The sequence below is a fragment of the Polaribacter sp. NJDZ03 genome (genome assembly GCF_019263805.1).
Taxonomy (GTDB): domain Bacteria; phylum Bacteroidota; class Bacteroidia; order Flavobacteriales; family Flavobacteriaceae; genus Polaribacter.
Genome location: NZ_CP079195.1, coordinates 3270073 through 3327743, shown reverse-complemented (window position 1 = coordinate 3327743; position 57671 = coordinate 3270073). Strand labels below are relative to the sequence as shown.

The 57671-nt window shown below is 30.8% G+C and carries 52 protein-coding genes and 1 tRNA gene (2 of these 53 only partly in view); 16 read left to right on the top strand and 37 right to left on the bottom strand.

Annotated features, from left to right (window positions below; all coding sequences use genetic code 11):
• Positions 1 to 228: the 3' portion of a regulatory protein RecX gene (locus KV700_RS14045; RefSeq protein WP_254712923.1), read on the top strand. Its footprint begins 246 nt before the window's first position; only the last 228 of its 474 coding nucleotides appear in the window; its start codon lies beyond the left edge, outside the window; its stop codon occupies positions 226 to 228.
• Positions 229 to 376: 148 nt separating this feature from the next.
• On the opposite strand, the gene KV700_RS14040 is transcribed toward KV700_RS14045, so the two are convergent.
• Complete coding sequence (locus KV700_RS14040) at positions 377 to 895, bottom strand: nuclear transport factor 2 family protein (RefSeq protein ID WP_218598253.1); 519 nt, start codon at positions 893 to 895, stop codon at positions 377 to 379.
• A gap of 3 nt (positions 896 to 898) precedes the next feature.
• Positions 899 to 1567: a hypothetical protein gene (locus tag KV700_RS14035; RefSeq protein ID WP_218598252.1), complete on the bottom strand. Its 669-nt coding sequence runs from the start codon at positions 1565 to 1567 to the stop codon at positions 899 to 901.
• A 212-nt stretch (positions 1568 to 1779) separates the two neighbouring features.
• On the opposite strand from KV700_RS14035, the gene KV700_RS14030 reads away from it, so the two are divergent.
• Both KV700_RS14030 and KV700_RS14025 read left to right on the top strand, forming a co-directional pair.
• Positions 1780 to 2391 (top strand): thioredoxin family protein, encoded by a 612-nt coding sequence (locus KV700_RS14030; RefSeq protein ID WP_218598251.1) that lies wholly within the window; start codon positions 1780 to 1782, stop codon positions 2389 to 2391.
• Between the two features lie 183 nt (positions 2392 to 2574).
• Complete coding sequence (locus KV700_RS14025; protein ID WP_166385776.1) at positions 2575 to 3057, top strand: ABC transporter ATPase; 483 nt, start codon at positions 2575 to 2577, stop codon at positions 3055 to 3057.
• A 131-nt stretch (positions 3058 to 3188) separates the two neighbouring features.
• Here the strand turns inward: KV700_RS14025 and KV700_RS14020 are convergent, their stop codons facing one another.
• Complete coding sequence (locus KV700_RS14020; protein ID WP_166385778.1) at positions 3189 to 3575, bottom strand: nucleoside triphosphate pyrophosphohydrolase family protein; 387 nt, start codon at positions 3573 to 3575, stop codon at positions 3189 to 3191.
• Positions 3576 to 3794: 219 nt separating this feature from the next.
• On the opposite strand from KV700_RS14020, the gene KV700_RS14015 reads away from it, so the two are divergent.
• From KV700_RS14015 to KV700_RS14005, 3 genes are all read left to right on the top strand, one after another.
• A complete protein-coding gene (locus tag KV700_RS14015) occupies positions 3795 to 4001 on the top strand; it encodes a hypothetical protein (protein WP_166385780.1) in 207 nt (68 codons plus the stop codon).
• A 755-nt stretch (positions 4002 to 4756) separates the two neighbouring features.
• On the top strand, positions 4757 to 9466 hold the full coding sequence (locus KV700_RS14010) for an Ig-like domain-containing protein (protein WP_218598250.1): 4710 nt from the start codon (positions 4757 to 4759) through the stop codon (positions 9464 to 9466).
• A complete protein-coding gene (locus KV700_RS14005) occupies positions 9463 to 10419 on the top strand; it encodes a type IX secretion system membrane protein PorP/SprF (RefSeq protein ID WP_218598249.1) in 957 nt (318 codons plus the stop codon). Before KV700_RS14010 ends, KV700_RS14005 begins: the two co-directional genes overlap by 4 nt.
• Before the next feature lie 151 nt (positions 10420 to 10570).
• Here the strand turns inward: KV700_RS14005 and KV700_RS14000 are convergent, their stop codons facing one another.
• The 3 genes from KV700_RS14000 to KV700_RS13990 are packed head-to-tail and all read right to left on the bottom strand — an operon-like array spanning position 10571 to position 13955.
• Positions 10571 to 12598, bottom strand: a complete 2028-nt coding sequence (locus tag KV700_RS14000; protein ID WP_218598248.1) for a dipeptidyl peptidase 3 — start codon at positions 12596 to 12598, stop codon at positions 10571 to 10573.
• Positions 12599 to 12636: 38 nt separating this feature from the next.
• The gene (locus tag KV700_RS13995) at positions 12637 to 13398 is read right to left on the bottom strand and encodes a hypothetical protein (RefSeq protein ID WP_166385788.1); all 762 of its coding nucleotides are present in this window, start codon (positions 13396 to 13398) and stop codon (positions 12637 to 12639) included.
• Positions 13395 to 13955 (bottom strand): DNA-3-methyladenine glycosylase I, encoded by a 561-nt coding sequence (locus KV700_RS13990; protein ID WP_166385790.1) that lies wholly within the window; start codon positions 13953 to 13955, stop codon positions 13395 to 13397. The genes KV700_RS13995 and KV700_RS13990 overlap by 4 nt, the downstream gene beginning before the upstream one ends.
• A gap of 99 nt (positions 13956 to 14054) precedes the next feature.
• Between KV700_RS13990 and KV700_RS13985 the strand changes: the two genes are divergently transcribed.
• Positions 14055 to 14486, top strand: a complete 432-nt coding sequence (locus KV700_RS13985; protein WP_166385792.1) for a DUF6146 family protein — start codon at positions 14055 to 14057, stop codon at positions 14484 to 14486.
• Here KV700_RS13985 and KV700_RS13980 read toward each other — a convergent pair.
• The gene (locus KV700_RS13980; RefSeq protein WP_218598247.1) at positions 14479 to 14973 is read right to left on the bottom strand and encodes a dihydrofolate reductase; all 495 of its coding nucleotides are present in this window, start codon (positions 14971 to 14973) and stop codon (positions 14479 to 14481) included. The two genes, KV700_RS13985 and KV700_RS13980, sit on opposite strands and share 8 nt — an antisense overlap.
• A 301-nt stretch (positions 14974 to 15274) precedes the next feature.
• Here KV700_RS13980 and KV700_RS13975 point away from each other — a divergent pair, with 301 nt between their 5' ends.
• The gene (locus tag KV700_RS13975) at positions 15275 to 15571 is read left to right on the top strand and encodes an isoamylase early set domain-containing protein (protein ID WP_166385796.1); all 297 of its coding nucleotides are present in this window, start codon (positions 15275 to 15277) and stop codon (positions 15569 to 15571) included.
• 83 nt (positions 15572 to 15654) lie between these two features.
• Here the strand turns inward: KV700_RS13975 and KV700_RS13970 are convergent, their stop codons facing one another.
• The 5 genes from KV700_RS13970 to KV700_RS13950 form a co-directional block, all read right to left on the bottom strand.
• Positions 15655 to 16479, bottom strand: a complete 825-nt coding sequence (locus KV700_RS13970; protein ID WP_218598246.1) for a thymidylate synthase — start codon at positions 16477 to 16479, stop codon at positions 15655 to 15657.
• A gap of 68 nt (positions 16480 to 16547) precedes the next feature.
• On the bottom strand, positions 16548 to 17993 hold the full coding sequence (locus KV700_RS13965) for a NupC/NupG family nucleoside CNT transporter (protein ID WP_166385800.1): 1446 nt from the start codon (positions 17991 to 17993) through the stop codon (positions 16548 to 16550).
• Positions 17994 to 18010: 17 nt separating this feature from the next.
• A complete protein-coding gene (locus KV700_RS13960) occupies positions 18011 to 18622 on the bottom strand; it encodes a bifunctional nuclease family protein (protein ID WP_166385802.1) in 612 nt (203 codons plus the stop codon).
• 332 nt (positions 18623 to 18954) lie between these two features.
• Positions 18955 to 19911: an electron transfer flavoprotein subunit alpha/FixB family protein gene (locus KV700_RS13955; protein WP_218598245.1), complete on the bottom strand. Its 957-nt coding sequence runs from the start codon at positions 19909 to 19911 to the stop codon at positions 18955 to 18957.
• A 111-nt stretch (positions 19912 to 20022) separates the two neighbouring features.
• A complete protein-coding gene (locus KV700_RS13950) occupies positions 20023 to 20769 on the bottom strand; it encodes an electron transfer flavoprotein subunit beta/FixA family protein (RefSeq protein WP_218598244.1) in 747 nt (248 codons plus the stop codon).
• A 472-nt stretch (positions 20770 to 21241) separates the two neighbouring features.
• Between KV700_RS13950 and KV700_RS13945 the strand changes: the two genes are divergently transcribed.
• The 5 genes from KV700_RS13945 (at position 21242) to KV700_RS13925 (ending at position 29954) form a co-directional block, all read left to right on the top strand.
• Complete coding sequence (locus tag KV700_RS13945) at positions 21242 to 22753, top strand: phosphoethanolamine transferase (RefSeq protein WP_218598243.1); 1512 nt, start codon at positions 21242 to 21244, stop codon at positions 22751 to 22753.
• A gap of 109 nt (positions 22754 to 22862) precedes the next feature.
• Positions 22863 to 23843 carry a pyruvate dehydrogenase complex E1 component subunit beta gene (locus tag KV700_RS13940; RefSeq protein ID WP_166385812.1) on the top strand — a complete coding sequence of 327 codons (981 nt, stop codon included), beginning with the start codon at positions 22863 to 22865 and terminating at the stop codon, positions 23841 to 23843.
• A gap of 248 nt (positions 23844 to 24091) precedes the next feature.
• Positions 24092 to 26602, top strand: coding sequence for a DUF5686 family protein (locus KV700_RS13935; protein ID WP_218598242.1), 2511 nt, complete (start codon positions 24092 to 24094; stop codon positions 26600 to 26602).
• Positions 26603 to 26731: 129 nt separating this feature from the next.
• Positions 26732 to 27265, top strand: coding sequence for an inorganic diphosphatase (locus tag KV700_RS13930; RefSeq protein ID WP_166385893.1), 534 nt, complete (start codon positions 26732 to 26734; stop codon positions 27263 to 27265).
• A 274-nt stretch (positions 27266 to 27539) separates the two neighbouring features.
• On the top strand, positions 27540 to 29954 hold the full coding sequence (locus KV700_RS13925; RefSeq protein WP_218598241.1) for a sodium-translocating pyrophosphatase: 2415 nt from the start codon (positions 27540 to 27542) through the stop codon (positions 29952 to 29954).
• 120 nt (positions 29955 to 30074) lie between these two features.
• Here the strand turns inward: KV700_RS13925 and KV700_RS13920 are convergent, their stop codons facing one another.
• A complete protein-coding gene (locus KV700_RS13920) occupies positions 30075 to 30236 on the bottom strand; it encodes a DUF1328 family protein (protein ID WP_166385818.1) in 162 nt (53 codons plus the stop codon).
• A gap of 325 nt (positions 30237 to 30561) precedes the next feature.
• Here KV700_RS13920 and KV700_RS13915 point away from each other — a divergent pair, with 325 nt between their 5' ends.
• A complete protein-coding gene (locus KV700_RS13915; protein ID WP_166385820.1) occupies positions 30562 to 31587 on the top strand; it encodes an AraC family transcriptional regulator in 1026 nt (341 codons plus the stop codon).
• 18 nt (positions 31588 to 31605) lie between these two features.
• On the opposite strand, the gene KV700_RS13910 is transcribed toward KV700_RS13915, so the two are convergent.
• The 5 genes from KV700_RS13910 to KV700_RS13890 form a co-directional block, all read right to left on the bottom strand.
• Positions 31606 to 31806, bottom strand: coding sequence for a DUF6327 family protein (locus tag KV700_RS13910; protein WP_166385822.1), 201 nt, complete (start codon positions 31804 to 31806; stop codon positions 31606 to 31608).
• Between the two features lie 24 nt (positions 31807 to 31830).
• Positions 31831 to 32178, bottom strand: a complete 348-nt coding sequence (locus KV700_RS13905) for a hypothetical protein (protein ID WP_166385824.1) — start codon at positions 32176 to 32178, stop codon at positions 31831 to 31833.
• A gap of 1 nt (position 32179) precedes the next feature.
• Positions 32180 to 32512: a YtxH domain-containing protein gene (locus tag KV700_RS13900; protein ID WP_166385826.1), complete on the bottom strand. Its 333-nt coding sequence runs from the start codon at positions 32510 to 32512 to the stop codon at positions 32180 to 32182.
• Between the two features lie 154 nt (positions 32513 to 32666).
• Positions 32667 to 34277: a phosphoenolpyruvate carboxykinase (ATP) gene (pckA, locus tag KV700_RS13895; protein ID WP_166385828.1), complete on the bottom strand. Its 1611-nt coding sequence runs from the start codon at positions 34275 to 34277 to the stop codon at positions 32667 to 32669.
• An 89-nt stretch (positions 34278 to 34366) separates the two neighbouring features.
• Positions 34367 to 34750 carry a DUF423 domain-containing protein gene (locus KV700_RS13890; protein ID WP_166385830.1) on the bottom strand — a complete coding sequence of 128 codons (384 nt, stop codon included), beginning with the start codon at positions 34748 to 34750 and terminating at the stop codon, positions 34367 to 34369.
• A gap of 74 nt (positions 34751 to 34824) precedes the next feature.
• On the opposite strand from KV700_RS13890, the gene KV700_RS13885 reads away from it, so the two are divergent.
• On the top strand, positions 34825 to 36192 hold the full coding sequence (locus KV700_RS13885) for a saccharopine dehydrogenase family protein (protein WP_166385832.1): 1368 nt from the start codon (positions 34825 to 34827) through the stop codon (positions 36190 to 36192).
• Positions 36193 to 36294: 102 nt separating this feature from the next.
• Here the strand turns inward: KV700_RS13885 and KV700_RS13880 are convergent, their stop codons facing one another.
• The 16 genes from KV700_RS13880 to KV700_RS13805 form a co-directional block, all read right to left on the bottom strand.
• Positions 36295 to 37017 (bottom strand): tRNA1(Val) (adenine(37)-N6)-methyltransferase, encoded by a 723-nt coding sequence (locus tag KV700_RS13880; protein ID WP_218598240.1) that lies wholly within the window; start codon positions 37015 to 37017, stop codon positions 36295 to 36297.
• A gap of 180 nt (positions 37018 to 37197) precedes the next feature.
• The gene (locus tag KV700_RS13875) at positions 37198 to 38214 is read right to left on the bottom strand and encodes a nuclear transport factor 2 family protein (RefSeq protein WP_218598239.1); all 1017 of its coding nucleotides are present in this window, start codon (positions 38212 to 38214) and stop codon (positions 37198 to 37200) included.
• 5 nt (positions 38215 to 38219) lie between these two features.
• Positions 38220 to 38963, bottom strand: a complete 744-nt coding sequence (locus KV700_RS13870) for an SDR family NAD(P)-dependent oxidoreductase (protein ID WP_218598238.1) — start codon at positions 38961 to 38963, stop codon at positions 38220 to 38222.
• A gap of 1 nt (position 38964) precedes the next feature.
• Positions 38965 to 40575 carry a sodium/solute symporter gene (locus tag KV700_RS13865; protein ID WP_166385840.1) on the bottom strand — a complete coding sequence of 537 codons (1611 nt, stop codon included), beginning with the start codon at positions 40573 to 40575 and terminating at the stop codon, positions 38965 to 38967.
• A 66-nt stretch (positions 40576 to 40641) separates the two neighbouring features.
• Positions 40642 to 41928, bottom strand: coding sequence for a histidinol dehydrogenase (hisD, locus tag KV700_RS13860; protein ID WP_218598237.1), 1287 nt, complete (start codon positions 41926 to 41928; stop codon positions 40642 to 40644).
• Positions 41929 to 42106: 178 nt separating this feature from the next.
• Positions 42107 to 43123, bottom strand: coding sequence for a hypothetical protein (locus tag KV700_RS13855; RefSeq protein ID WP_218598236.1), 1017 nt, complete (start codon positions 43121 to 43123; stop codon positions 42107 to 42109).
• 78 nt (positions 43124 to 43201) lie between these two features.
• Positions 43202 to 44212 (bottom strand): ester cyclase, encoded by a 1011-nt coding sequence (locus KV700_RS13850; protein WP_218598235.1) that lies wholly within the window; start codon positions 44210 to 44212, stop codon positions 43202 to 43204.
• A 6-nt stretch (positions 44213 to 44218) separates the two neighbouring features.
• On the bottom strand, positions 44219 to 45238 hold the full coding sequence (locus KV700_RS13845; RefSeq protein WP_218598234.1) for an ester cyclase: 1020 nt from the start codon (positions 45236 to 45238) through the stop codon (positions 44219 to 44221).
• A gap of 11 nt (positions 45239 to 45249) precedes the next feature.
• Positions 45250 to 46017 (bottom strand): HpcH/HpaI aldolase/citrate lyase family protein, encoded by a 768-nt coding sequence (locus KV700_RS13840; protein ID WP_218598233.1) that lies wholly within the window; start codon positions 46015 to 46017, stop codon positions 45250 to 45252.
• Positions 46018 to 46020: 3 nt separating this feature from the next.
• Positions 46021 to 46704, bottom strand: a complete 684-nt coding sequence (locus tag KV700_RS13835; protein ID WP_218598232.1) for an alpha/beta fold hydrolase — start codon at positions 46702 to 46704, stop codon at positions 46021 to 46023.
• A 145-nt stretch (positions 46705 to 46849) separates the two neighbouring features.
• Positions 46850 to 48337: a SusD/RagB family nutrient-binding outer membrane lipoprotein gene (locus KV700_RS13830; RefSeq protein WP_218598231.1), complete on the bottom strand. Its 1488-nt coding sequence runs from the start codon at positions 48335 to 48337 to the stop codon at positions 46850 to 46852.
• 12 nt (positions 48338 to 48349) lie between these two features.
• Entirely contained in the window at positions 48350 to 51520 is a 3171-nt protein-coding gene (locus KV700_RS13825; RefSeq protein WP_218598230.1) for a SusC/RagA family TonB-linked outer membrane protein, read from the bottom strand.
• A 367-nt stretch (positions 51521 to 51887) separates the two neighbouring features.
• The gene (locus KV700_RS13820) at positions 51888 to 53105 is read right to left on the bottom strand and encodes an ROK family protein (RefSeq protein WP_166385858.1); all 1218 of its coding nucleotides are present in this window, start codon (positions 53103 to 53105) and stop codon (positions 51888 to 51890) included.
• 213 nt (positions 53106 to 53318) lie between these two features.
• A tRNA-Ser gene (locus tag KV700_RS13815) sits at positions 53319 to 53405 on the bottom strand.
• A 5-nt stretch (positions 53406 to 53410) separates the two neighbouring features.
• Positions 53411 to 53938 (bottom strand): ribosome maturation factor RimM, encoded by a 528-nt coding sequence (gene rimM / locus KV700_RS13810; protein ID WP_218598229.1) that lies wholly within the window; start codon positions 53936 to 53938, stop codon positions 53411 to 53413.
• A gap of 19 nt (positions 53939 to 53957) precedes the next feature.
• Entirely contained in the window at positions 53958 to 54500 is a 543-nt protein-coding gene (locus KV700_RS13805) for a 30S ribosomal protein S16 (RefSeq protein ID WP_218598228.1), read from the bottom strand.
• Positions 54501 to 54816: 316 nt separating this feature from the next.
• Between KV700_RS13805 and KV700_RS13800 the strand changes: the two genes are divergently transcribed.
• Complete coding sequence (locus KV700_RS13800; protein ID WP_254712922.1) at positions 54817 to 55476, top strand: Crp/Fnr family transcriptional regulator; 660 nt, start codon at positions 54817 to 54819, stop codon at positions 55474 to 55476.
• Positions 55477 to 55524: 48 nt separating this feature from the next.
• Here the strand turns inward: KV700_RS13800 and KV700_RS13795 are convergent, their stop codons facing one another.
• The 3 genes from KV700_RS13795 to KV700_RS13785 form a co-directional block, all read right to left on the bottom strand.
• On the bottom strand, positions 55525 to 56559 hold the full coding sequence (locus KV700_RS13795) for an alkaline phosphatase D family protein (protein ID WP_218598227.1): 1035 nt from the start codon (positions 56557 to 56559) through the stop codon (positions 55525 to 55527).
• Between the two features lie 12 nt (positions 56560 to 56571).
• The gene (locus KV700_RS13790) at positions 56572 to 57573 is read right to left on the bottom strand and encodes an endonuclease/exonuclease/phosphatase family protein (RefSeq protein WP_254712921.1); all 1002 of its coding nucleotides are present in this window, start codon (positions 57571 to 57573) and stop codon (positions 56572 to 56574) included.
• A gap of 74 nt (positions 57574 to 57647) precedes the next feature.
• A protein-coding gene (locus KV700_RS13785) for a TonB-dependent receptor (protein ID WP_218598226.1) crosses the window boundary here: on the bottom strand, positions 57648 to 57671 show its 3' end. It continues 3150 nt past the right edge of the window; 24 of the gene's 3174 nt are visible here — the last part of the coding sequence; the start codon falls outside the window, past its right edge; it ends in the stop codon at positions 57648 to 57650.

Below are 57671 nucleotides of genomic sequence, written 5' to 3'. Positions count from 1 at the left end.
AGAGAGTTAAAGTTTAGAGATATTTCTGCTTACAATATAAAAACAGCTTTAAAAGAAATTGATGCAAATGAGTATATAAAAACAATTTACAGAATTACAGAAAATAGAAACGAAGTAATTTCTGAACCAAATATTTACAAGAGAAAGAAAAAGTTAATTGATTTTTTAATGCGAAAAGGTTTTGAAAATGAGTTGATTTTTAAAGTTGTTGGAGAGGTAGTTTCTTAGTAATCTGCAAAACCTATTAATAACTAACTGCTTACAAACAAGTTTAACTCTGATTGAAACGGCATCCTTTTTACTTTTTCGATAAAAAGATATAGTCTTTCGACACCGCTCAAGATAAAATCCAAGCAGGAAATAGCTTCTAATAGTACTAGTTAATTGTACTTAAAAAGATAGAATCACTTTTTTTCTTTGCTAAAATAACCGCTTGTATATCATTATTTGGTATTTCTACAGACAAAACATAGTGCTTAATTTTCCAAACATTTTGCTTCTTTTCTAAAACTCCAGAGCCTCTACAAGTCCCCATCCAAGTTGTTAACAACTCATCAAACCAAACAAAATCTTTGGCTTCGTTTACATAAATATTTCTTTCTAAAGGTTTAAAAGACCATGCTTTGCCTTTATCGAAAAAAGGTTTGCTAAATTTTTGAAATTGTGTCTTACTCCAGTTTTCTGTAGCATCTGTGCCAATAAAAACCGAAAGACTGTCCATCTTACCAAAATAACCTTCGTAATTTGCTTCGGAAGCCGCTTTGTGCCATGCATCTAATAAGGTATTCGCATTGGTTTTTATCGATGCAATTGTTCGAAAATCTTTAACCTCTTTTTTAACGCTACAGTTAAAAAAAGAAATAAGTATTACTAAGATTAGAAAATAGTTTTTCATTTATTATTCTCTCTTTAATACCCTTTGTTTTTCTGGCGAAACCTTGATAAAATCTTTTCTTTTTACCAGCTTTCTTTCTTTTCGTATTGAGTCTTGTTCTAACTTTTTTAAATTGATAGATTTCTTAGAAATACTATCCATTTGCGTAGAATCTATACCTATAAAATTAAAATCTACATCAATTTCTTCTTCGAAACGTTTTTTGGCAAGTATGCTATTTATTTTTGAATTTACTGTAGAAAAAGCAGCGATTGTTTTATCTACCTGCAAATTAACTTCTTCGGGGGTAATTGCGGGTATAAAAGTTAAATCTGCCAATCTCAACACCTCATTATGCAAAACATTAATTCTCGTTTGAAAAGGAGGAGTATCAAAAATCTCTGGCTTTACACTATCTTTTAAACTGATAACCAAATCTCTTAATTCTAAAGCATTACTTAATGCTTCGTTAGGCGATACTTTATCGAACTTCTTTAAAAAAGAATTTACTGCTTTTAATTCTTTCCAATTTTCTATTTCAGATGCATAAATAGTCTTAACATTTTCTACAGAAATATGCTTTACAGGAATACTTAATTTTGGAGTTTCTTGAAGCTCTTTGTTTGTTTCTTGCTTATTATTACCACAAGAAAACAAAAGAACAGACAGTAATAAGTATATGGTTTGTTTCACGATTTTATATAATAAGTGGTAAAAATAAGCATTTTAAAAGCATCTCTTATTTATTTAAGTAAATTGTAACAAAAGTCTTTATTAAATTTAAACAAAGAATGTAAGATATTCATTTTTTCTCGTCTACATTAATAATAAAAAACAAGAGATTTGTAACAAAGGTTACTGCTTTTTACAATGAATAAAAATACCTTTGTATAAAATATTAGGAGATGAAAAAAATTATTAAAAAAAGTTTAGAAAACGTATTATCTTATAGAGAATATAGAGATTTAGTAAGTAACTTATTAGCAGAAGGAAAAGCTACAGGAGTTAATCAATCTGAAGCTTTAACAAATTATAGTTTGTTAAACGATAAAAGAATGAAGCGTTTAGATAAAACAATAAAAATTTCTGAAGAAACAATAACTAAAATGCAAGAAATTAACGAGCCTCAAACTTGGCTAGTACTTGCAGAAGGTTGGTGTGGAGATGCTGCGCAAAACTTACCTGTTATAAATAAAATTGCAGAAACAAATAGTCTTATTAATCTTAAATTGGCTTTAAGAGATGAGCACGAAGATTTAATGAACTTGTTTTTAACTAATGGAGGTAAATCAATACCTAAATTAATAGCTTTAGACAAAGATAATAATGTAATAAATACTTGGGGACCTAGACCAAGTGAAGCTACAAAAATGGTTGCAGATTATAAAGCCAAACATGGTGTTATAGATGCTCCGTTTAAGGAAGGTTTACAAGTTTGGTATAACAAAAACAAGGGACAAAATATACAAGAAGATTTTATAGAACTTGCTACAAAATCTCTTGCAAAAGAAGTATAAAAAGAAATTTTAAATAGGTGTCTTAAAAGAATATTTATTATCACCATAAACTTATTTCAGAATCTTATTATTATTGAGTTTTTAGTAATTTAAGATACTGAAGTAAGTTCTATAAGACAATGTGAAAACTTTTTAAACAACCACTTCTCTTTTCTGTATATTTGCACAGAAAATTATATATAAATGTTTGTAGATTATTCCACAATTACCGAAGAAGCAAAAGTTTGGGTATACCCTTCTAGTAGAAAATTTTATCCGAATGAAATTGAAGGTATTGAAAGTAAATTAAAAGACTTTCTAGAAAGCTGGAAATCTGACGATGAAAACTTTAAAGCTTCCTACCAATTTTTATACAACAGATTTATTGTGCTGTTTGCAGATGACGAAAATTCTACGTTAACAAACTCAGATATAGATGCATCTGTTTCTTTTATCTTAGAACTTCAACAAGAACATGACGTAGAATTGTTAGACAAAATGAATGCTTGTTTTAAACAAGGAGAATACGTACAATACAAAGATTTAAAAGACTTTAAAAAACTACTTAAAAATAAAGCTGTAACAGCAAAAAGCATCATTTTTGATAATTTAATAACTACAAAAGTGGACTTTGATAACAATTGGGAAATTCCTCTTGAAGAAAGCTGGTACAATAGGTATTTATAACATTCTATCTTGTTTACATTGTAAAATCTAATTTGTCTTTATAATGTTATTACAAGTTCCTTTTATAAAAAACTTGTATCGAGGAATAGCTACAATTAATTCTCGATACAAATTTCACTTTCTATAATTGTCTATTTATCTAAAATAGCACCAATATTTGGTTTAAAATAATTAGGTCCTTTTAACACTTTACCATCTTCTCTGTAAATAGGTTTACCGTCTGCACCCAATTTACTCATATTACTACGCTGAATTTCATTAAACACTTCTTCTATTTTATCTTGCATTCCGTGTTCTATAATTGTGCCACATAAAATATACAGCATATCTCCTAAGGCATCTGCAACCTCAACCAAATCATTATTTTCTGCTGCCTCTAAATATTCTTCATTTTCTTCTTTCATTAAGTTAAAACGAAGTGTATTTCTATCTTTACCAATACTTGCAATTGGTTTTTGATTCATATTTAATTTAAAAGCGGTGTGAAATTCAGTTACTGCTGCTATTTTGTTTTTCATTATATATTCGATTTATTTTATAATTTTATTGTTTATTTTAATTTAGCAAGTGATATTCAATTTTAGAAGTTACACCAAAAACAAGGACGTTCTTCATTTAATTTGTAATTTTGCAAAATAGAATTTTATTAATTTTAGTTAGACAATATATAGAAACTTTCTGATAAAATAAAAGCTTCTTGTTTACCATTAACCCACAACTTATAAAGAATACAAATTATGTTTTTAAGTGCTTATTTTACAACAGGAAGAATTGTTTTTATGATCTTATTTTTGATAGCTTTTGTAGCTTTAATGATTTATAGTTATAAAAAAGATATAAAAAACCACCAACGTTATTATAAAGGAACTGGTAAGAAAGTACTTATATATAGCCTAATTGTTATTGCTATTTTTGTTGCTATTAGAATATTATGGGGTCAATAATTTAATTTACACTATTTTACAACATAAAAAAAATCAAAATAAACCCTTATTATTTGTACTAATTTTAAAACGCCAAAAAAAAATTAAAATAAAAACAAGTACTATTTAAAATATTTTTCTGTACATTTAACAATATATTAATAGAAACATATAATCATTTAATCCCCCAAAGAATGATACCCTTAAATAAAAACAAATGCAAGCTACTTGCATTCTTCATATTTCCTTATCAGTTTGCTACTGCAACTTCTGTTGCTCCAGCTGATAATTACATTATAAAAACAAACACCTCATTAACAATTAACAACCCAGACCTTCCGATTAATCGCATAGGTCTAAATGAATTTTTTCAGTTGTTAACTAGTTTTTATTCAAGTTACCTTGTTTGTTAAAGACCATAAAAAACAAAACATAATACATTTTACTAATAATTAATAGAAATATTAAAATCATTTAATCCCCTAAGAATGATATCCTCTAAAAAAAACAAAACCAGTACATTTATATTATATGTAGTATCCCTTGCGTTACTATTTTTAGTATTCTTTTTATTATTCAATAAGTTTGCTCTAGCAGATCCAGAATCCAAAAAGGATAATAATGCTATTCAAAATAACACTACTTTAAAGAAGAACTCTTTATACTTATCTGTTAGCACAACATATTTAGGTATAAATTATTCCCTATCCAAAACATAACAAACTATCTGACAATATTTACACTTTTTTATTAAAATCATTTAATCCCCCTAAAGAATGATACCCCCTAAAAACTATACATATAAAATATTTATATTCTTTTTACTTTTCTATCAATTTACTTCTGCTCAAACAGCACCTGTAGCAATAGATGATAATTATACCACTACATCAAACACCCAATTAAGAATTGAAACTCCTGGTTTATTAAGTAACGATACGGATATAGATGACGACGATCTAGAGGTTACAGAATTTACATTAGATAGTATCACATATGCTGCAGGTGACACTGCCAACTTAACCGATGGAACCATTACTATAAATGCAAATGGTAGTTTTCTTTTTACTCCTACCACTAATTATAATGATATTACTCTTGCAATTAATTATGTAATTTCTGATGGCACGTATACTGCTTCTGCAAATTTGACTCTTAAAGTTAATAACCTATATGCGCCAGATCCTAAAAATGACAATTATACTACAGAAACAAACGCAACACTTAATGTTGATACGCCTGGTATATTAAGTAACGATACCGATAAAGACAAAAGCTTCTTATCCATTACAGAATTTAAAATAGATACTGTTAGTTATCATGCAGGTGAAAAAGCAAGTTTTACTGAAGGATCTATTACCATAAATGAAGATGGTAGTTTTTCTTTTATACCTGCCGCTAATTATAACAACAAAATTCCAACAATTAAGTATACCGTTTCAGACGGAACTTTTACAAGTACTGCTAACTTAACTGTAAAAATTATTAATTTATATCCGCCAGATGCTAAGGATGATTATGATACTGCAAATATAAATACTACTTTAAGTGTAGAAGCTCCTGGTGTACTCGTAAATGACAGTGACCAAGATAATAACGCATTATCAATTATCAATTTTATAGTAAACGGAACAACTTACAACACAGATCAAAAAGCAATTTTTGCAGGAGGAAGCATCTCTTTTAAACCAGATGGTAGCTATACTTTTATCCCTACTAAAAATTACACAGGGAATATTCCTGTAATTAAGTATATTATTTCTGACGGAACTTTTACAAATTCTGCGAATCTATATTTAACGGTAGAACACATAACCGACTTACTAGAAATAAGCTCTTTATCTAGCTGTAACCAAGGCTATACGGTAGACGGAGTCTATAAAATTAAATATAGCTTAACACTTAGAAACACAAGTACTGCAAGAGATTACCATGCAGAAAACCTTATAAAAAACATCAATTTAACAAATGATTTGAATAGCATTTACGGCAATGGATGTGTAGAACAAATAGAAGGCGTTACGGTGAATACAACTGATGTTCATGATTTTATAGACAACCCATACCCTACTGAATTTAATACAGATGCTGTAAATAATGATTTTTTAAATGCTACATCAAATTCTCTTTTTAACAAAGATGCTATAGATAATTTCATTTTATACCCAAGGCAATCTATAAACATTGAATTTTGTGTAACAGTAAATCCTTTTTGTGGTGGTAGACCTACCCCTACTCCTTCTGGTTCTGGAATCGATTTTAATCATGTAGCAGAGGTAACCTCTACAATAGGTAACCATTCTAAAAGTCTTTTACTTAAAGATTTTCATACTACAGAAGCTGTTGTAGCTGGAGGATTATATGTCCCAGAACAAAAGCCAAAAGTAAACCCAGACGGTACTTTTGATTATACCAATAGAGTTATCTTAACAAATGAAGGTACCGCTACAGCTAATAATGTTAATTACAACATGGGCTTAGGCGATTTCTTAAGCAAAGGTATTGTTTTTAGAGAGCTTAAAGTTACTCAGGTTTCGGGGCCTAATGTTACTGTTAACACTTCTTATAACGGAGGAACAAACACAAAATTACTAATGCCAAATAATTCTCTTGAACCTGGAGAAACTGTAATTTTAGAAATCTATTATTTAACAGAACCTTTCTCCTCTACTAGAGTTAACAATTTTGATCAATTAAAGTTTTCACAAACCCAAGGAGGTTTAGACGGACTCGATGAGTCAACCTCATCTAACAATAAAAATTTCTCTTTTGTTAATTGGTCTGATGGTTTAGGAAACCATTTAGATAGATATTACCCAACAAATTCATCTACAGCACCAGTAACATCTGCAATGCAATGCAGTTGCACTTCTAAGGATATGGTGTTTTTATTTACCTCTGCCAATAATAATGAGAAAGCAATTTCTGAGGTTAATAAAATTCCTAATGGTATTCTAGAACATGATGAAATTACGTTTCAACTTACCATAAAAAACAATAGTAACATTGTACAATTAGAAAACTTAAATCTACAAGACGATTTAAATAAAATTTGTTCTGGTAATATCGTTTCTGTTACAACTCCTTTTATAGAGAACTCAACAGCAACAGCAGACCCAATATTAAACCCTAATTACAACGGAACATCAGATATTAATTTTTTTGATGGTACTTCTGGTATATTAATGCGAGGAGAAACCATTACTGTTCAGTTTACAGTGGTTTTTTATGAAGACTGTATTGGTAATAACACTTCTAGTTTTACAGCAACAGATCCTTTAAATAAAATTATAAGCTCATCTGGTTTTGTAGCTGTTAATGCCACGACAGATTCCGATAATGATGGTATTTCTAACGCTGTTGATATTGATGATGATAATGACACCATACTAGATGTTGATGAATACAACGGATTAAATCCTTTAGATGACCATGACGGAGATTTTATACCTAATTATAGAGATACCCATTATGGTATTGATGCTAATACTGATGGTATTGTAGATATTTTTGATTTTGATAATGATGGGGTTCCTAATCACTTAGATTTAGATAGTGATAACGATGGTATTTTAGACATCGTAGAAGCCGGAAATGCATCTACAGATAGAAATCGCTCTGGTAGTACAAATAATAGTGTTGGTACAAACGGCTTTGACAACACACTAGAAAACAATGATACTATCAATGCCTCAATTAAATACATAGTACTTAATACAGATACAACTGGCTACCCTAACTTTATAGATATCGATGCAGATGGAGATGGAATAGTAGATAATATTGAAGGACAAACCACCGCTAACTATAAAGCACCAAACGGTATTGTTAATATTTTAGGTATAGATACTGCCTACCCAAAAGGAATTACTCCAACAAATACAGATCGTGATGCTGAACCAGATTATATCGATTTCAATTCTGATAATGACATTCGTGATGATGCTATTGAAGCTTGGGATTTAGATAATGATGGAATTGCAGAAACGACCCCACTAAATTTAGACATTGATAATGATGGTTTAGATGATGCTTATGACAATAATACTGCATTGGTAAACCCAACAAATAATCAAGTACCTACAGATTTCCCTAATAATGATGACCCTGATACATCAGAAAGAGACTGGAGAGAAATTATAGCGATTGTTGTACTTATTGATAATGTATCCGTAATTGAAGGAGAAGATTTAGAATTCACAATCTTGTTAGTTAAAAAGACAGATCAATCAAAATTAATTCAAAGTGCATCACCAATTACAATTCTTTTTTCAACAAAAGACGGTACAGAAACTGCAGAGCAATACAATATAGCAATTGCGCCTTATGATTATAAACAAGTAACTTCTAAAGCCTTAACAATAGACCCTTTTACAGATACAAATACGTTTACGATAAATTCTTTAGATGACAAGATTGATGAGCTAGATGAATTATTTACTTTAAAAGGTAACATAACTTCTAACAACACAATTAACACAGAAATAAGTGGGGTTGGTACTCTTTTAGATGATGAAGATGTACCATCTATTACCATGAATAACTCTACAACTGATGAAGGTGATGATTTAGAACATAAAGTTACTTTAAGCCACCCATCTTCTAGACCTATTTACATAGACATACATACCACAGACGGAACTGCAATTAGTCCAGAAGATTACCAAAGTTTTTATAAATCTTTAACCATTACCGAAACAACAGATCCTAATAACGCAAATACAGAAAGCACTTTTAATATTCCTACTTTTATAGACAATATAAACGAACCAGATGAATTTATAAACGTTGTCGGCGTTGTAGCGTCTGCTCATATTGGAGCGCAAGATTTAACTAAAACAGGTATAATTTTAGATATAAACCCAGACCCTAAAGTTATAATAGACAATGTTACTGTTATAGAAGGACGTACTTTAACTTTTACAGTTTCACTCGTAAATCCAGATTCGGATGAGTCAATGCAGAACTCTTTACCTATTAACTTTAATTTAGAAACGGTTAATGAAACAGCAAGTGATTTAGAAGACTATAATGCAGAATTTACCACCGCTTCCATACCCGCATTTGAAACATCTACAACTCAAGATGTAAAAACTATAGATGACACTATAAACGAAGATACAGAAACAATGCGCCTAGAGGTTAAAATAATATCTACAGGTGTTTCTAATCATTCATCAACCGTTTTTGGTACGGGAACTATAAAAGACAATGATTACCCAAATCTTTTTTCGCCAAATGGCGATGGAAAAAGTGACCTATATAAAATCTCTGGAATTGAAGAATATCCAAACTTTAGAATAACGATACTTGACCGTTGGGGAGGTCAAGTATTCGATTATAAAAACAATGGTAATGCAAATCCACTTTGGTGGGACGGAACCAACCACGGAAAACCTGTTACAGAAGGCATTTATTATTACTCTTTAGATTATAACGATGGTGTTACAAAACCTAAGAAAAGCTTTATCCAATTAATAAGATGATACAAAAAAGCCCCCAAAACAATTTAAGAATCACAGATAAAACGCTTTTTACATGTGTCTTACTAATTCTTTTCTTTAGCACATTTAACTACGCACAACAGACACCACATTATACACAATACATGTATAATATGCAGGTAATAAACCCTGCGTTTGTAGGTTCTAGAGCAGATTTAAGCATCTCTTTATTAGCGCGTCAGCAATGGGTTGGTGTAGAAGGAGCTCCAGAAACTAAAACATTCTCCATAAACGGAAGAACAGCAGCCGGTTTTGGTTTTGGAGCAACAGTTATAAACGATAAATTAGGTTTAGCAAATAGTAATAATATAAATTTAGACGTCTCTTATACATTGCCTATATCTCGCTATGAAAGACTCTCTTTTGGATTAAAAGGTGGTATTACTTTTTTTAACAACAATTATGCAGGAGGCGTAACACCAGATAATGAAACCTATGCTTCTACAAATGGAAGTTACCCAAATATTGGTTTTGGAGGATTGTATTATACTGAAGAATTTTTTATAGGATTATCCATTCCTAATATATTAAAATCTAGTCAGTTTAAAACACTAGAAAATCTTGATGAAAACTTTGGAATAAGCAACCAAAACTACTTTTTAGCATCAGGATATATCTACGAAATGTCTGAAGAATTAAAATTTAAGCCTTCAACGATTATAAAATACACTCCTAGCTTACCCGTTTCTGTAGATCTAAACGCTAATTTTATTTATAAAGAAAAAGTTGAGGCAGGTTTATCTTATCGTTATAAAGAATCTATGAGTGCTGTGTTTGCTTTAGTTATCAATAAAAAATATAGAGTTGGTTATTCTTATGATGTTAGGTTGGCTAATTATGGAAGTAACTTAAGCTCTCATGAAATTATAGTTACTTTTGATTTAGATTTAAAAAGAAATACGCGCTGGTTGTTTCATAACCGTTGCTATTTTTAAAGCATTCTCATTAACTTAAGACTGTTTATTGTTCACCTAATAAAGGATAAAATAAGCTCACAATTTAATAATCATAAAAAAACCGACTCTCTTCAGAATCGGTTTTTTTTTATGATTATTTAAAGACATTCCTTATCAGGAATAAATGATTTTAATTTTCAGTTCCTAAAAAATTATAATTTTTAGAGTAAAATAACATTTGCTCCTCAAAATCTTCTGGTTGCGTTACCTTCACGTCTAAAATCTGTCCATTTTCATCTAAATCTGGAACTAAAACAGGGTTTACAAAACCACTATAAGGAGCCGATTTAAACTGCTCGTTTCTTTTTAAAACCTCCGCATGAATTTGTTGATCTACTTTAACACCATACCCTTCTACTAAAGCTTTAGCAGCCTCAAAATCACCTTCAGATTTTATACGTTGCGCCTCTTTTAATAAGCGTCCAAATATTTCTCTTAATTTATCATAATCAGTTATATTAAAGTACGTTTTACCATCTCTAACAACCTTCTCTATAACATTGTCTTTTTTACCTTGCTCAAAAGCCCAAGCAGAAACCCATTGTCTGTTTACCATGTGGTCTTCTTCAATATCATCTCCTAAATTAATTCTCACCAATTGTGTCATTAAACCATTTCTAATATATCCATCATAGGCAGCCATCCCTAACTCCTTGTAATTATCTGTCAACCCAAATTCTTCTAATTTGGCATCCATTAAATAATATAAACCAACTAAATCTGCACGACCTTCTTCCATTGTAGAAGCATAATTTTGAAGCGTTTCTTTTGGTTGTCCTATACCTTCATTAATTACACCAGAAGCATGCCCAATAACTTCATGTAAAGAAGTATGTAATTTATCTGCAATCTGACCGTATTTTTCTTCTAAACGAACTTCCTCCTCGTCATTAGCAAATTCTTTTAAACGATCTGTTCCACCTACACTATTATATGCTCCAATAATGTTTCCTAAAGAAACAGATTTAGAACCATGTTGTTCACGAATCCAATTGTTATTTGGTAAATTTACACCAATGGGTGTGCTTGGAGATGAATCTCCTGCTTCACCTGCAACATTTACAGTTTTATAAGAAACCCCAACTACATTTTCTTTTTTGTGAGAGGGATCTAAAGGAGCATTATCTTCAAACCATTGCGCATTGTCCGATAAAACTTTCATTTTACGAGACATGTCAAAATCTTTAATTTGAACAACCGTTTCATAAGAACCTCTATATCCTTTTGGATCGTTATATACTTCTATAAAACCATTTATCCAATCTATATTTCCTTCGGTAGAAGTTGCCCAAGCAACACAATACTGATCCCAAACATCTAAACTTCCTGTTTTGTAATATTCTATTAATAGCTCTAAAGTATGTGCTTGTTTATCGTTTTCTGCAACTCCTTTTGCTTTTTCTAACCAACCAATAACAGCATCTAATGCAGCACCATACATTCCGCCAGATTTCCAAGTTTTTTCTACCAATTTTCCATTTTCTCTTACTAATTTAGAGTTTAAACCAGCTTCAATTGGTTGCTCTTTAGAGCCTTTATAAGCTGTTTTGTAAAAATCAACAACATCTTTGTCTGTAATATCTGGTCCATAAAAATTAATTGCTGATGACAAAATATTGTCAACTCCAGATTTCTTATTTACTTTTTTATTATCAGCATCATTAAATAAAATTTCAATTATTTCTGATGACAATTCTATGTTTGAATTTTCTAATAAATCTTCTGTAAAATATTCTTTTGTAAAAGCTGGTTTTAATTTATCATTAGAATAATGATGATGAATACCGTTAGAAAACCAAACTCTTTTTAAAAAGGTTTTAAACAACTTAAAGTTTTCACTTTCCTTATCTCCTGTATAATTTTGGTTGATATTTTCTAAAGCTTTTCTAATACTTAAATTATAGCGATAGTTTTGATCCCACATAATATCTCTACCAGACAAACCTGCTTGTGTTAAGTAATAAACAAGTTCTTTTTCTTTTAAAGTAAGCTCTTCAAACCCTGGTATTTTATAACGCAATACTTTAATATCTGCAAATTGTTCTACAAAATGGTTAAATTCTACTGCTGTTTTTTCTGTTTCTTTTTTGGGTTCTGCAGTACAAGAAGCCAATAATACAGCAACTGAAAAACTAAAAATCGTCTGTTTTATATTCATTTTATTAAGTTTATTATTGATGTATAAAGGTACAAATTTTAAGTACTCTTTCTGCGGATACTTTTTAATCTAGACCATGCTATTTTGTGTCTTAAAGTATACAGATAAAAACATCCAATATCTAATAAAAAATAAAACAAACTAATACCACTTGGTGGATTATTACTTGGTAAAAATTCTATAAAACCAAAGGCTGTACTTGGCCACTTCCAACATTCAAATGCCGTACCTCCAATTTCTAGAATTGCTACTAAAATATACATTGCATAAAAAAATAATCTATCCTTAGGCCTTTTCCAAAGTAAAAGAAAAACACCTATTGTCATTACAAAACCAAAAACATCATTAAAAAATACTAAATAAATTGTAGACAGTAAAGCTATAAATACTGATAAGAATTGCTCTACAGCTTTATCATATTTTCTAACTATTGGCGCAGTGCTAAATTTAAAAACTCTACCGTATAAAGCTGCATGCCCTATTGGCACATATAAAGGCACGTTTTCTAATCTATAGGTATACATTTGTAATCCTCTAGAAAACAGGTATTCTCCACCAATTCCTAAAAACACAGCATACAGCATTAATTCTTTTACGCGTGGAGTAGATCTAAAGTACAGGGCAATAAAACCCGCAAACATTATTAAGTTAATTGTAATTTGAGAATTCGATACTTTTTCAGAAAAAAAGCTACTATCAAAAAATAAAACAAATACAAAAAAAATAAATAACCCTATTTTTCTATTAAAAACAGAAATTATTTTTTTTAGATCTTCTTTTGGAATCTCTAGTAACTTCATTTTAATGGACATTTAAAACAATCTGTGGTGTGGTCATTTACCAGACCAACAGCTTGCATGTACGCATATATTACAGTAGATCCTACAAATATAAAACCTCTCTTCTTTAAGTCTTTAGAAATTTTATCTGATAGCGCTGTTGTTGCCGGTACTTCTTCTCTATTATCGAACTTATTAATAATTGGTTTGTTATTAACGTAAGACCAAATAAATTTAGAAAAAGATCCAAACTCTTCTTGAATTTCTATAAATAATTGTGCATTTGTAATGGCACTTTTAATTTTAAGTTTATTTCTAATAATTCCAGAATCTAGTAGTAAAGATTCATATTTACTTTCGGAGTAAGTTGCAATTTTTTTATAATCGAATTGATCAAAAGCAACTCTAAAATTTTCTCTTTTATTCAAAATTGTAATCCAACTTAAACCCGCTTGAAAGGTTTCTAATATAAGAAACTCAAATAAAATATTATCATCATAAACGGGTACTCCCCACTCTTCATCATGATATTTTTTATATAAGTCACTGTCTGTTACCCAAAAGCATCTTTGTTTCATTTATTTTTTATTAAGGTTGAAAATTAATGTTAAATCAATTAAAAACCAACCTATTTTAGAATATTTTTCGCAACTTTACTCTAATTAAAATGATTGATTATGAAACTATTAAAACAACTTCTTATTCTTTTTTCTTTTGGATTGTTTCTTTATGCTTGTGGTTCATCACCCATAAAAAAGAATACAACTACAGAAGAAAAACCTGTTGTTATTGCAAATGATAGTTTAGAATACGAAGTAATTATTATAGACCCTGGTTTTAATGCCTTTTTAGCCTCCGTAGCGAAACCAGAAGGTTATTATTCTCAAAACTACCTAGAGGCTAGAAATAGAACTTGGATTTTAGAATGGAATAACAGAGCTAGAAATCCTATTCAGTTCAATGCTAATATCTATGAAAACATCGTTGACTACCAATCTACTATAGATTACGGTTACGAGGTAAACTACAAGTTATTTAATTACTTTTTATTTGCTCAGCAAAAGTATAAAATGAGTTTGGGTGGTGGATTTTCTAGTAGAATTAGATAGTTTTTTTCGTGTAACTTACAAAACTAAAATCAAATTTATTCTTTTCGTCTGCAATAAAATTTTCTATTGAAGCTTCTTCCCAAATGGTTAAATCTATTTCAGGAAAAAAAACATCTGCTTCAAATTCATGATGTACTAAAGTAATATCTAATCTATCTGCCAAGTTTTTCTCTATAGTTTCTTTATAAATTTGAGCACCACCAATTATAAAGATTTCATCTTTATTTTCTACCATCTCTATAGCTTCTTCTATACTATTTGCGATTAAACACCCATCTTTAAAATATTCTTTATTTCTGGTGATAATAATTGTAGTTCTGTTAGGTAAAGGTTTCCCTATAGATTCAAAAGTATTTCTACCCATTAAAATGTGATGTCCAGATGTAACCTTCTTAAACCTTTTTAAGTCTGCTGGTAAATGCCAAATTAAGTCATTATCCTTTCCTAAAGCATTATTTTTTGCAATTGCTGCTATAATTGTAATCATAGAATCCTAAAATTTTAACAAAATTAGAATATTTATACTAAGATTAGACGTTTTAAAGGCACTTTAAATCAACATATCATATTTACGAATACGTTTTCGAACAGAAAACACTGAAAATCAAGCAGAAAGAAATAAGTATTATTTTATATAAACAATAATTTAAATTCCCTTTCATTTTGAATTATCAATAATTTATATAACCATTTTACTAAACTGATAATTCTTTTATATTCTAACAAAATAATGATGTTTATAACCAAGTAGTTACATATTTTTACTTAAAATTTTTAATTATATAATTATGGCAATTAAAAAACAATTTTTGAAAAGCAAACCAGTTTGTAAAGTAACTTTTACGGTACCTGCTGAAGAAGCTAAAAAAGTAGTGGTAGTAGGATGCTTTAATGAGTGGAATGAAAAATCAGCTCCTTTAAAGAAATTGAAAAATGGGTCTTTTAAAGGTACAATAGATTTAGAATCTGGAAAATCTTACGAGTTTAAATACTTAATAGATGGTACTTATACAAACGAACAAGAAGCAGATGGGCTTGCTTGGAATGACTTTGCAGGAGCAGAAAACAGCGTGTTAAATTTATAATAACAGCGTTATTGATATAAAAAAAGAGCTTCCAATTATTATTGAAAGCTCTTTTTTGTTTTGTTATAATGTAAGTTTTATTTCTAAACGGCAACCTTTCCTTTAATATTAGGGTGAGGATTGTAGTCTATCAGCTCAAAATCTTCGAAAGTAAAATCTTCGATATTTTTTATTGCTGGGTTCATCTTCATTTTTGGTAAAGGCCTTATATCTCTAGCCAACTGAACTTTAAATTGTTCTTTATGGTTATTATAAATATGAGCATCTCCAAAAGTATGAATAAACTCTCCTGCTTCATAACCACAAACTTGCGCAATCATCATTGTAAACAATGCATAAGAAGCAATATTAAAAGGCACTCCTAAAAAGATATCTGCACTTCTTTGATATAGTTGACAAGATAACTTACCATCTGCTACATAGAACTGAAAAAAAGCATGACAAGGCGGTAAAGCTGCTTTTCCATTGGCTACATTTTCTGAAAAAGACACAGAAGTATCTGGTAAAACAGAAGGGTTCCAAGCAGAAACCAACATTCTTCTTGAGTTTGGATCGGTCTTTAAAGTAGTTATTACATCTTTTAATTGATCTACCTCATCACTATTCCAATTACGCCATTGGTGCCCGTAAACCGGACCTAAATCTCCATTTTCATCAGCCCAAGAATCCCAGATTTTAACACCGTTTTCTTGTAAATATTTAATATTTGTATCTCCTTTTATAAACCAAAGTAATTCGTAAATAATAGATTTTAAATGTAGCTTCTTAGTCGTAACCATAGGGAAACCTTCACTTAAATCGAAACGCATCTGATACCCAAAAACACTTTTTGTTCCCGTGCCTGTTCTATCTCCTTTTTCGTTTCCGTTTTCTAAAACGTGCTTTACTAAATCGTGATATTGCTGCATTATTTATTCCTTTATTTGTTTATTCATGTAAACGTTTAAAAAAATAAACAATTACACGATTACACTTTTTAACCTATAATCATACCTGCAATAGTTGCAGACATTAAAGAAGCAATGGTACCTCCAATTAAAGCTTTAATTCCAAATTCTGACAAAACTTTACGTTGTCCTGGTGCTAAAGATCCAATACCTCCTATCTGAATACCAATAGACGCAAAATTTGCAAACCCACACAACATGTAAGTTGCCATAATTATAGATTTGTTATATGTTAAATGCGTTGCACTTGCAACATTTTTTAATTCTGCTAACTGAATATAACCTACAAATTCACTTGCAGCCAATTTTATACCCAACAACTGCCCCATTAAAGCCATATCTTCTTTAGCCACACCAATAAGCCACATTAAAGGAGCAAATATATATCCTAAAATAAACTCTAAAGAAAGACCGTCATAAAGCGTGTTATTTGCGATAAGTTCGTTTACAGAAACAAAATGCCATTCTAAGTTTAAAAATTCTATTGTAAAACCATCAAAAGATGCAACGGCTCCTAAAATACCATTTAACATTGCAATTATAGCTACAAAAACTAAAAGCATTGCTCCTACATTTACAGCTAAACGTAAACCTTCTGTGGTTCCATTTGCAATGGCGTCTAATATATTTGCACCTATTTTTTCTTGAGAAACAGTAACATCAGAATTTACTTCTTCCGTTTGTGGATATAATATTTTAGAAATTACAATAGCTCCTGGTGCCGCCATTACAGAGGCTGCTAATAAATGTTTTGCAAAAACCAATTCTAATTCTTTATCTCCACCACCTAAAAAGCCAATGTAAGCTGCCAATACTGCACCTGCAACAGTTGCCATACCACCAATCATTACCAATAGCATTTCCGACTTATTCATTTTTTCTAAATAAGCTTTAATTAGAAGTGGCGCTTCGGTTTGTCCTAAAAAAATATTACCAGCTACAGAAAGACTTTCCATACCTGATATCCCTAAAAATTTAGACAATACAATTGCTAAAACTTTTACTACTTTTTGAATAATTCCTAAATAAAATAATAATGATGTTAAAGCAGAAAAGAAAATAATGGTTGGCAATACTTGGAAAGCGAATATGTATCCAAATTTATTCATATCTCCAACAATACCTGCAAATAAGAATTCACTACCTGCTTTTGTATAAGCTAATATTTCAATAAAGATACCTCCTACAAATTCAAATATAGACTGTATAAATTCAACTTTTAAAACTCCAATTGCTATTATTAATTGTAAAAACAAACCAATGGCTACCTTTTTCCAATCGATGGCTTTTTTGTTGGCACTAAATAAGAAAGCGATCAATATTAATGAAAACATTCCTAAAACTCCTCTCCATAAACTGCTAAAAGAAAAACCTTGACTAGGTATAATTTCATTTATAGCTGAAACTGTTTCTGTATTCTGAGAAAAAACGGAAATTGATAACAGACAAAAAACAACAATAAATATTTTTTTCATAATGTAGATGTATACTATTAAGAGCGTTTACTTATTTCGTCTCTAATTTTTGCAGCTAATTCGTAGTTTTCATCAGAAACTGCATTGTCTAATTGGTCATGAAGCGCTTCTAAACTAACGTCAGAAAAAGAAGATTCTTTTTTAATTATTAACGCATCTATGTCTAAAGCGTCTTCTTCAGATTCTTCTGTATCTTCAATACCAAATTCTTCTTCTATCTTTAGAAAAATACCTGCTTTTTCTAAAATATTTTCATAAGTATAAATTGGTGCTTGAAAACGAACTGCTATTGCAATTGCATCTGAAGTTCTAGCATCTAAGATTTCTTCTACACCGTCTTTTTCGCAAACTAGGCTAGAAAAAAATACACCATCTACTAATTTATGGATAATTACCTCTTTTACTGTGACAGAAAAGCGGTCTGAAAATGTTTTAAAGAGATCGTGTGTAAGTGGTCTTGGAGGTTTAATTTCTGTTTCTAAAGCAATTGCAATAGATTGTGCTTCGAAGGCTCCAATAATAATAGGTAAAGTTCTTGTACCTTTCATCTCACTCAAAACCAGCGCATAAGCACCACTCTGAGTTTGACTGTAAGAAATACCCTTTATAGTTAATTGTATTAAACTCATAAATTTATTTACGTAAAACTAAAATATATTTGCAAAACTTTTTGAAGTCATTTTTACAAACTTTTAGAGGGGCACAATTTAATAAAAATAATAGGTTAATGCTGATATTTCTCAAAAAAGTGAGTTTTACTCTTGCGTGAAGGATTGAAGCACCTGTTTGAGCTCTTTTTATTTTTCTTTTAAAATAAAAAAGCGAGTGCGGAAAGCCTGACGAAATTATTTTGACTTTGATAAAAGTTGATAAAAAAACTTATCAAAATTTTATTTCTGATAAGTTTCTAATATTTCACTTTAAATAATTTGGGCACGCCCAAAAAAGTAATTATTTATAATTAAGATGCTTTAAAAGCTTTTAATTTTTCGATTAATTTTGGTACTACTTCAAAAGCGTCACCAACAATACCATAATCTGCTGCTTTAAAAAACGGCGCTTCTGGATCTGTGTTTATAACTACTTTTACTTTTGATGCATTGATACCTGCTAAATGTTGTATTGCTCCAGAAATACCAATGGCAATATATAAATTAGCTGCAACTGGTTTACCTGTTTGCCCAACGTGTTCTGAGTGTGGACGCCATCCTAAATCTGAAACTGGTTTAGAACATGCTGTTGCAGCGCCTAAAACCTCAGATAATTCTTCTATCATCCCCCAGTTTTCTGGTCCTTTTAAACCTCTACCTGCAGAAACTACAATATCTGCATCTGCAATAGTTACTTTACCAGTAACTCTTTCTATTTTTTCTGATTTTACTCCTGGTGCTACAATTGTAGTTTCAAAAGTTTCTGTGTTTCCTGCCACTACATTTTCATGAACACCATAAGAATTTTTAGCAACTCCAATAACTTTATGTTCTGTAGAAATTACAGTATTTGAAAACGCTTTATTAGAAAATGTTTTTCTTTTTAATGTAAACGGACTTGTACTTGACGGTACATCTACTACGTTAGAAACACAACCGGCTTCTAAATTTACTGCAATTATTGGCGCTACATACAAACCATCTATACTAGAATCTACAACTACAACAGTTGCTTTTTCTGCTTTGGCTACTTCTGTAATTACAGCCGCATATTGTTTTGCGTTAAATGTATTAAAAGCATCGTTAGTTACGGAAACTACTTTTTCTGCTCCGTAGGTATATAATTCTGATGAATCGCTTGCATTTATTGTAAGTGCAACAACATTAGTACCTAATTGTTCTGCAACTTTTTTTCCATATGAAACTACTTCTAAAGCAGTTTTCTTAAATTTTCCTTCCGATGAATCGGCAAAAACTAAAACAGACATATATTTTTATTTTGTTTAATTGTATAATTTATTATTCGTTTAATTGTGTAATTTTTGAGTAATCTTTTTTACAGTTACACAATTTAACACTTAAACTGTTACACATTATATTTATATTACTTTTGCTTCGTTATGTAACAAGCTAATTAACTCATCTACATTATCTGCATCTACTAATTTTACTGCTCCTTTTGCTGGTAGTTTTTCAAAAGATTTAATACTTGTTGACGCTTCATTACTAACGGGCTCTACCACTTCTAATGGTTTTTTACGTGCCATCATAATTCCACGCATATTTGGTATGCGTAAATCTTTTTCTTCTACCACTCCTTTTTGTCCACCAATTACTAAAGGCAAACTTGTTGATAAAGTTTCATTTCCTCCATCTATTTCTCTAGTTGCAGTAACAGTTGTTCCGTCTACCTCTATACCAACACAACCATTTATAAAATTAAAATCTGTTAACGTCGCTAACATTCCGGGAACCATTTGACCGTTATAATCTGCAGATTCTTTTCCTGCCAATACTAAATCATATTCGCCATTTTTTACAACTGCTGCTAATTCTTTTGCTACTTGAAATCCGTCTGTTGGGTTTACATTTACACGTATTGCATTATCGGCTCCTATTGCTAAAGCTTTACGCAATGTAGGTTCTGTTTCTGGGCCACCAACATTTACAATTGTTACAGAAGCACCTTGTTTTTCTTTAAACCACATGGCTCTTGTTAAACAAAATTCATCGTAAGGATTAATAACAAACTGTACTCCATTTGTATCAAATTTCGTATCGTTTTCTGTAAAATTAATCTTAGATGTGGTATCTGGAACATGACTAATACAAACCAATATTTTCATAAAATTCTATTTTTATACTTTTTATCTGCAACGAAAATACGTAATTTTTTAAAAAAATACTATGCATGCATAGTATTTTTTTCAATTATTTAACTTTTTCACATTAAGAAGATACATTTATTTAATAAAATGTAAAAAAAGTATGTTCTTTACAGTTAAAATAAAATTAATAGTAAAATAAAATTTCAAAAAAATATCAGCGCTCTAGTTTCAAATCAAAAAAGAATAAATTAGATTGACCAAATTAAAGGTTTTGGTATCATTCTAGTTTTTTACGGAGATAGATTTCTTTAATTGAGAATTATATTTATAGTTTACTTTCGTTTTTTTATAATAGCAGGCATTTTTCATCAAGAAAACTCTAAAAAGCTTAGGATTCATTGAAAAAACACAAGAGTTATTTTAGTTGTAATTCAACCTTTATTAAAAGATCCCCTTTTATTATTAATCAATAAATATGTACCCTTTATAAATGGAAAAAATAAAAGTTTATAAAAAAGAAATTCAGTTTCATTTACTACTAAATATCTTTGTAGCTCTATTTATAACTATTGCCTGTTATGTTCATGTACCTTTTGGTACTGTAAAAGCATTTTTTATCTACGTAATACATTTTCTGTTACTTCAGTTTTCTGTATTTGGTTTTATATATATTTTAAGTTTATTTAAAAGAGTATTTATCCTACTTTTTCCTATTCTATTTTTAATATGTGCTTGTTTATCATTTTGGGTGTACACTCAAGATATTAGTATAGATTTTGGCATGATTCAAGCCATTTCTGAAACCAATTTAGATATTGCAGTAGATGTATTTAGTTGGCTATTTTTAATATATATACTGCTTGCTATGCTTGCTGTATTTATCATTTTAAAAACATATACAAAACTTAAAAAGAATACTATAAAATCGCCTTTATTTGTTTTATCGATACTTGGAATAATTACATTTTTTATGGTTGAAAATTATCGTTTTGGCGCTCTTAAACGAAGATTACCGTACTCTGCATTTTTTAGTGTGAAACAATATTTAGCAAAAGCAGATTTAATTTTAGAAGATGTAGATAAACATATTGTAAGTACACAAGACGACTTACATATTGTTTTTGTTCTTGGAGAATCGGTAAGAGCAGATCATCTTTCTTTAAATGGATATCACCGGAAAACAACTCCTTTATTAGAGCATCAGAAAAATATAATTAGTTACAAAAATATCTATACTCCATTAACGTACACCGCTATTAGCGTACCACAAATTCTAACAGATAAGTCTATTATAGACACTTTAAACACCGCAACTAGTTTGTATAATGTACTTAACAAAGCAGCTTTTAAAACAACATGGATTGGAAATCAATCATTAGAAAAAAGCTACAAAGACATTGTGAACACCAATGATAAAATACAAATTATAGATAAATTCCATTCCGTTTTAAGCTTTAAAAAAGAAAAAGATTTAGAAATATTAAATAACATAGATCTTACTAAAAATTTTAAAGGAAATAAAATAACAACCCTTCATATGATAGGGAGTCATTGGTACTACAATAGTAGATTCGATGAAAATTCTACCGTATACAAACCAATAGTAACCAGTAAATATGTAGGATCTTCCTCTAAAACAGCACTTATAAATTCTTACGATAATACCATTTTGTATTTAGATTCTTTTTTAAATAAAATTATAGAAGATTTAAAAAAATCTTCTAAGAATACCATATTAATATACCTTTCAGACCATGGAGAAATTTTAGGTGAAGACGGTAAATGGTTTCATCCTCAAAAACATAAAGCCTCAGAAAATCCTGCAATGTTGGTTTGGTATTCTGAAAATTTTAAACAAAAAAATCCTAAAAAAGTAGAAAATCTTAATTTGAACAAAAACAATTCAATCTCCACAGATTTCCTCTTCTACAGCATCCTAGATTTGTCTGAAATAAAAGGATTTGAATACCCTAAAGAATCCAGTATATTTCATTTTCAATAGAAACCGATAAAAACATAATATTGATATTATTATTTTCTTTTTTTGACTATTTTTTTTATATATAATTCCTTACTTTTGCAATTGAAATTACTAATTACAATAATACTAGATGAAAACAGTTCAATTCAGAGAGGCAATTTGTGAAGCCATGAGTGAAGAAATGCGCAGAGATGAAAGCATTTATTTAATGGGTGAAGAAGTTGCAGAATATAATGGTGCCTACAAGGCATCTAAAGGTATGTTAGATGAGTTTGGTGCTAAACGTGTTATAGACACACCTATAGCTGAGCTTGGTTTTGCTGGGGTTGCAGTTGGTTCTGCAATGAATGGTCTTAGACCAATTGTAGAGTATATGACTTTTAACTTCTCTTTGGTTGGTATTGATCAAATTATAAATAATGCTGCAAAAATTAGACAAATGTCTGGTGGACAGTTTAATTGCCCAATTGTTTTTAGAGGACCTACAGGTTCTGCTGGTCAATTAGGTGCAACTCACTCACAAGCATTTGAAAACTGGTTTGCAAACACACCAGGTTTAAAGGTTATTGTACCTTCTAATCCTTATGATGCAAAAGGTTTATTAAAAGCAGCTATTAGAGATGACGATCCGGTTATTTTTATGGAGTCTGAACAAATGTATGGTGATAAAATGGAAATCCCAGAAGGAGAATACATTATCCCTATTGGAGTTGCAGACATTAAAAGAGCAGGAACAGATGTAACTATCGTTTCTTTTGGTAAAATTATTAAAGAAGCTTATAAAGCTGCTGATGAATTAGCTAAAGAAAATATTTCTTGTGAAATTATTGATTTAAGAACAGTACGCCCAATGGATCATGCTGCTATTTTAACTTCAGTAAAAAAGACAAACAGATTAGTTATTTTAGAAGAATCTTGGCCATTTGCTAGTATTTCTACAGAAATAACTTACAGAGTACAAGAAGAAGCATTTGATTATTTAGATGCTCCTATTAAAAGAATTACTACTGCAGATACTCCTGCTCCTTATTCTCCTGTATTATTTGAGAAATGGATACCAAATTATAAAGACGTTATAAAAGCGGTAAAAGAAGTAATGTATAAAAAATAAGACAACTTCAATAAATTGATAAAAAAGGCTAATAAATATATTTTATTAGTCTTTTTTTTATTTGGCAATTTTACACAGTCAGTACTTCTACAGTATCTAAATCTCACGTATTTTCTACTTCTAAATACTACACAACAAACATTATACCTTTTTTTTAGTAAGGGCGTAAATAATACACCGACTAGGAAATAATTAATGAACGATTACGTTATTTATTCACAAAAAAACATCAAGAATTATTCTTACTAATGAAAATAAAATTCGCTTTAATTTATACTCTATTATTTTCTATCTCTTTATTAGCACAAACAAAGGTAAAGGGAATTATAACAGATGCAGACAACACACCTCTTCCCTATTGCAGTATACAATTTAAGGGCTCCATAGAAGGAACCACGAGTGATGAAAATGGTGGTTTTTATTTTGAATCTAAAGAAACCTGGAAAGAAATAGAAGTTTCTTTTATTGGTTATAAAACACAAATAGTACCTTTAGAACACAGAATTAGCTACAACTTAAAAATTATACTTGAAGAAGAAACAGATGCTTTAGATGAAATTATAATAGCAACAGGCAAACAACCCAAAAAAAACAATCCTGCAATAGATATTCTTAGAAAAATTTGGGCTCAAAAACGTAAAAATGGTTTAAGTCATTTTAATCAATATAGTTATAAGAAATATCAAAAAGTAGAATTTGATTTAAATACTATTGATGAAAAATTAAAAGGAAAAAAAATATTTAAAGGATTAGAATTTGTTTTTAAAGATATAGATACCTCTAGCATAACTGGAAAAACTTTTTTACCTGTTTTTTTAAACGAAAATCTTACGCAAGTATATGGAGACAATACTGTAAATAAAGAAAAAGAAGTTTTAATTGCAAACCAAAACTCTGGTTTTAGTAAAGACCAACAACTTATCGATTATGTAGATGATTTATATGCTGAATATGATATTTATGACAATTATTTAAAAATATTCGATAAAAGCTTTGTGAGCCCATTGTCTAAAACAGGAATCAATAATTATAATTATGTTTTGGCAGATAGCTCTTATATAGGTAAAAAATGGTGCTATAATATTATTTACTATCCTAGAAGACAAAATGAACTTACTTTTAAAGGTAATTTCTGGGTAAATGATTCCACATTTGCTGTAAAAGAAATTAATTTACAAGTCGTAAAAAATGCCAATATAAACTGGGTAAAAGATGTGTATATAGAACAAGAGTTTGAATTGTTAAACGATTCTATTTTTGTCTTAAAAAGAGACTATTTATTATCTGATTTTGCACTTAGTAAAAAAGATAAATCGAGAGGAGTTTATGGTAAAAAAACTACCATTTATAAAGATTATGTTTTCAATAAACCATTAAAAGATGAAAACTTTTATGATAAAAAAGTTTTTACCCCAAACAACGATTCCATATATAGTAAATCTAGAGAGTTTTGGGACAATAATAGATTAGAAGAACTCAATAAAAACGAAAAAGGAATCTATAAATTAATAGATACTTTAAAAACGGTTAAAAAATTTAAAAACATCAACAAAGCTGTTCAGACCATGTATTCTGGATATTTTGAAATAGAATCTTTAAACATAGATTATGGCCCTATTTTTTCTACTTTTGGTTATAATGACGTAGAAGGATTGCGTGTAAGGGTTGGTGCTAGAACTTATAAATCTTCAAATGATTTATTTAGACTAGAAGCCTATACTGCTTATGGTTTAAAAGATAAGAATTTAAAATATGGATTTCAAGCAAAATGGCTTGTAAATGAAAAAAATAGATTTGTAATTACAGGTGGTAAGAAAAATGATATTGAACAAATTGGAGCTACTTTAACCGCAAATACAGATGTTTTAGGCAGAAGTGACGGTTCTTCATCATTAATTAGCACTGGTACAAATGACAAACTAACAAATATTAATATTACTACACTTACAGGAGAAATAGAACCAACTCCAAATTTAATATTAAAGCTTTCTGCAAATTACAAAACACTAAATTCAGCTTCAGATAGTTTTAGTTTAGATTATAATGATGTTACCGCTCCATCTGGAATTTCATCTAACATAAGACAATTAGAAACTGTTTTTTCTTTGGGCTATTATCCTAAAAGAAAAATGTCTGGTTTTGGAGTACAGAGAGAAGCTGCAAACACTAATTACACACAATATTTCACCCAAATAACAAGAGGAACTAAAGATATTTTTGGTAGTGATTTTGATTATACTAAAGTGCAAGTTTCCTTATTTAAATTATGGAAAATTGGTGGCCTCGGAAGGTTAAAAACTTCTTTAGAAATGGGACAAACTTTTGGCGAAGTTCCTTTAGGCTTATTAAGTGTTGCTCCAGGAAATCAAACTTATTTTATGTTTAACAATACCTTTAACCTACTAAATTTCTACGAATTTGTAACAGATAGATATGCTTCCTTTCATTTAGAACATAATTTTAATGGTAGAATTTTTTCTAGAATTCCACTATTAAAAAAGACTAAGTTAAGAACAGTAATAGGTTTTAAAACATTTTTAGGAGATATCTCTGACAAAAACGTTGCATTAAACACAACTCCTAATAGTTTTCAGATACCCTTAACAGCTCCTTCTCAAGAACCTTATTATGAATACAGTGTTGGAGTTGCTAATATTTTTAAGGTATTACGAGTAGATTTTAACTTTAGAGGAAACTACTTTGATAATTCTGAAGCAAGAAAATTTGGAGTAACAGCAGGATTGCTATTTAATTTTTAAAATAAGATATTGATGTCTTTTAAGAACTCAATCGAAATCCTTTGCGTAAATTTACGCCCTAAAAACTGAAATAAAATTTAATTTATAACTATTTTTGTGTAAAACCAAAAAATGAAAGAACCTAAGACAATGAGTAAAGAACCAAAAAACCCAATAACTTTTGATGTACTTATAGAAATACCAAAAGGAAGTAGAAATAAATACGAATACGATTTTACATTACATAAAATTAGATTTGATAGAATGTTATTTTCTTCTATGATGTACCCAGGTGATTATGGATTTATTCCAGAAACTTTGGCTCTAGATTCAGATCCTCTAGACGTTTTAGTTTTAGGACATCAACCAACCTACCCAATGGTTGTTATGGAAGTTAGACCTATTGGAGTTTTTTATATGACGGATGAAAAAGGTCCTGATGAAAAAATAATTTGTGTACCTGTTTCTGATCCTATTTGGAGTAACAAAGAAGATATTGCAGATTTAAATCCTCACAGATTAAAAGAAATAGAGCATTTCTTTCAAGTTTATAAAGACTTAGAAAAGAAAAAAGTTGATACTGGTGGTTGGGGAGATGCTACTGCAGCAATTAAAATTTATGATGAATGTGTTAAACGTTATGATGATAGCGAACACAAGAAAAAAAGAACATTTACTATCTAAGTAAATTTCAATAAAAGTAAAAAGCACCTTAATTTTTTAAGGTGCTTTTTTTTGTTTAAAATTTAAAAAATCAAAACGGTTTATATTGATTATAGTTATTATAACAAGCAAAAGAATATCTAAATTTGATAGAATTTACTAAAAAAGCTGACATAAGTCATAGTATAGATAAAATAAACAACTTTTAAATACATTATCTTTAAATTATATAGTCTTTTTTTATTAAGTTGATTTTATTACTTTTACTTAATAATAATTTAATAAAAACAATTATATGGAATCAATGATGATTTATATGCCAATAGCAATGGCTATTATTGGATTAATCTACATGTGGATTAAACAAAACTGGGTAATGAAGCAAGATGCCGGAGATGGCAAAATGAAAGAAATATCCGATTACATCCATGAAGGAGCACTTGCTTTCTTAAATGCAGAATATAAGTTACTTGCTATTTTTGTAGTTATTGTAAGTATAGCCTTAACAGCAGTTTCGTTTATGGTGCCTACAACACATATTTTAATTGTTGTATCCTTTATTTTTGGAGCATTTTTTTCTGCTTTTGCAGGAAATATAGGAATGAGAATTGCCACCAAAACAAATGTAAGAACTACACAAGCGGCAAAAACTAGTTTGCCAAATGCTTTAAAAATATCTTTTGGAGGTGGTACCGTTATGGGGCTTGGTGTAGCCAGTTTAGCTGTATTAGGATTAACCGTTTTTTTTATCATTTTCTACAATTACTTTATGGGTGGCGCAGAAGAAACTTTTTCTGTAGATAAAATGACAATTGTTTTAGAAACATTAGCTGGTTTTTCATTGGGTGCAGAATCTATTGCCTTATTTGCAAGAGTTGGTGGTGGTATTTATACCAAAGCAGCAGATGTTGGTGCAGATTTAGTTGGTAAGGTAGAAGCTGGTATTCCAGAAGATGACCCGAGGAATCCTGCTACAATTGCAGATAATGTTGGTGATAATGTTGGTGATGTTGCTGGAATGGGTGCCGATTTATTTGGTTCATATGTAGCAACTGTTTTAGCTGCAATGGTTTTAGGAAACTATATTATTGAAGTAAACGACATTGCTATATTTAAGAATTTTGGTTCTATTGGTCCTATATTATTGCCTATGGCAATAGCTGGTGTTGGAATTATTATTTCTTTAATAGGCACCATGTTCGTTAGCATTAAAGATAATAACGCTAAAGAATCTCAAGTAATGGGAGCTTTAAATAAAGGAAATTGGTTTTCAATTGCCTTAGTTGCCATTTCTTGTTACGTTTTGGTAAACTATATGTTGCCAGAAACAATGAAAATGAATTTCTTTGAAACAGGAGGAAATGTATCTAAAAATATATCTTCAATGCGTGTTTTTTATGCAACTTTAGTCGGTTTATTTGTTGGAGGTATTATATCTGCAGTAACAGAATATTATACAGGTTTAGGTAAAAAACCAATTTTAAATATTGTTCAAAAATCTGCAACTGGAGCTGGTACAAATATTATTGCTGGTTTAGCAACAGGAATGATTTCTACTTTTCCTACAGTAATATTATTCGCAGCGGCAATTTGGTCTTCTTATGCATTAGCAGGGTTTTATGGTGTTGCAATGGCAGCATCTGCAATGATGGCAACTACAGCTATGCAATTAGCTATTGATGCTTTTGGACCAATAGCAGATAATGCTGGTGGTATTGCAGAAATGAGCGAACAAGACCCTATCGTAAGAGAACGTACAGATATATTAGATTCTGTAGGTAATACAACAGCAGCAACTGGTAAAGGCTTTGCTATAGCTTCTGCCGCATTAACGTCATTGGCTTTATTTGCTGCCTATGTAACTTTTACAGGAATAGACGGAATTAATATTTTTAAAGCACCCGTTTTAGCCATGTTGTTTATTGGTGGAATGGTACCTGTAGTATTCTCTGCTTTAGCAATGAATGCTGTAGGTAAAGCTGCAATGGAAATGGTTTATGAAGTAAGAAGACAATTTATTGAAATTCCAGGAATTATGGAGGGTACAGGAAAGCCAGAATATGATAAATGTGTTGCTATTTCTACAAAAGCTTCTCTAAGAGAAATGATGTTGCCAGGTTTATTAACAATTGGTTTTCCTTTAGTTATTGCATTTCTACCTATGCTATTTGGCATGGATAATTTAATGATAGCAGAGATGTTAGGTGGTTATATGGCTGGTGTAACAGTAAGTGGTGTTTTATGGGCCATATTTCAGAATAATGCTGGTGGAGCTTGGGACAATGCTAAAAAGTCTTTTGAAGCTGGAGTGATGATTAATGGAGAGATGACTCATAAAGGTTCTGCTGCTCATGAGGCTGCAATTACCGGCGATACAGTTGGTGATCCCTTTAAAGATACTTCTGGGCCATCTATGAATATATTAATTAAACTTACTTGCTTAATTGGTTTAGTAATTGCCCCTATTTTAGGAGGACATTCTGATGCAAAAGCTCATAGTGAAGAAATTAAAAAAGAAGTTAAGCTTGATATTAAAAAAACTACTGGAGAATTGTCAATGACTACAAGTAAAACGGCTAAAATTGTTACTACTAAAGGCATTCAAAAAACAGAAATAACTGTTCCTGAAATTGTAAAGAAATCAGAAGAAGCAGGAAAAGTAACATCTGTAAATATCATAAAAAAAGAAAAAGAGGTTACTCTTAAATAATAATTAAAAATTCTCACATCATTTCATAAAAAAAAGCATCCATTCGAAACCTTCGAAATGGATGCTTTCTACTTTTAACAAGTATTATATGCCAATATCTAATTGGAATTAAAATAAGAATTATACTTTTTTTCTTCCTGTAATTAAAGATATTAAGAAAAGAATAATGAAGATTACAAAAATAATTTTAGCTATTCCTGCTGCAGCTCCTGCAATTCCTCCAAATCCTAAAACACCTGCTATTAATGCGATTATTATAAAAGTGACTGTCCAACGTAACATAATTTTAATATTTTAAATGAACGCTTGCTTACTTTAATGATGCCAAACGATGTACATCTATCTAATTTTTTTTCAACTAACTAACTAACTAACTAACTGTTATACAAATATATTCCAATTAAGCTTTAGTTGTGATTGCATATAATCTAAATTTTAACTCATTTAAGTTTTTCTCTAATACTTAATAACTACCATTACAATTTTTATAAGAATAGAGAAAAATATAAATATTGATAAAAAAGTCAACTTTGTTATTAAAATTTAAACTATTTTTATTCTTTGAACTGAACATTAAATAATTGTTCCTTTAAAATACTTTGCTACAATGATTGAGATTGAAATAATTGCTGATAGTGACAAAGATTTACTTGAGCAAATTGCTATAAAAATAGGAGGTTCTGTTAATAGTAATTGGAGTGAAAATGTACTTACAATTAATAATGAAAACGCTATTGGAACTATTCGTTTTATACCTTTCGATTGGGGTGTAAACTTGTTAGATTTTGATCTAAAACTACACAAAGAATTTATTTTTAAAATTCAAGCAGTTCCAGAATTTAATCCTCTTCGATTTATGTACCCTTCATTTGGTTCTTTTAAACACCGATTTGGCATTGATAATAAGGAAAGTAAAATAGACCAATTTCAATCCTTAATTTTCACCAATAAAACAGATGGTTATAATTATATCCATTTACCTAAGAATGAAAAAGTAGAAATTAATCTTATAGAGATTGTTAGAAAGAAATTTTTAAAAAAAAGAACTACAAACGTTTCTACATTAAATGAAAAATTATACGAAGTTTTTGTAGATACCGATCATGATCATAGATTTATAAATTACGGTACTCTTAATTTAAAAATGGCTGACATTATTACGCAAATAAAAAATGTAAAGGGAAAAGGAATGCTGCGTATTCTAAAAATTGAAGCGAGAGTTTATGAAGTATTATCTTTACATATTCAACAACACAATAGACTTCTAGAAGGTGTTACTTTACCTAAGTCTCTTGCCAAGGATGAGTTAAAAATTGTGCGTAAACTAGGTAAAACAATTGTAAAAAATCCTGCTAAAAATTACACTCTAGAAGATCTTTCATTAGATTCTGGATTAACACAAGCCAAACTACAAGATGGTTTTAAGTTTTTATACAATAGAACTGTTACAGAATATATAAGACATATTCGCTTAGAGTCTTCAAGAGATCTTTTAAAAAACACAGATTTAAATATATCTCAAATTGTTTACAGTATTGGTTTTAGTAGTAGGAGTTACTTTTCTAAAATTTTTAGAGAAAAGTATGGTATTACCCCAAACAGTTTTAAGAAAAAACTGTTAACAGTGGTTTAGTTCCCTTATAAAAGGGTGCTATTTAAAAATTTTCTTTATAAACATTAAAGTACCAAACTTACCAAAAAAGCTAAGTCCGTTACTTATTATGTTCATCGGTTTTAAACTTTCTTCAAAATCACTTTTCACTATTTTAAGTTGTTCTAAAGCTATTTGTTTTTCTAGAGACAACTGCTTTAAATCTATTTCTATTTCTTCAAAACTTCTATATGTTTTCATTGCGTGTTGTTTAGGTGCTATTAATTAATCAAAAAATATCTTAGATACTATGGTGATTACTTTTTTATCAAAAGATTTTCTAAGAAAATAAGATAATAAAGAAATAACTAAGAAGAATGATCCAACAATCAAATACCCAAAAGCAACATTGCCAAGGTATTGTCCCAATCCTACTGATGCAGAAATTGCTAAAAATAAAAACCCTAAAACTATCAAACTTCCAATAATAAAAAGTTTGATAATCATACTAAGGGTTAAAGCAGTTACTTGAAAAGCTTTTAACTTTGTATGTTCAAAAGTTTTAGAAATAAACTGCTTGCTTGCATCTGTTCCTGTATCTGCAGAACTTTTTAAATTATCTAATATGCTCATATTAGGCAGATTTTTGTAATTTTTTATTTTGTTCTTTCAGTTCTTTCAATTTTTTCTCTAAGGTAGAAATTACATCTTCTGCTTTATGACTAACATTAGATACTACATTTTCTAATTGCGTGTCTAAACTTTCTTTCTGACCTACTACTGAAGAGGAAACTCTGTCTGTTAAATCACTTGCTGTTTCTACAATTTTATCTTTAGCATGTAAAGCCTCGTCAGAAATTCTTTTTCTTGTTTTTACTCCTTTATCTGGTGCAAACAAAATACCTAAAGTTGCTCCTATTACTGTTCCTGCTAATAATCCTACTACTGTGTTGCTACTATTGCTCATGTCTTTATTTTTTTTAATGTTAAACTAATATGTGTGTTTCACTTGTACAAAGTTACAGTATTAATACCTTTAAGCTTAACTCAAAAAAATCTAATATTAACGCAAACAAAAAAAGCACCTCAAATTGAGGTGCTTTCCTAAAAAACAAAAACTACTAAAATGCGTATCGTTGAGGTCCTCCCCTACGTATGTCTTCACTTGCAGCTTCTTCAAACTGTGTAAAATTATTTCTAAATGCGTTAGACAGTTTAAAGGCTGTCTTATAATAAGCTTCATCATTATTCCATGTAGACCTTGGACTTAACAGTTCTGTTGGCACTCCAGGACAAGATCTTGGTTGTGCAACTCCAAAAACAGAATGTATATGATAATCTTCATATTTATAGCTTCCTAAATCGCCATTTAAAACAGCCGTAATCATTGCCCTTGTATATTTTAAAGGCATTCTTCTACCTACTCCGTATTGGCCTCCAGACCAACCTGTATTTATCAACCAAACATTTACACCAGCATCTTTCATTTTCTTACTTAGCATTTCTGCATATCTTGTTGGATGTAATGGCATAAAAGGAGCACCAAAACAAGCAGAAAAACTTGGTGTTGGTTCCGTAACTCCCGCTTCTGTACCTGCTACTTTTGCGGTATAACCAGAAATAAAATGGTAAGCTGCCTGATTGGGTGTTAATTTAGAAATTGGAGGCAAAACACCGAAAGCATCCGCAGTTAGAAAGAAAATATTCTTTGGATTTTTTCCTATGGATGGTATTTGTATATTCTCTATATGATGAATTGGGTAACTAACTCTGGTATTTTGAGTAATAGAAGTATCTGCAAAATTGATAACTCCTTTATCATCCATAACCACATTTTCTAGAATTGCACCTTTTTTAATAGCTGCAAAAATTTCTGGTTCTTGTTCTGCTGATAAATTAATCACTTTTGCATAACAACCACCTTCAAAATTAAAGACCGTGTTTTCTGCAGTCCAACCATGTTCATCATCACCAATTAAACTTCTTTCTGGATCTGTAGATAACGTTGTTTTTCCGGTACCCGATAATCCGAAGAAAATAGCAGTATCACCCTCTTTACCAACATTTGCAGAGCAATGCATTGGTAATGTATTTTTATAAACAGGTAGAATAAAATTTAAAGCAGAAAAGATTCCTTTTTTAATTTCACCAGTATATCCCGTTCCTCCTATTAAAGCAATTTTTTTACTAAAATTTAAAATTGCAAAATTGTGTTGGCGTGTTCCATCTACTTCTGGATCTGCCATAAAACCAGGAGCATTAATTACAGTCCATTCTGGAGAAAAAGTTTCTAATTCCTTTTCTGTAGGACGTAAAAACATATTATAAGCAAACATATTGCTCCAAGGAAACTCGTTTACAACTCTAATATTTAATTTATAATCTTCATCTGCACAAGCATAACTATCTCTTACAAAAATTTCTTTTTCAGACAAATAATCAACAACTTTTGTATATAAAGCATCAAACTTTTTAGAATCAAAAGGAATGTTAATATCACTCCACCAAACCTCATCTTTGGTTACTTCGTCTTTTACTATAAAACGATCTTTTGGGGAACGCCCAGTAAATTCACCGGTATTTACAGCAATTGCTCCTAAAGAAGACACAACTCCTTGCCCTTTTTTAACAGTTTCATTATGTAACTCATCTGAAGTTAACTGATAACGAACTGTTGCATTCTTGATTCCTAGACTATTTAACGAAATCGATTTCGTACTTGTATCTACCATATCAATGTTTTTAATTTTTATAGATTAATTGCTTACAAAATTACACTTTAATTCTAAACGGCAGTCTATTTGATGTAAAAAATATGAAATCACATATTTTTCCTTAATTTCTTAAAGAATACCATAATCATTAAAAACCAACCAATTATTAATGTTAATCCTCCTAATGGCGTAACAAACCAAATAGATTTTGCTGTGATTGCTGTTAAATGAATCGCATAAATAGAACCTGAAAATAATAGAATTCCTAAAAAGAAAATATAACTAATCTTATTTTTTTGTGAAGTAGTAAATCCATCGTACGTATTAACAAATAACAATACAATTACATGATACATTTGATAACGAACAGCGGTTTCAAAGCTCAATAATTCTGTAGCAGATAAAATTTCTTTTAAAGCATGTGCTCCAAAAGCACCTAAAACAATAGCAAACATTCCTAAAAAAGAAGTAATAATTAAATTTTTAAACATTTTTAATGGTTTTTGTTAAATTTTAAACAATTAACGTATCTTCGTATGCTACACAAAAATACATCTTTTATCTTATGAAAAACATTCTAATTATTGGTGCAGGAAAATCGAGTTCTTTTCTAATAAAGTATTTATTAGAAAAATCTGATGAAGAAAAATTAAAGATAATTATTGGAGATATTTCTACAGTTAATGCAGATAAAATTATCAATAATCATAAAAATGCAAAGAGCATTATTCTAGATATTTTTAATAAAAAACAACGTCAAGAATTTATTGAAAAAACTGACATTGTAATTTCTATGCTACCCGCAAGACTTCATATTGAGGTAGCAAAAGATTGTATTCTTTTTAGTAAACACATGGTTACGGCTTCTTATGTTTCTGATGAAATGAAAGCTTTAGATAAAGCTGCAAAGGAAAAAGGATTGGTTCTTATGAATGAGATTGGCTTAGACCCAGGAATCGATCACATGAGTGCCATGCAAATACTCGATAAAATTAGAAACCAAGGTGCTAAAATGTTATTATTCGAATCTTTTTGTGGAGGATTAGTAGCCCCAGAAAGCGATAACAATTTATGGAATTATAAATTTACATGGAACCCAAGAAACGTGGTTTTAGCAGGACAAGGTGGTGCTGCAATGTTTATTCAAGAAAGTACTTATAAATACATTCCGTACCATAAATTATTTAGAAGAACTGAGTTTTTAAAAATTAATGATAGCAATTTTGAAGCTTACGGCAATAGAGATTCTCTAAAATACAGAAGTGTTTATGGCTTAGATAATATACCTACAATGTACAGAGGAACTATTAGAAAAGTGGGTTTCTCTAGGGCTTGGAACATTTTTGTACAATTAGGCATGACCGATGATTCTTATACTATTGAAGATTCTGAAAACATGAGTTATAGAGATTTTGTAAACTTATTTTTAGCCTATTCTCCTTCGGATTCTGTTGAGTTAAAATTACGTTCTTATTTAAAGATAGATCAAGATGATGTAATGTGGGAAAAATTAGTTGAGCTTGATCTTTTTAACCCGAAGAAACGAATTCTATTAAAAAATGCGACTCCTGCACAAATGCTACAAAAAATATTAGAAGATTCTTGGACTTTACAAGAAGATGATAAAGATATGATTGTAATGCAGCATCTTTTTGGTTATGAAATTGATGGTAAAAAGCATCAAATAGAAAGTAGTTTAGTGGTTATTGGAGAAAACCAAACATATACAGCCATGGCAAAAACAGTAGGCTTACCTGTTGCAATTGCTGCTTTAAAAATTTTAAAAGGAGAAATTAAAACCCCTGGTGTTCTACTACCTATAACAAAAGAAGTTTATGAACCTATTTTAAAGGAATTAGAAATTTACGGAATTAAATTTATAGAGAAAGAAGTTCCTTATTTGGGATATAACCCTAATTATGTGGTTGGATAAAGTTTGTTGTTACACAGAGTATTTTCGCAGAGATTCACGGAGTAAAAGTCATTTTCTTTGCGTCTTTTGCAAAACACTTTGCGCCCTTAGCGTTTAACTAAACTACATTTTCAAATAAAAATCCTTCGTTAAATTAATATAATACTCTGTATATTTATGACGTTCAATTTCTATAATTAAACTCTCTTCTTGTATTTCAGTTTCATCAAAAGAAAAGGCTAACAAGCATCTTTTTATTTCTGATGTTTTATTGCCTTGAACTCTACAAATTCGATTCAAGAACAAATTATTTTCTTTAGCTAGGTTGATAAAACTTTCTTCTTCTTTAAAAGGAATCACTACAGAAAAGTTACCGTTTTTAGATAATATTTTAGATACACCTACAATCAATTCATCAAAAGACAAAGAAGAAGTAAAACGCGCTTTATTTCTTGCAGTATCTTCAGTTTCAAAATCATCCGTGTAAAATGGCGGATTCGAAACTATTAAGTCATACGTTTCTTCCTCTTCTGCAATTTCTTCTGCAAATTCTGTAAAAGTGGCATTGTAGCAATACAAACGGTCTCCCCAATCAGATTCTTCAAAATTTGCAACGGTTTGTTCATAGGCATTTTCATCAACCTCAACAGCATCAATTGTCATAGCATCGCAGCGTTGTGCAATCATTAAAGCAATTACTCCTGTACCAGCACCAATATCTAGAATTGTATCCGGATAAGCATCCACAGAACACCATGCACCTAATAAAACTCCATCTGTACCAACTTTCATGGCCGTTTTATCTTGCTGAATTATAAATTCTTTAAATTTGAATGGTTTTGACATTATGAAATAATTTTAAATAAAAAATTCTGTGCAATTTAACACAGAATTTTTTAACCTATATACTTTTTTCTATAAATACTTTCTTGTAAAAAGTAAGGCATTAGAACCTTTTATATCTTAGAGATTACCACAAAAAAACTAGGTGATATCTTAATTTAAGTTTAAGTAGCCCTAAATAAACTATTTACTATTCATCTTTTGCATTCTTCCTAACACATCTAAACCTTGCTGGTATAAATAATACAAAACATCAATATATACCCAGTTTTCTGCTAGTTTATTCCCTTCTCTTCTATAGATATCTACGACTCTCATTTCTGCTTTAACATCACTCTTAGGAAGCCCTAAAAACCCGCCACTATTTTTATTAGACAAGTTTGGCCATCCAAAGAAACCACAATAATTGCCTTCTGCAAAACGTGCAATATGACCATAAAATACTTTCTCTGTTAAATTCTCTCTAAAAGGATATTGATGTTGCTTTTGATATCTCTTAATTGTATAAGAAGCGCCTATACCAGTAGGGCCGTACCAAATCATGTCTTCATTCCATGTTTTTGCTAATAATTCTGGAGGACAATTGTCATCACCAGATTTATTAATTTCATCTAAATCTGCAATCATTTGATTTAGAACACGCATCGTTTTTTCTGCTTCTTTAGGATCTTGCGCTTCAAAAAGGAGTCCATCATGAGTTCGAGGTCCAGGGTAAACAAAAGCAGATCCCGTCATAGGAGGCAATGGATAATGACCTGCATGATCCATAACACTTAATATATCACAAAATAATGCTGTTTCTGCAATTTTATCACCTTCTACTCTATGAAACTCAGCATATCGTAAGAAAATCATTTTACCCGTGTGCGGAATACCTAACCAATCGGCATCAAACAAACCTACTAAATGTCCTACACTAACTACCCACTGGGTTTTTCCTGAATCACAATCGTTATCTCCAGCAAAAAACATATCTTCTCTTCTTTGTAAAGGAGCAAACGATTTTCTAAAGGGTTTCCAAAAACTAGATATTACATCTTTAGCACCATATTGTTCATAGAATGGATGCATTCCTCTCCAATGGTAATCATCAGTTGTGTGCTCTTTTAATACCTGTTCTAAATTGCTATCTGATGCATTATCAAAAGATTCATAATATGCACGAACTACGCTTTTTGCGTGTTGAAAATTATTTTTCATAAAAATTAAGTTAAAGGCCTTCCTCCATCTACTGGAAAAATACAGCCTGTAGAAAATGTAAATGATTCTGCAATCGCCACTAAAGCTTTTCCAATATCTTCAGCCTCTGCAATTCTGCCTAATGGGGTTTTGTCTTCTTGTTCTTTAATGTATTCTTTTGGTAAGTTTTTAGCGTAAGCACCATTTACCCAACCAGGAGACAAGGAAACTACTCTTATTTTTGGAGCTAATGCGCGCCCTAAACTCATAGTTAAAGAATCTACAGCGGCTTTTGAAGCACAATATGCAACATTGCTACCAACTGCCGTTTTTGCAGCAATAGAAGATATATTAATTGCAATGGGGTTTTTTCCTTTTTCTAAAAGACTTCTAAAAGCTCTTATGGTAGCAAAAGTTCCTCGAAAATTAACTTTCATAATTTGATCTATAAAATCATCCTCCAAGTCATCTAAATTTTCATGCGGTACTGCTTTAGTAACTCCTGAATTATTGACTAACACATCTAAAAAACCAAAAGTTGTTTTTACAAAATTAGCCATATCAGACAATTCGTTGCTATTTGTTATAGACGCTTTAAATATATGATGTTGCTCAGAATTTTTAAGGCTGTGCAATGTTTTTAAAGCATTTTCTTTGTTGCTGTTATAATTTACAATAACTACATAACCTGCCAATGCCAATTGTTTGCATATTTCTGAGCCAATGCCTCCACTTCCTCCTGTAACTAAAGCTGTTTTTATTGGTTTCATTTTAATTAATAAAGTTTTCAAATGATAATAAAAATATGATTGTTACTACAAAAAAGCCTAATAAATAATAACTTACTTTGTCTAACTTTCCAGGAACAACGTACCAACCATTTTCTTTTTCTGGTTTATTTTCTGATTTAAATTTTGCTTTCTGACCAGGAATTGAATACAGTGACCATTCTGTTTGTTTACCATCAATAATAAGACTTGCAATGATGGAAACAAAAATATTAACTACCCCACCAATAACGGCATACCAAGTCCAAGCAATATCTGTATATTCATGTACAAAATATAACACGATAAAACCAAAAGCGACTCCAACCAACAGTCCTTTTTCTGTTGTTTGTTTAGAATAAAAACCTAACATATACATACTTAGTTTTGCGCCTACAAAATAAGAACCTATTTTGGTAATCAGTTCTAATATAGAACCTGTAGTACTAGAAAAAGCAATAGCAGGTATAATTATTAAAATAGCCCAAAAAACAGTTGAAATTCTTGCAACCCTTAAATAGTGTTTTGATGATTCATTAGGTTTAAAATACTTTTGATAAAAACCACTTGTAGAAATTGTAGAAAGCGAGTTTAATGCTGATGATAAACTAGACATACTTGCAGATAATACTGCTGCGGCTATAATACCTATAAAACCAGGAAACCCTACTGTTTCTGCAAATTCTAACATAATTGTATTGTCATTATCAAACTCTCTACCTTGGTAATACTGGTAAAACAACACACCTATAAATATGAATAAAAAATAGATAAAAAATGCTGCAAACCCCATTAAAGCCAACGATTTTTTAGCATCGCCTATATTTTTAGCTCCCAATGTTCTTTGCATCATCATTTGGTTTGCTCCATAAATAGTTACGTGATACACAGTCATAGCAATAATACCTGCCCAAATAGTAGTATCTACAGTTGGGTCTGTACTTAAATTTATAGGATTAATCTTTCCTTTTGTTTTTAAGCTAGAAAGCGTATCTATTAAAGAGTCTGGTAATTGATTTATCAGCACAAAAAGGACGATAAAACCAGCTACCAAAAATATTCCTGACTGAAATACATCTGTCCAAATTACAGCCGTAATCCCTCCTAAAGAAGTGTAAACTAATGTAATAATTGATACTACAATTATACTAGTAACTACGTCTATCCCCGTTATATAACCAATAACTAGCGCAGACCCATATAATACAGCCGCAGAAGATAATAATTGAGTGACTAAAAATATCACAGAAATAACTGTTCTTGATGCTTTTCCGAAGCGTTTCTCTTGATATTCATAAATAGAAATAACACCTGTTTGCATAAAAAAGGGAACAAACAAAGACATTACAATTATAATAACTAATGGATAATTAAGATGAATTGCAATAACGGATAAACCAGCTTTATAAGACCAGGCAGGAGCGCCTAAAAAAGTCATAGCACTTACATAAGTTGCTAAAACAGAAATACCAATAGCCCACCAAGGTGTTGTTTTTCTACCAATATAAAAATCGTTAGCAGTATTCACTTTTTTTGATAAAATAAACCCCAATAATAAATTTGCAATTAAATAAACTATAATAATTGACCAATTAAGCACTCCAAACTTGTCCATAATATCCTTTTCTAATTAATAATGAAAATAACCTTTGTTTTCTAAAAAACTACTTAAGAACTAAGCTTATTTACTATATCTCTTAACACGGATATCAGCTTGTTTTTTATGTCCTTCAAAACCTTCTATTTCACATAAACGTGAACAGTAATTACCGACTAAAACACTCGCTTCATCTGTAATTATATTTTGATAAGAACATGTTTTAATAAATTTACCTACCCATAAGCCTCCTGTAAAACGAGCTGCTTTTTTTGTAGGCAAGGTATGATTGGTACCAATTGCTTTATCTCCATAAGCAACGTTTGTTCTATTTCCTAGAAACAAAGCACCATAATTGGTCATATTGTCTTTAAAATACTGAGGATCTTTAGTATTAACCTGAACATGTTCACTAGCAATATCATCTGCCACCGTTACCATTTCTTCATAACTGTCAACCAAAATAACTTCTCCATAATCGTCCCAAGACTTACTTGCCAAATCTGCCGTAGACAATACTTTTAATTGTTTTTTTACTTCATCTTCAATTTGTAACGCCAAAGTTTCACTATTTGTTAATAAAATAGCAGGAGAATTAGGGCCATGTTCTGCCTGACCTAAAAGGTCTGTAACCACCATTTCTGCATCTGTTGTATCATCTGCAATTACTAACGTTTCTGTTGGTCCTGCTAGTAAATCAATACCTACTCTTCCAAATAATTGTCTTTTTGCTTCTGCTACGTATTGGTTTCCTGGTCCAACAATCATATCTACTTGGTCCATACCTACGCAACCATAAGCCATTGCTGCCATTGCTTGGACTCCTCCTAGAATATAAATTTCATCTGCACCAGCCAAATACATTGCTGCCACTGTTTCTGCCGGTGGCACTCCTGTTTTTGGGTCTGGAGGCGTACAAGCGATCACTTTTTTTACACCAGCAACTTTAGCCGTTAGTACACTCATATGAGCAGACGCAACCATAGGATATCTACCACCTGGCACATAACAACCAACACTATTTACAGGTACGTTTTTATGACCTAAAATTACTCCCGGAATGGTTTCTATTTCTATATCTCTTAAAGCAGATTTTTGTATTTGAGCAAAACGACGCACCTGTGCTTGTGCCCATTTAATGTCTTCAATTGTTTTATCTGATACTTTAGAAATGATCTCTTGAATTTCATCTTTTGAAAGTCTAAAAGCTGCTGGACTCCATTTATCGAATTTAGCAGATAATTCCCTTACTGCTTCATCTCCTCTATTTTCTACATCAGAAAGAATACTTTCTACTATTTTTCTTGTTTTTAATTGATCTGCTGCAGATTCTTCTGCCGCCATTCCTTTTTTAATGTATCTAATTGCCATTTGTGTTGGTGTTTATTTATTGTTATTGAAAAATGCTAAATCTCTTTGTACTGCTGTACCTCTATTTTTATAATTTAAATACTATAATTAACTATTTACAAGAAACCGACGGTTTTACTGAGCTCTATATAAAATTATAGAACAAGTAAAAAATGAATGGTAACTGTATCCCGGTTTTCTACGAAATCAATTGTGGTGCTTTAGGATAATCTTCTCCTACTACCAAGTATGCGAATCCGTATGTTTTAGCGGTAATGTTTCTGACGGATCCTTTTGGAAAGGTAAAAATATCTCCATCGTTTAACGTTTCCGTAATTTCTTCTCCATTATGTGAACATAAAATCTCAAATTGACCACGATGTATAAATAAAACTTCTACCTCGTTACGTGTATATTTTCCTGTAGTTCCTGTAGCATCACTTTGTAAGCCAAATACATTAAAACCATCTCCGTTTGGGTCTCCTTGTTTTACTGCAAATTTGTGATCATTGCTATCTTTAGGCCCTAAAACATCAATCCATCTTAAAGTTTCTGGTGTTTGATTTGGAAAACCTTTAAAATTAGATGCTTTATACGTACCAACAAAACCTACATGCTGTTTCATTTCTTCTACAGTATATTGATCAAATTTCTTTAAATCACTTTCTGTTAAAGGAGCTATCGCTTTTGATCCTTCAGGAATTTTTTCTCCAATAGTAGTATCTACTAATTTTCCGTTTTCTAAAAGTATTAAACCATAATCTTTGGCTTCTTCTATAACACGTGGCAACCAAACTACACCTCCACCAGCATCATCATGTCCTAAAACAGAAAAGATCATTCCGTATTCATCACCTACATTTTCAAAACCTCTAAACATGTTGGTTGGTAATGATATAATGTCTCCCGGATGTAAGATAATTTCACTTTTTTCATCATTGTTCCAATAAAATCTCCAATGACTACTATACACAATAAAAACCTCTGCAGTAAAATGAGAATGTGGAGAATTTTTAACTCTAGGTGGTTGCCCTCCAGCACCAATGCAAAAACCATGTTTTTCAGAAAGATTTACCTTTTGATGTGTGCTCTCAGATACTCCACCACCAATAATGCTATAATTATCTTTTAAATGACTCCCTGGTGTTTTGGCATCTATAAATGCGGCTTTACAGGGCATTAAATCGCTATATCTTATTAATCTTTCTTTAAGCATACTGTATATTTTTAGTTCAGTTATTTTGTGAGTTTCCTCTAATTAATGCAATTACTTTAGACTTTAAAAAGATAATTATTAGTCCTTTTTAAGATTTTTAAGTTCTTTAAATACATCAATTCCCAATTGCTTTAATACATGAGGCATATCAATAAATACCCAATTTTCTTTTAAGTGATCGCCTTCACGCCTCCAGTAATCTACAACTCGTAAGGTTATTCTTTTTCCCGTTGCTTTTAACCCTAGCCAACCATCTCCAGTATGGGTACCATACATTGCAGGAAAACCAAAATCGCAAGAATAGTTACCTTCGCCAATTTGTGTAAAGTGATCCTCACCTTGTTTTTCTGTAATTCCTCGGTCTGGAAAAGCGGTTATAAAAGGTACTTGATGATTTTTTTGAAACCCTTTTAATCCCCTTGTAGTGCCAATGCCAGATGGACCGTACCACATCATATTTTTCTCATCCCAGAACCTTTCTTGGCCCATTGATTCTAAGCTCTTACCATCATAACTACACAACCCTTCTAGCATTGCGTTGGTAAGATCTAAGGTTTTTTTACTCTGATCAGGAAGTGTTTTATAGTCTACAATACCATCTCCTGTCATCGGTGCAGGAGGTATTATTTCAACTCCTTTATTAGGAAACAATGTAAACCCTGCTTGTCTTATAACAGAAAGCATGTCTATAAAAAACCATGCTTTTACAATCTTATTATCTTCAATAATAAAATGAGCTGCAAAACGAAGCCATATTGGTTGCTGATTTGCAGGAATACCTGCCCAGTCTTTTTTAAAAGTACCTATAAAATTACCGGTACAGCTAACATAGTTTCGTTCTTCGTACTCACCTCCTAAAAGTATATAAGGTTGGTATTCTATATCTGGAAATGCGTTTAATAATGGAGTCCAAAAACTGCTATTAAATGCATCTAATCCATTTAATTCTTCAAAAGGACTTGTTATACCTACACTACTATTTTTATCAAAATAGGTGTTTAAAACATTTTTAACATCCTCTTTTTTCGTAACATTCATTTCCTTAAAAAAGGAAGTAATTAACTTTTTATTACTAAAATGTGCATTCATAAAATATTAAATTTGAGTATTCGTTTGACTATAAATTTGACATAAAGCATCGAAACCGTCATAGACCATCCATTCATCGGTTATTTTTCCATTTTTAACTGTATAATGACTTAATACAGGTATAAAAATCTCATCAACAGAATGTTTTCCAAAAACACCTTCTTCGGTTGTTTTCCCTTTTAAATACCAACGTGCTGCTATATGTGTTAACCCCTCTTCTCTATTTGATGTAATACGTTCTATACCTATACTTAAATCTGAGAATGAAGCTAAAACAGTTTGTATATATTCTTTTATCTTTGTAATACCGCTAATTTCTTGGTTACCCACGGCATATAAAGTGCTATCTGCTGCTAGATATTCTGCTAAATCTTCAAAATTATTCTGCTTCCATACATTCGTTATTAAAGAATAGACCAAATTTTCTGGATATTCCAAATCTTGTTTTGCTATTTCTTGATTGCTGTTTATAGGAATTGCAATAGGAGTTTTTTTATAAGTAGCATCTTTCTTTGCCATTTCTACAGGATCAAAACCTAGCTGTAAAAGAATGCTAAGATTATCTCTTACAAGCCATTCCTTATAAATTTTATTGTTTGCTACTTTACAGTCTGCAATGGTTCTAAAGGTTATCTTTTTACCTGTAGCTTTCCCGTAGATTGTTTCTCCAAGATTGGTTGCTGTAGATATAATTCTATGAGAAGAATAAAAATCGCCCTTATTATCTGTTGACCAAATAACTGCTTCTCCGCCCATTTTTCTATCCGGAAAAGAGGCCAGCGTATCAATAGTACCTGTTATTACAGTTTCTACACCGTTAATTATTCTGGCACCTGTATGAATTAGGATGTCCTTTTCGTAGGTTTCATTAATTACATCTATTTCTTTTTTTTCCCAGATATCTTCTGTGATTTCTAATATATAATCAACAATGTTTATATATTTTTTACCAAACCCAGGAAGATCTTGCTTTAAACCATCTCTTTCTAGTTTTAGTGTTTCTATATGTGTTATTTTTTTCGACAAATCTTTGAGGTTTAGTTTTTTAAAATATTTTTTAAAGTGTTCGTTTGCTCCTTTGCATATTGGGTTAACATCATACTATCAGATTTAAGCGCAATAAACTTAAAGCCTTTATCAACCATTTTTTTAGCATCTTCTATTGTGGCACACCAAACACCAGCAAACAAATTATTTTGTTGGCATTCTTTTAAAATAGTATTTACTGCCTGATCAAAAAGTTCATCGACATTCTCTTTTTCAGTTGCTTTTATAGATAATTTTAAATCTCCAGAACCTATAAAAATTCCATCTAACCCTTTCGTTTCACAAATACCTTTTATATTTTCTACTGCTTTAACAGTTTCTACCATTGCTAATGTTAAAATTTCATCATTCGCATGTTCTGCATAATCTAGACCCCCATAAACTCTTGCTCTCGTTGGCCCAAAACTTCTATATCCTAAAGGAGGATATCTACATGCTCCTACAAATGATTCACACTCTTCTTTGGTATTAATCATTGGGCAAATAATACCATAAGCTCCACCGTCTAGTAATCTCATTATTTCTCCCGGTGTATTCCAATTTGATCTAGCAATAGGTACCGTTTCTGTGGTAGATATAGCTTGCATCATTTGTATTGCTGTTTCTATACTATGTAAACCATGTTGCATGTCTACAGTTACACCATCCCAACCAGCATTCGCCATTACTTCGGCGGTCCAAGTATTGGGTATGTGTAGCCATCCACACATTACTGTGTTGTTTGTTTTTAGTAGTTGTTTTAGTTTGTTTTTTCTCATTGTTTAGTTTTTATTCCACCAATTAAGAATAGTATTGCTAACTAATTTAGGCTGTTCTAACGTACTTAAATGTCCGCATTCTTCTATAATTTTTAAAACCGAATTAGGAATGGCTGCTGCCATTTCTTCATGAAGTTTTATTGGACAAATAACATCTTCTCTACCTGTAATTATTAAAGTAGGACATTTAATATTTTGTAAATCTTTAGTACTATCTGGTCTTCCTAATTGTGCTTTTACTTGATTAAAGAAACCAGCTACACCTATATTTAAAGCCATGTTTAAAACCACCTCTCTTAGTTCTTTATTTTTTGCATTTTTAGGATGTAACATTGCATCAATTAAAATAGTTGACGTAAATCCCTTAACTCCTTCTAAATATGCCATACCTACAAATCTTTGTTGACTTATTCTTGTTTGTTCTGAAGGTTCTTTATAATTTGTATTTAAAAGAATTAATCGTTTTATGCGATGAGGTGCTTGCCTTAGTAATTCAAAAGCAATAATTCCGCCGTACGATAACCCCATTATTGATAAATCTCCAGAATATTTATCTAGTATATTTTTTGCTACCTGTTGCAAACTCGCAGCACTAGTAGTACTTGCAATATGACAGTCGGCTATAATTGACAAATCTTTTTTTTGATGCTTAAAAAGTGTTTCATCACAAAGAGTTCCAGGTATCATTATTAATTTTTCAGTCACAAGAAGTTCTATTTAATTTGTTCCGTTTTTTTTAATATTTGAATGTGTTTTGTTAACCAAAAACAATTTTCATGCTTCTGGTTAACTGTAAAACACTCATCAACTCAAATAATATTTTTTTTATATGTTAATTCTGATACCAATGTTTAACCGTAATTATATCACCACCAATACTTGATGCTGCTGCTTGATAATTTGCAGAATTTACAGATTGCTCTATGGTTGGGTAGAAGACTCTTGTGGGTACTAAGCCACCTGTAATAGTTGTTGCTAAAGACCCTGGCACTAAATTTGGAAGTCCTACTCTTTTGTAATCTCCCCACATTTCTAATGTATTGTTAAAGAACATTGCAATCCATTTTTGATTTATTAATGTTTCTAAAGTTCCATCCCAAGCCACATCTGCTCTAGTAAGAAAACCTGATGGCATTGTTAAATTCCAATAATTTAAATTGGCAGTAATCCCTTTTTCGTAATACATTTGTGCTGTAGAAGTTGTGATATAGTTCTTTAACCTAGCTTCTGATAAAATAAACTGTACCTCTGCATAACTTATAAAAACAAAATCTAATAATCCTTTATTATCCTGAAACTTCGTGGTAAACTGAGAAGCAAACAACCCTGCATTTCCACCTGTACCTTGTGCTTCTTCTCTTGTAGTTCCACTTTTTACACCCACAAATGGACCTGCAGATACACTAGGGTCAACCGGTTTATCAGCAAAAAAAGCTAATCTAGGATCATCATCTGCATCATCATTTGCATCAACACCATCTAAAGCATCTACAAATCTAACTGACGGGCTTAATCCTCCTAAAGTTGTAAGTAAAGAAAAATCTGATGTATTTGGTGCAAGACCCGTAAAGTCATAAATAGCAGCTTCTTCATTACTTTCAATAATTGGATACGTAGAAGGATCTGAAACAATATCATTTATCTGAGCAGCAGCATTGATAGAACCTTTATTTGAAAGTCTTAATAAATAACGTAATCTTAAAGAATTTGCCATTTTTCTCCACTTCATTACATCTCCTTTAAAAAGGATATCTCCACCAAGAATAAATCCTTTAGTATCGGCTGACAAAGCTGTATTTGCTTCTTCTAAAAGCGTTAATACTTTAGGGTAAATATCTTCTTGCTTATCATAAATTGGTTGCGTGTTCTCTAAACCTTTATTTGCTTCTGTATATGGTACATCTATCCATAATTCTGTTAAAGCTGCTAAATAAAAAGCATTTATTGTTTTTCCTGCACCTATATAAGCATTCAGTTCATTTTCTTGAGCATAAGCAATAGACTCGTTACCATCGGTAATTGCTCTATATGCATCTCCCCAAAACTTACCAAAACGATTTGCTCCAGTTGCAAAATCATAAGCATCTAATTGGTTTAGATTTCTATATACTTTGTATTGCATTACCTGGTTAGTTAAATACAACTGAACATTTAAATGTGAGTTTGCTGCTCCAAAAATGGTGCTAGGCAAAAGTGTTCCTGAAGTTGCAATTGTTGGTGAATTTTCATCAACATTAATTTCTTCAAAATCACCAGTACATGCTGTAAATAAGATAATACTTACTATTATTATTTTGATTTTATATATATTTTTCATCATGACTTTTTTAATTTAAAATGATACATTAAGATTAAAACCGTAGGTTGCTGCTCCAGGAAGTTGACCAATTTCGAAACCAGGAAGAAAACCACTTCCGGTAAAGCTTAACACCTCTGGATCAAAATGTTTAAGAAAACTTTCTTTTGTCCACGTTCCTAAATTTCGTCCAAAAACAGAAAGGCTTATTTTTTCGAAAAATGAGTTTTCAAAATATGGCTTAAGATCTACTCCTAATGAAATTTCTCTTAATTTTAAAAAAGTAGCATCATAGGTATTTGCTTCAATATTATCACTTCTATAATATTCTCTATACCAATCGTACCCAGTAGTAGTTTGTGTGTTTTTAGTAAAACCTCCACTACCATTTGCTACCACACCGTCAGGCACAAAATCTTCTGTTCTAAACGGAAGCGTTTCTGTTATAGAACCAGATCTATATAACTGAGAACCAGTTAAGGTATAAAAATCACCACCGTTTCTATAATCTAAAAATATATTAAGGTTAAAGTTTTTATATTTAAAACTGTTGGTAAAACCTAAAGTCCAATCTGGGTTGTAGTTTCCTAATCGCTTTATATCATTGCTAATTTTAGGTCTCATTAGGCCTCCAATATTTTCTAAAACAATACTTCCTTCTGGATCTCTTTCAAAACCTCTTCCATAAATATCACCCATTCTACCTCCTGGTCTTGCTTCTATAGTTCCTCCGTTTGGTCCTTCTCCAATAATTAAGGTTTCAATACCGTCTGCAAGACTTACAACTTCCGATCTACTTGATGCGAAGTTAAAAGTAGAAGTCCATTTAAAATTTTCTAATGCTACTGGTTTTGCTGCTAAAATTACTTCAATACCTCTACTATTAATTTCCCCTGCATTAAACCTTCTAAAACTCACTCCTGAAGCTTGACTTATAGGAGCTGACACTATTTGATCTGTAGTAGAATAATCATATAAATCAATATCAAAATTTAATCTTCTATCTAATAACCTTAAATCTATACCAAATTCAAAAGCCTCAGTTTTTTCACTTTGTAGATTAGAATCTGTAAGTACGTTAGGGTTTGTTACAGAACCTGGTATTGCACCTAAACTGTAAGCATTATTTATAACACCTGGGTCTGTACTATTTCCGGTTTGAGCATAACTTGTTCTTAGTTTTAAATACGAGATAAAATCTGGTAATTTTGTCATTTTAGAAACAATAGCACTTAAACCCACTGAAGGATAGAAAAAACTTTGATTTTGAGTTGGTAGTGTAGAAGACCAATCATTTCTCCCTGTAACATCAAAATATAATTTATCATCATAATTCAATTCTACCGTACCATAAACACTATTTAATTCTCTTTCAGTATCCACTTGTGTAAGCACAGGAGAGTCAGCAGCGTTACCTAAACTAAATACACCTGGAATCGCTAAATTATTTGTCTGAGCTATTTTATTACCAATCGTTTGGTTAAATGTACTAGTCCCTAAATTTACCACTAAACCTAACTTATCCGTTAAATCTTTTGTGTAGGTTCCTAAAAAATCTGCATTAAATTCCTGTAAACGAACATCTTGTTCTCTGTACATTCCGTTTGGAAAAGCAGGTTGCCCCGGGGCTCTTCTAGACTGCCTTCTATCTTGATAAGAATCTAAACCGACTCTTACAAAAGCAGAAAAGTTGTCATTAAATTCATAATTTGTTCTAAAATTACCAAATATTCTATTATGTTTAAATCCGTTTAAATTCTCATTTACAATTAAGTGAGGATTTGTTCCCCAAGATAAAAAGTAATTTTGTTGTTGGTATTCTTGATTTGGCAACCAGTAATCTTTGTAATCATCTAAACTATAGTTTTTCATCACCCAAAGCATACTATACATTAATCCACCGCTAGAAAACCCAATATCTGGCACATTATCAGAATTACTTAAAATATAATTAGCAGATAAATCAATAGAAAGTTTTTCACTTAAATTAGCACCTACTCTTACACCAACATTTGTTTTTTTATACTCTGTATTAGGTACAATTCCTCCTTTAGAAAGTCGCCCAAGAGAAACACGTCCCCAAATATCATCTTCAGAAAATGATAAAGAAAGATTATTATTATAAGCTAGCGCCGTATCAAAGAAACCTTCTCTATCTGCCTTTTGTACAAAAGGTGTTGGATCTGGGTTAGGGTTACTTGGTGTAGATTGAGAAATTAATTGACCATTTGTTGGTGCTCCATAATTACCACCCCAATCTGATCTAAACTGATTTGCCAAATTACCTATAGGACCTCCACCAGCATACTCATTTTGTTCATTCCAAAACCTATTAACCTTATCCATTGAAATACCTGTAGTATAACTAACACCTAATCCTGTTTTATTTTTACCCGATTTAGTTTCTATTATTAAGGCACCATTAGTACCTCTCTCACCATACAACGCTGCTGCTTTAGGTCCTTTTAATACGGTTACCGATGCAAAATCATCTGGATTTAAATCATTAAAACTATTCCCATAATCTACTGGTAAATCACTAGAAGTAGAATTACTTCCTATACCTATATAATTATTAGAAATTAAAGCTCCATCCACCACAATTAATGGTTGATTTTTATTTGGATTTAAAGATGTTTCCCCTCTAAGTACAACTCTAGAAGAAGAAACTCCAGAACCATTATTTGTAGAGACTGATAAACCAGATACCTGACCCGCTAACTGCTGAGAAACATCACCAACTCTAGATTGATTTATAGCAGCTCCTTTTATTTTTTGAGCTGCATAAGAAACACTTTCTTTAGATTTAGTAACCCCAAGAGCAGTTACAATAACCTCATCTAATTGAGAAGCATCTTCTGTTAGTCTAATTACTAATTTCTTACTACTATCAATAGTTACTGTTTTAGTAACATACCCTAAATAACTAACCACTAATACTGCAGCACTATCTGGAGCCGTTATTGAAAAATTACCATCAAAATCTGTAGAAGCACCAATATTAGTACCCTTTATAAGAACACTTGCCCCAGGTACAGGGTCTCCCGACGCATCATCTACCACTACTCCAATTATTGTTTTATCTACTTCTTTTGACTCAGCAAATACAGCGGCGTTTGAAAATAAAAACACAAGAAGAAAGAAACCTAAAATGTGCTTACCTAATAAGGAATTCTCCCCCCACTTTTCTTTTTTAAAATTGTACATAAATTTGATAGTTAAATTAGTTATTTTAAAGATTTTGCTACTAATAATTAACGAAACATTACTGTAACATATTCAAATATAATAAAATAATTTATTATAGCTAATTTATTTAATAAAATATTTTATTAAATAAAAACTAAACCATCTGTTTGATCAATAGTCTTTTAAAATAAAATTAGAAGAAGTAAAAAACGAAACACTAGCTAGAGCAACAGGACACAAAGGTGTAGAGTACTTAAACAATAAACCCAAAATACAGTTAATACCCCTTAAATAATAAGACAAAAAAAATGTAACACCAAATGGCGTTACATTAAAAAAAAGAAATTATTATGTTTACAGAAAACACAAAATATATTTACATACTTTAAAAAGCTATCATATCACAAGCCTTAAGAAACATACACGCCTCTGCTTTTACCCCTAAATACCTACCCAACACAGATGCTTTTACTTCACAATTTTTCATAGTACTTATAAGTGCAGTTTTTCTAACACCTATTTTAACAGCATCTACAAAGAAATTTTTAACCATAGCATATTCACCACCTATCAACACTAATTCTGGGTTTAAAACATTCATAATATTACCCAATGCTTTTCCCAATTTATAACCTTGATCTTGAATTAATTTAATAGAAAGCTCATCACCTTTTAAAACAGCATCCAGTACATCATGATAACCATAAGTAGGTAGATCTTGAATATTAAAGTGGATAGAAATTTCGTTATCCCTAAGCGCATCATTAAGATCTACTAATAAAGCATCTCCGCCAACCTCTGTTCCCAGACACCCTATTTTACCACAACAACAAGGTCTAACTCCTTTTTTAAACTGAGTATGATTCATACCACCAGCAAGTCCCTGACTACCTTTAAGAATACTCTTATTAGCAATTATACTCAACCCCAAAGTTCTACTCACTTTCACTACTAAAACATTATCAATTCCTTTTGCACTACCAAGAGTTTGTTCTGCGACACCAATTGTTCTTGTATCGTTATCTATAAGAACCGAAAGTTTTATTTGAGATTCTAAATATTCTTTAAGAGAAATTTCTTCATCAGAAAAATAGGTTGTTAACTCACCATTATGGTCTTTTACAACCTCTGGCATCCCAACACCAATACCAATAATATTTTTTTTATCTATACCCGAATCCTTTAAAGAGCTCTCTATAAAATGAGTAATATTCTTAAGACATTCAATATCTTTTGATAAAGTAAACCCCTTAATAGTATTAGTATGAATAAGCTCTAGATCGATACTAAAAACACTTAATTGAATAAATTTTGAAAGAATTTCTACACCAACAACATGAAAAGATCCCTTATTAAGAGAATAAGTAAACGGTTTCCTTCCATTCTCTGAAGTTTTCTTTCCTTCCTTTGTAACTAGACGACTAGTAACCAAACCCCTTATTAAAGACGTACAAATTGGTATACTAACATCTATAAGAATGGCAATTTCAGGAATCGTTAGCGAGTCTTCACATTTAGCAAGACCACGAATAATACTCTTCTTATTACTTGCCTTTCTTCCGTTTATACCATTTTCGTTTACAAAATCTAATAAGTCAATCATACTTTTTACTTTAGTAATATTAATAGAAGCAAGTTAGTAAAATATTTTATTAACACATGTTTTTCGGTGACAGATTATTAATTTAATAAAAATTAAGTAAGCACATTTTAAGTTTTACAAACAAAAACTTAAATAGCGAAAAAATTACTTTAAATAAAAATAGTACACCAAAAAACCCTATAAACAAATAGTTTATAGGGTTTTGGTTTCTTGTAGAGAGGAAGGGATTCGAACCCTCGATACCGTTACCAGTATACTACCTTTCCAAGGTAGCGCCTTCGACCACTCGGCCACCTCTCTTTATTTTAAGACAAATACAACTCTATCAACCCCTCAGGAGTATCTACTTGAATCGTTTTGTTCTCTCTATCTACTTTCTTAATAAAATCATCTACCATCGGAATAAAAACCTCTGTACCATCTCTGTCAATTTCAAAAAGAGGTTGCGCTGCTTTATCATTAATATGAACAATCTGCCCAACTTCACCAAAATTAGCATCAACAACTGTAAAACCAATTACTTCATGATAGTAAAATTTGTCACCAGATAATTTTGGCAACATCGTTGTAGGTAAATAAACACCACACTTTAAAATAGAATCTGCTTCTTCATCAGAATACACATCCTCAAACTGAACGCGTAACTGATTTCCTTTGTGTAATGAACTTTTATCAATAAAAAATGGAACCAAGTTTGTGCCGAATTCGACATAAACTGATTCCATTTCTGTATACAACTCAGGCTCGTCGGTATCTAATTTGATAACAACTTCACCCTTAAAACTATATTTTGTAACGATTTTGCCTAAATAAAAACAATCTTCTTTACGCATCTTCGTATAAATTTATAATTTATTCTGCTGATTTTGCTTGAGCTTCATCAATAGTATCTGGAGCTACTTCTTCTGCTTCAGTTTCTGCTGCTGCTTCTACAACCTCTACAACCTCTGGTTTAGCTGCTTCAATTCTTGCTTCATTAACTGCTTTTTCTGCTGCGAATGCTGCTGCTTTTACATCAGATTGCGCTTGAGATAATCCAGCTTCTTTATCAGAAATCTTAGTCGCTTTTGCTTCTACCCAAGCTGCAAATTTAGCATCTGCTTGTTCTTGTGTTAAAGCACCTTTTCTAATACCACCAACTAAATGGTTTTTTAACATTGCACCTTTGTAAGATAAAAGGTTCTTTGCAGTATCAGTAGGTTGTGCACCATTTTGTAACCAACTTACAGCTAAATCTACATCTAAATCAATAATTGCAGGGTTAACGTTTGGATTGTAAGTACCTATTTTTTCTAAGTATTTACCATCTCTTTTTGCACGAGCATCAGCGGCAACGATCCAATAGAATGGTTTCCCTTTTTTACCGTGTCTTTGTAATCTAATCTTTACAGACATAATTTGTTAATTTGTTAAGGTTCTCGACCTTTATTATTAAAAATCTTACTATCACGTAGTAAGTGGGCGCAAAAGTACAAAACCTTTTCTAAACTAAAACGCTAAATATCAATATTTTTTAAGGCGTTTTAACAGGCTTTCACTACTCGCTTTTTTTCGTACCTCAAAAAAGAGCTCAAACATAGAGCCTGTCTTAAGCGTAGTCGAAAGATTCAATCCCTAACACAATCATCCATGTCTTTTATTAAAATTTATATTTCCAAAAAAAACTTAACATGTTAAATAATGATTACTTAACATTCCTATTTATTAAAACATGTATTTTTATTTATTAAACCCTTTTTATATGCTTACCATTAATAGACCCAATAATAACGGTTATGAAAATTTTGACCTATTTTCTGAAATAAATAATTCAAACATCCAATTCCATAAAGAACATATACTTGAAATAAACGTAAAAAAAAATGGATATATCTATTTGCCACCAAACAAAGAAAATTACATATACGAGGTTATCCAAGGTGCGGTAAAACTTGGTGGATATTCCGACAATGGAGAAAGTTTTGTTTATGAAGTTTTACCTCACACAGAATTTTTTGGTAACTTTAAATACCTTAATGGTCAGTTTCAAGAATACGCTAAAGCAATTGTAGATTGTAAAATTAGAGTATACAATTTAGATTTTTTTAAGGCAACCGTACTAACAAATCCATTTCTTTCTAACTGGTTTATTTCTTATATCGTAAAACGATGGTGTGCTGCAGAAGTAAAACTAAAAAATATTAAAGAAAAACAGATTGAAGAAAGAATATCATCACTAAGAAAACATTACAGTGTTCCTATAGAAGATGCAAATGGCAGACCTCATATTTTGTTTAACCTATTAACAAAACAGGATATGGGTGACCTTATTGGGGTCACCCGTCAAACTGTTGCTTCTATCATACAAAAAGAAAAACAATTAATCTTTTAAATTATCTAGAAACAAAATACATATTACTTATAAGTCCTTTATAAATTATTATAAAGGATAAACTTGTTCTATTTTTTGCTGTAACGTTGCATCTCCACGCATTTCCATCTCAACCTTTTTTTGGTCAAAATTAATTTTTAACACCCCAAAACTTTTTGTAGAAATAACCTTACCTACTCTTGCCGGATTGTATTCTTTAGTAAAGTTCTCACTTGCGTGTGTCATTCCACTTGATGTAAAATCAATTAAAGGGTAAGTTAAGCCGCTAACTTCTTCTTTTGAAAACTCAGATATATGACGATCTCCAGACAATAGAATAACATTATTAGCTTTTGAAGATACGATTACATCAAGTAGTTTTTTACGTTCTAACGGAAAGTTTGCCCACTTTTCATACCGATGTTTTTCTGCAATTACCTGTACACTACTTAAAATGACATTAAATTCTGCAGAAGAATTAACCAACTCACTTTCTAACCAGGCCCATTGTTGTTCACCTAAAATAGTACGATTCTCTTGAACACCGTTTACACTTTTTTCACTAATACTTGTTCTAAAATAACGAGTATCTAACAAAATAACTTTTACAGATCCTTTAGCTGTTTCTATAAGTTCAGAATGATACACCCCTTCTCTTTTTCTTCTAGGAGAATTTTTATCAACTTCTAAAAAATCCAATAATAATTCCTGACTTTTTGCTTTTTTAGGATATTCTACACCTGCATCATTGGCTCCAAAATCATGATCATCCCAAGTTCCCAAAACCTTCGTTTCTTTTAAAAGGTTTGCATATCCTTTTTGCTTTTTTTGAAGATTATAATCGGCTTCCATTTTATCCATATTCTCTGTGTCTGCATAAATAATATCTCCTCCCCACAACCATACATCTGGGTTCAATTGAGCAATATCATCCCATAACAGATTCTTTTGATTAGGTTTATTACAAGAGCCAAAAGTAAGTACAAAATCTGCTGTTTTTTCTTTTGTAGACTGCTTAGAATAAGCTTTATCTTCACTTGATTTAGAAGTTGTTTTACAAGACAAAACTGTAAAAACAAGAAGTACTATAATAATTTTTTTCATTTTTTAAACTTTTTATTTAATTATAAATGTTGTGGTTACTGGTAAATGATCACTAATTTCTCTCATTTTTTTAGGCACAAAAAGTTGAGGGACTTCCGCTGAATTTTCTATATATTCTTTATACATATTGGTATTCATCAACATATAATCTAATCTTCTTTTTGGGTCATCAGAAGTATGTGTCATTACTGTTTCGGGTAATGGATCTATAAATTTTTCTCTCTTTACTTTTTCATTTAGAAATAGATTAATTTCTTCGCTACCTTGTACACTATTAAAATCTCCGACTACTAAAATATTTTTGTTTTTGTCCTCTTTTAAGAATCGCTTATACTGTTGTTTTAGAAAATTAATCTGGCCTTTTCTCATGGCTATATTTCGTTCTCCTCTACCTGCTTTTAAATGAACTCCGGTAAGTAAAAAATTATAATCTGAAGTAGGATATACTTCTATAGACCACATTCTAGTATTTAAAGTGTTTTGTGTTTCTAATTGTCCTTCTTCATTTTTATACTCTAAAAGAGGTGTTGTTACATTTCCATAACCATAAATAATACCTAACGGAAATTTACTCATAACCACTACATTCATATACCAACCATGGCTAGGCACATCTGCAAAATAGGTATACCCCATGTTTTGTAAATTTTCATCAGCAATGCTTCTTAAAAATTTTGCACTTTCAAATTCTTGCAATACAACTACATCTGCATCTATTTTTTTTAAAGCAGTTACTAAATTAGCAACTTTATTATTCATTAAAGAATCCGGGCTATTTTCTCTTTTAGAATCTATATAAGGATCATCAAAAGAGTCTACAAAATGCTCTACGTTCCAAGAAAGGACTTTAAAACTTTCTTTTTGAGGGAAAATGTAATCAGAAGGAATTACTTCTCCGTTTTCTTTTCCTACATAACTTTTATCAAAAAAAGAAGCATCTTTTTCTATTAAATTCTTAGAACCTCCACAGCTTATTAAAATTAAAAAGACTAAAATGTATATACTATTTTTCATAAATTATACTATTTAAAAAAAGGGTTTGACAGAGAAATATCAAACCCTCAAATAAAAACTAAACAAACTATTTTTTAATTAAACGAATATCTTACACC

What these genes read in the sequence shown, in the direction of transcription:
- KV700_RS13825 (WP_218598230.1), bottom strand. Translation starts at nt 51,520, where the DNA reads ATGTACAATTTTAAAAAAGAAAAGTGGGGGGAGAATTCCTTATTAGGT.
- KV700_RS13920 (WP_166385818.1), bottom strand. Translation starts at nt 30,236, where the DNA reads ATGTTACGTTGGACAGTCACTTTTATAATAATCGCATTAATAGCAGGT.
- KV700_RS13905 (WP_166385824.1), bottom strand. Translation starts at nt 32,178, where the DNA reads ATGAGCATATTAGATAATTTAAAAAGTTCTGCAGATACAGGAACAGAT.
- KV700_RS13990 (WP_166385790.1), bottom strand. Translation starts at nt 13,955, where the DNA reads ATGAAACAAAGATGCTTTTGGGTAACAGACAGTGACTTATATAAAAAA.
- KV700_RS13970 (WP_218598246.1), bottom strand. Translation starts at nt 16,479, where the DNA reads ATGCAGCAATATCACGATTTAGTAAAGCACGTTTTAGAAAACGGAAAC.
- KV700_RS14005 (WP_218598249.1), top strand. Translation starts at nt 9,463, where the DNA reads ATGATACAAAAAAGCCCCCAAAACAATTTAAGAATCACAGATAAAACG.
- KV700_RS14010 (WP_218598250.1), top strand. Translation starts at nt 4,757, where the DNA reads ATGATACCCCCTAAAAACTATACATATAAAATATTTATATTCTTTTTA.
- KV700_RS13900 (WP_166385826.1), bottom strand. Translation starts at nt 32,512, where the DNA reads ATGAGCAATAGTAGCAACACAGTAGTAGGATTATTAGCAGGAACAGTA.
- KV700_RS13870 (WP_218598238.1), bottom strand. Translation starts at nt 38,963, where the DNA reads ATGAAACCAATAAAAACAGCTTTAGTTACAGGAGGAAGTGGAGGCATT.
- KV700_RS13840 (WP_218598233.1), bottom strand. Translation starts at nt 46,017, where the DNA reads ATGAGAAAAAACAAACTAAAACAACTACTAAAAACAAACAACACAGTA.
- KV700_RS13925 (WP_218598241.1), top strand. Translation starts at nt 27,540, where the DNA reads ATGGAATCAATGATGATTTATATGCCAATAGCAATGGCTATTATTGGA.
- KV700_RS13950 (WP_218598244.1), bottom strand. Translation starts at nt 20,769, where the DNA reads ATGAAAATATTGGTTTGTATTAGTCATGTTCCAGATACCACATCTAAG.
- rimM (WP_218598229.1), bottom strand. Translation starts at nt 53,938, where the DNA reads ATGCGTAAAGAAGATTGTTTTTATTTAGGCAAAATCGTTACAAAATAT.
- KV700_RS14030 (WP_218598251.1), top strand. Translation starts at nt 1,780, where the DNA reads ATGAAAAAAATTATTAAAAAAAGTTTAGAAAACGTATTATCTTATAGA.
- KV700_RS13965 (WP_166385800.1), bottom strand. Translation starts at nt 17,993, where the DNA reads ATGAAAAAAATATTTATTGTTGTTTTTTGTCTGTTATCAATTTCCGTT.
- KV700_RS13820 (WP_166385858.1), bottom strand. Translation starts at nt 53,105, where the DNA reads ATGATTGACTTATTAGATTTTGTAAACGAAAATGGTATAAACGGAAGA.
- KV700_RS13885 (WP_166385832.1), top strand. Translation starts at nt 34,825, where the DNA reads ATGAAAAACATTCTAATTATTGGTGCAGGAAAATCGAGTTCTTTTCTA.
- KV700_RS13980 (WP_218598247.1), bottom strand. Translation starts at nt 14,973, where the DNA reads ATGATTACAATTATAGCAGCAATTGCAAAAAATAATGCTTTAGGAAAG.
- KV700_RS13960 (WP_166385802.1), bottom strand. Translation starts at nt 18,622, where the DNA reads ATGAGTTTAATACAATTAACTATAAAGGGTATTTCTTACAGTCAAACT.
- KV700_RS13910 (WP_166385822.1), bottom strand. Translation starts at nt 31,806, where the DNA reads ATGAAAACATATAGAAGTTTTGAAGAAATAGAAATAGATTTAAAGCAG.
- KV700_RS13890 (WP_166385830.1), bottom strand. Translation starts at nt 34,750, where the DNA reads ATGTTTAAAAATTTAATTATTACTTCTTTTTTAGGAATGTTTGCTATT.
- KV700_RS13915 (WP_166385820.1), top strand. Translation starts at nt 30,562, where the DNA reads ATGATTGAGATTGAAATAATTGCTGATAGTGACAAAGATTTACTTGAG.
- KV700_RS14040 (WP_218598253.1), bottom strand. Translation starts at nt 895, where the DNA reads ATGAAAAACTATTTTCTAATCTTAGTAATACTTATTTCTTTTTTTAAC.
- KV700_RS13800 (WP_254712922.1), top strand. Translation starts at nt 54,817, where the DNA reads ATGTATTTTTATTTATTAAACCCTTTTTATATGCTTACCATTAATAGA.
- KV700_RS13795 (WP_218598227.1), bottom strand. Translation starts at nt 56,559, where the DNA reads ATGAAAAAAATTATTATAGTACTTCTTGTTTTTACAGTTTTGTCTTGT.
- KV700_RS14020 (WP_166385778.1), bottom strand. Translation starts at nt 3,575, where the DNA reads ATGAAAAACAAAATAGCAGCAGTAACTGAATTTCACACCGCTTTTAAA.
- KV700_RS13790 (WP_254712921.1), bottom strand. Translation starts at nt 57,573, where the DNA reads ATGAAAAATAGTATATACATTTTAGTCTTTTTAATTTTAATAAGCTGT.
- KV700_RS14025 (WP_166385776.1), top strand. Translation starts at nt 2,575, where the DNA reads ATGTTTGTAGATTATTCCACAATTACCGAAGAAGCAAAAGTTTGGGTA.
- KV700_RS13940 (WP_166385812.1), top strand. Translation starts at nt 22,863, where the DNA reads ATGAAAACAGTTCAATTCAGAGAGGCAATTTGTGAAGCCATGAGTGAA.
- KV700_RS13835 (WP_218598232.1), bottom strand. Translation starts at nt 46,704, where the DNA reads ATGATACCTGGAACTCTTTGTGATGAAACACTTTTTAAGCATCAAAAA.
- KV700_RS13995 (WP_166385788.1), bottom strand. Translation starts at nt 13,398, where the DNA reads ATGAAGTTACTAGAGATTCCAAAAGAAGATCTAAAAAAAATAATTTCT.
- KV700_RS14015 (WP_166385780.1), top strand. Translation starts at nt 3,795, where the DNA reads ATGTTTTTAAGTGCTTATTTTACAACAGGAAGAATTGTTTTTATGATC.
- KV700_RS13805 (WP_218598228.1), bottom strand. Translation starts at nt 54,500, where the DNA reads ATGTCTGTAAAGATTAGATTACAAAGACACGGTAAAAAAGGGAAACCA.
- KV700_RS13855 (WP_218598236.1), bottom strand. Translation starts at nt 43,123, where the DNA reads ATGCTTAAAGAAAGATTAATAAGATATAGCGATTTAATGCCCTGTAAA.
- KV700_RS13850 (WP_218598235.1), bottom strand. Translation starts at nt 44,212, where the DNA reads ATGAATGCACATTTTAGTAATAAAAAGTTAATTACTTCCTTTTTTAAG.
- KV700_RS14000 (WP_218598248.1), bottom strand. Translation starts at nt 12,598, where the DNA reads ATGAATATAAAACAGACGATTTTTAGTTTTTCAGTTGCTGTATTATTG.
- KV700_RS13930 (WP_166385893.1), top strand. Translation starts at nt 26,732, where the DNA reads ATGAGTAAAGAACCAAAAAACCCAATAACTTTTGATGTACTTATAGAA.
- KV700_RS13975 (WP_166385796.1), top strand. Translation starts at nt 15,275, where the DNA reads ATGGCAATTAAAAAACAATTTTTGAAAAGCAAACCAGTTTGTAAAGTA.
- KV700_RS13955 (WP_218598245.1), bottom strand. Translation starts at nt 19,911, where the DNA reads ATGTCTGTTTTAGTTTTTGCCGATTCATCGGAAGGAAAATTTAAGAAA.
- KV700_RS13945 (WP_218598243.1), top strand. Translation starts at nt 21,242, where the DNA reads ATGGAAAAAATAAAAGTTTATAAAAAAGAAATTCAGTTTCATTTACTA.
- KV700_RS13935 (WP_218598242.1), top strand. Translation starts at nt 24,092, where the DNA reads ATGAAAATAAAATTCGCTTTAATTTATACTCTATTATTTTCTATCTCT.
- KV700_RS13830 (WP_218598231.1), bottom strand. Translation starts at nt 48,337, where the DNA reads ATGATGAAAAATATATATAAAATCAAAATAATAATAGTAAGTATTATC.
- KV700_RS13880 (WP_218598240.1), bottom strand. Translation starts at nt 37,017, where the DNA reads ATGTCAAAACCATTCAAATTTAAAGAATTTATAATTCAGCAAGATAAA.
- pckA (WP_166385828.1), bottom strand. Translation starts at nt 34,277, where the DNA reads ATGGTAGATACAAGTACGAAATCGATTTCGTTAAATAGTCTAGGAATC.
- hisD (WP_218598237.1), bottom strand. Translation starts at nt 41,928, where the DNA reads ATGGCAATTAGATACATTAAAAAAGGAATGGCGGCAGAAGAATCTGCA.
- KV700_RS13875 (WP_218598239.1), bottom strand. Translation starts at nt 38,214, where the DNA reads ATGAAAAATAATTTTCAACACGCAAAAAGCGTAGTTCGTGCATATTAT.
- KV700_RS13985 (WP_166385792.1), top strand. Translation starts at nt 14,055, where the DNA reads ATGAAACTATTAAAACAACTTCTTATTCTTTTTTCTTTTGGATTGTTT.
- KV700_RS13865 (WP_166385840.1), bottom strand. Translation starts at nt 40,575, where the DNA reads ATGGACAAGTTTGGAGTGCTTAATTGGTCAATTATTATAGTTTATTTA.